Here is a 55,426-nt window from a genome sequence, read left to right on the forward strand (position 1 = left end):
CAAACCTTAGCCGGGGCGCAAAAAGAAAACCCGCCTCGCGGCGGGTTGCATGTAATGCTGATTCAGCTGAGCAGCGATCCCTGGCGGATGCTGGTGGCCGGCTCCTGGCTGGCCATCCGTGGGTGATCGGGGGGCGCGCCCTTCTTCTTCAGGGCCTTGATCTCGGCCTGCAGGGACTCAATCAGCCCGTTCTGCTCCTGGCGCTGGCGCATCAGCCGCAGCTGCACCTCGTGGGTCAAAAAGCCCACGTCGTGCTGCATCTGCAAGTTGGCGGCCGTCTGCGCGTCCCCCTGCAGCCGCTTGGCCAGCATGCGCACCTCCACGGGCGACAGGGTCAGCACCAGGTCCCCGATTTCCACGATCATCATCCCGTCGGGCAGATCCGTCACCGTGATGGCCCGGGGCTCTGCAAACGGCATGATGGGCTCAAACACCCCATCGATCACGCGGCGCAGCGTGCCCTCGCGCTCGATCAGGTTGGTAATGTGCCCGTCCACGATGTGGTACGTCAGGCCCGACAGCTCAATGACGCGCTGGCGTGTGATCTGCTGCCCGTTGCGGTGCAGCTCCATGATCGTGGTCCAGACGCGGGAGCGGTTGGTTTTTTCTTGGATGCCTTCGGTCATCATCAATCCTTGTGCACTTCGTTGGTCCAGACAGGCAAGTTCTTGGGCCACTTGCCTGACTTCAAAATCATTTGGCGGGTGGCCTCGGCCATCGCCCGCCCCAGCTCGACGTGGGCAGCACGGCCGCCGTCCACCAGGCTGTACTGGTCGAATGCCGTGTGGCAGCCATGCCGGCCCATGTCGTCCACGCACAGAGGCATGGCGCGCCGGTCATCCAGCTTCAGGCCCTTGCCCTTGCCTTCGTTCTCATGGGCATGGTTGCTGCGCCCCTCGCGGCCACACCACATGCACGGCAGGCTGGCCACCAGGCGGCGGTAACCTTCGTGGTGGATGGCGTGGTCTTTCTCAATGGCCGGGCATGCGGGTTCATCGCTGCTCACCAGCGCCTGGCGGGCGGCCATGGTCATGCCCTGGGTCTCGCGTGCGCTGGCCAGCTGGCGGGCAGCGCGGGCCGCGTGCCGGTCGTCCGACTGCTGCACAAAACGCTCGTCGCCGTCGATGATGTGGGCCTCAACCTCAGCGCCACCCTTGCACGCAAAACCCCGGCCCCTGGTCGAAAACCCGGTGCGCGCCAGCCCCTTGGTGCCGCGGCCCATGGGTTTCTTGCGAGTCAGCCCCTTGTATTCACTGGCCACGGGCAGCTCCCCGGAATGGCCAGGCCACCATGGCCGCATCGCGCTCATGCTGGTTGGAGCGGCGGCCCCACCCCGTGCGCACCTCAAACTGGTCGGCGTCCAGCTTGGCACCCTTCACCGCAGGGCTGATGCCATGGGCAGGGATACCCAGTTCTTCGCAGATGCTCACGATCTGCCGGCAGATTTGGTCCACGTGTCCCAGGCTGCGCCCCACCGCGGCCACCGCAGCCCTGGATTTTTGCCGCTGGGCATTCCAGGTGTGTGACTGCAGGCGCGAGTCCTCAAAAATCACCCGGGCAGGCTTGCGCTCCAGCAGCAGCTCGCGGATTGCGTGGGGCTCGATGGTCTCCAGGGCCTTCAGCTGGCCGCCCGAGTAGGTTGCCAGCCCGGTGCTCACCCCAGGGTCCATGCCGATGATCGCGCCCGGGGCCTGCGCCACCGGTGGTGCTGCCTTGCGGCGGTTGGGCTTGGGCGCCGTGGTCTTTGGTGCTGGCGCGGCTGCGGCTTTGGGGCTGGCTTGGCGCACGCCCACCAAGCGTGTCCAGGCCGATCGATCCAGGGATTTAGAACTCATCTGCGCCCCCCTCACGACATGCTTTTTCGCAAGCCCATGGCCATCTCGGCAGAGCATCGGGCATAGCGACTGATCGACTTGTCGCCCCGCTCCACCCGGGCCAGGATGCGCCGGGCCCAGTCCTTGCCGTCATCACGGCGGGGCAAGTTGACCTGCACCGGCTGCACCTGGGGCGCAGGCAATGCCGTCCAGCCCTGCTGCTGGGCATAGGTCTGTGCTGGCTGAGCAGCCTCGCACTCGCGCTCAAACATCGGCAGCGTGGGGGCAAACTCCGGGCTGGCGCGCTTGATCCGGTCCACGGCCAGCTCCACCACCTCATCGCTGTAGCGGGCCAAAGCCGAATCCCAGACCAGCATGGCCATGCGCACACCCTTGTCCTGCCGGTCATCCCCGAGCTGGCCCGTGTGGAACTTCGACAGGAAAGAGCTGCCATAGGCGCCATGCAGCAGCACAAACAGCTTGCGGGTCCGGGCGCTGGCCTCACGCGCCGGCTTGCCTGCGGGCTGGTCCGTCGACCCCACGTGTGCAAGCCCCTGCTCGGCATAAAAGGCGGCATGGCTCATAGCACCACCCCGTCGTAAATCGCAGCTGCAGCGCCGGCAAACTTGCCCGCCCCTTGTTGCGCGCTGCCGGCACTGCCCGAGGCTCTGCGCCGGTCCACGCGGCGGACCCAGTTGCGCCAGGTCGCCTCCCAGTCCACCTTGCGCGCATCAGCCCCCGCCTTGCTGTGCCAGTGGTCGGCAAAGCACTCGGCCTCGCTGCGCACATCCTCGGCAGTCAGGTCCTGGCGCTCCTGCAGCGCCCAGTCGCCCCAGCGCTTGGGCAGCACCCACCCCAGCGGCAGCCGCGTGCCCTTGGCCTTGTCTGCGCTGGGTGGTGGCCTCTGGGGCTCGGGGTCAGGCGAAGCCGAAGGCGCAGCAACGTCTGGCGTGACACCAGCCGCATTTCGACCAACAGAATCTAGTTCTACCTCTGTCCTTTCTACTTTGGTATCTGTATCTATATCTGTATCTGTACGCGTGACATCCGTACCAGTCACGCGTGACGCATCCGTGTCGGGTACGGAATCACCCGTGACATCGTTGCTGGGCGCGGCTTTGGCGGCCTTTTCTCGTGCGCGCTGACGCTTCTTGCGCTCGGCGGCAGTGGTGTCGTTATCGCTGCGCATCTGCAGGCCATCCCACTTCACTGGCTGCAGCGTGGCCTGGTCCACCAGCCCCACCTCGGCCAGCCGGCGCGCCACCTCCTCCAGGGAGCGAACGTCCAGGCCCAGCTTGACCGCCACCTTGCGCATCAACAGGCCGGGGGCATCCCCCTTGTCCAGCAGCCCCTCACCCTTCAGGCACAGCAGCGCCACAAAGTGCCAGCGGTCTTCAAAGGCCAGCAGCTTCAGCTTGTCGTCATCGACCATGCGTGTGTACACGCGGAACCAAGGCAGTTGCTTGCTCATCGGGCACCCCCTGTTGATTCGGGGCCCCCAAATGGGCCTATGAGCTTCATCAGCGCTTCCGTACGCTTGGCGTCATGGTTCACTTTCTCCAGCACCATCTGCCGATACGTCTTGCCATGCACCAGTGCATAGATGCAGTCGCGCAGCTCCGCGCTGGTGTCCGTGCCACGCAGCGCGCAGTGCTGCAGGAACAGCTCATGGGTGTGGGCGTCGATCTTGGTCTTGGCCGGGGTGTCCAGCTTGCCCAGTGGTCCTGCAATGCCACGGGCAAACAAGGGCACGTCGCTGCCCTCCTCTTCCAGCTGGCCCTGGACGTGCTCGAAAAGCCGGTGCACCTGCTCTGGCGCCAAGCCTGCAATCGCAGCCACTACCTTCTTGAGGGCTGCAGATTCCGTGGGGGTCACAACGGTGTGAGGTGTTTGCATAGCACCTACTCCTTAAATGGTGCCCGCCGCACCCTGGGCTACGATGGAAGCTCCTACACCGCCATCGAAGACCCAGAAGAGGACGAGCATGAAAGATGTGGCTTGCATCAGCTACGCCGAATACGAGCAAATAGCCAAAGGCCTGGAAGAACAGTCAAAACTCCAACTGCAGCTACAAGCACAGTTGCAGGCACTCGGTGCGCTTTGCAGCGTCCTGGCAATGACACACCCGGACCCTTCAGCCCTCTGCGAGAAGTACATGGAAGCGATGGATCGTTTTGCGGACCTTGCAACCCCAGAGCTGGCTGCAGCGTTTCAGCCTGCGATGCAGGACCAACTGAGCGGCTTAATCCATATCCGGAACGTGAAAGCACGCTGAACACGACTTGCCCCTGCCTTATCTGCTCCAACACAGCAGAGACTTCGTTGCGGCTTTCACCCATGGCTCACCTCTTGGGTGCTGGGTTGATCGGAGGGCTGTGCAAGTTCTGGCCAGATCACATGCCAGTCGTCAGGAAAGAGATCGCGGCGCGTTACCGTCGTCAGCTTTTCGAGTCGAGCAGCGCAAGCCGACGGAATCGGACGACGCCCGCTGATCCACTGGGAAATTTCGGATGGTGACTTGTTGAGTGCCTGTGCAAGTGCCGTTGGCCCTCCTGCATCGGCACTTGCTCGCTTAGCTAATGCTGCGTGTTTCATGCAACAAATTTAGCACAGCTAAAGATATGCATCAAGCCATGCTAAATCAAATGCTTATTAGCATCGCTAACATGAAAGAATGGACAACAGAGGAAGAAGCCGCCAACCTGCGTCGGCTGCTGGCTTCCGTCAAAAACAAAGCACAGTTCGCCAAGGACTTTGGCGTGCCTGGTGGTGCGTCTATGCTTTCACAGCACCAAAGCGGCCATCGCCCCATCAGCCTTGAGGCGGCCAAGGCCTATGCAAGAGGATTGGGAATAAGCATTGGGGAGATCGCCCCGCGCTTTGCCAAGCTGGTCTCCGATGTGTCTGAGTTGACACAGCCTGCGGCTGCTGGCCATGAAGAGCCAAGCGGAGAGCGGCTGGCGCGCGTCATTGGCAACCCATCCATACCTGCCTACCACGCCCCCGACGCGGTACTTGTGCCGGTTCTGGCCAACTCTGCCAGCATGGGCGGTGGCGAAGCTTTGCTTGAGTCCGATGTGATTGTGGGCGACCTGGCACTGTCACCGCACTGGATCAATCAGCACATCCGTCCACAGAACCCACGAGAGTTGCGCTTCATCCACGCCTACGGTGACAGCATGGCACCAACCTTCACGGATGGCGATGTGTTGCTGGTGGATACAGGGATTGGCGCGCGTGACCCGACTAGCCGCGAAGGCGTATACGTGCTCCAGGCTGGTGACAAGAACTACGTCAAGCGTGTTACGCCGACCTTCGATGGGAAGTTGCAAGTCACCAGCGACAACCCCAGCTCAAAGACTGTCCAGGTCTTGAATGGAGATCATCAGGTGCAAGTCCTCGGACGAGTGGTGTGGGCTTGGAATGGTAAGAGGCTATGAGCAGGATGCCAACTGAACTAGAAGTATTAGAAGTTGTGGGCAAGTCTGAGCAAGGCATTCAAGAGCCCTTTAAATGCATAGCAAGTGACGGGCACCTGTACTTCACCAAGGGTCGGCAAACCGACCGCGCAAGTCTTTGCAATGAATGGATCTGCGCGCATTTGGCGCAAGCTTTAGGCTTGCCATTGCCACCATTCAGCATCTTGAATGTGTCACAAGAGCTGGTGGATGAACTACCAGGGGGCTGGAAAAGCATCGGCGAAGGCCCAGCCTTTGGTTCGCGCCAGCATGCTGGGTGTACATGGCTGGACCTAGCTCAGGTTCAGCACATCCCCCAAACGCTCCAAGCAGAAATTTTTGCCTTCGACTGGTGGATTCAGAACATTGATCGAACCGATGGCAATCCCAACCTGTTGTGGGATACCAACCAAAGCGCTCTAGTGATGATTGACCACAACCTTGCCTTTGATCGTTCGCTAGATCCTGTGCTTTTTATTGAAAATCATATATTTAGACAGAGCTGGCAGCATGCAGACCTCGTCACAAGAAACTTGTTACAAGACAGGTTTTGCAGCGTTATCGAGACTGCTTTCGACTATGCCTGCGAGAATATTCCTCAATCGTGGCACTGGAACAATCCAGAATGTGACATTCCTTCGAATGTTGACCTTAATGCCATCCGTACGACACTAGTACGCTGCCAGTCGCCTGATTTTTGGAGGTTCGCATGAAGCCTCTTGCCTGTCGCTTTTCGATCATTCAATTTGTTCCGTACACCGAAACCGGCGAGTTCGCCAACATCGGTGTCGTGCTGACATGCCCACAGACTGGGTACTTCAATTTTCTGTTGCAGAACAGAAAGTCCAAGCGCGTCACAGATTTCTTCGATGCACTCGACCGTGGCTTTTATATGAGCGCGGTTCGCACAGTCGAGGAGCAGCTTATGCGCTTACGCGCAACGGCCTACCAAGTCAGCAGCACCAACAAGGCAGAGACGTTGCGGACTCTGTTTGCCACGCTCGTACAACCGCGTGAAGCGATTGTGCGTTTCAGCGAAACAAAGGTTCTGCTCACGAACGATCCTGCACAAACTTTGAAAGAGAAGTTTGACCACTATGTTGGTCACTCCTTCGCAACACCTGAGTACGTCGAACAAACGATGAATGCAAGGCTGCGGGACTTGCTGCAAGGGCTCAATTTGGTAGCGCCATTCAAGCCAGCACGCGTGGGTAACGATGCCGTCAGTGCTAAGTTCGACTTTGTACAAACCGTCGACAGCAAGCATTTGAAGATCATCAAAGCACTCAACTTGAGTCAAGCCGATGCAAACGACATAGCCGCACATGGCGATGTGTGGCGAGGAAAATTTGCTCGCCTTATGAAGATGAATGAGTTGCCTGATGACATCCTCATCAATGTCACACTGGCCTCTCCAAGCAAGACAGCACACTACGATCTAGGCCAAGAAATCGTGCAGGAGCTATCCAAGCAGATGACTGTGATTGAGGGCTCGGGCCAAGCAGCCATGCGCGAAATACAAAAATTTGCCGAACGCTGATAGAGAGATATCCCATCAATACAACCCGCAGCATGCTGCGGGTTTTTTTTCGTCTACGAAGAGCTCAGCCAGGAAGATCTTTAGCAAAAATTTAGCAAAGCTATTGCATCAATAATTTAGCAATGCTACATTTCAACCCATCGCAGCACCAACCGCGAAACACCCAAGGCCCAGCGATCAGAGGCCGAAGCCGACAGGAAGCAAAGGCGGGGTTAGCTCCAGAAGGAGCGCAGCAGGAGGTGCACCAGCGCGATGGGTGCCAAGTGATCGAGCCCGGCGCTCTAGGTCTTTAAAAGATCCTCCGCCGATGTTGCTCCCCAGCCTGTTTGGGGTTCGTCCGGCTCCATAGCGTCACCCGGCACGGCGGGTGCTCCGCGCAGTGTCCCGCTGTATCCAGTCGCCAAAGTGCGTACACGGTCAAAGGGTGAGGCAAACAGGGTTGCCAAGATCAGCAAATCCCACCGCGCAAGCGGCGCTGCCCTCTGAGCGACATCAGAGGGGAAACCAGAGCCTTGTGACAGAGGGCTGCGGTTTGCTTTCCATGCAGATTGAGGCTGCTACAAAATTCTGTTTCAGTTTGATACAAAATCCGCCGATAACAACCCAAGTACACAAAAAGCTAAGGAGACAACTATGAAGCGATGCATCATCAAGGTCGCAGGTGCGTGTTACACGGCCTTGTTCCCTAGCACCTGTGCAGCACTGGAGGATGCATTGAAGCGATTCCCCGGCGCAACAGCAATCAGCGTGAAGGCGGCATAAGCACTCCTGCCGCACATTCCCCAGAAACAGACCCGCCCAGAGCGGGTTTTTTTACGCCCATTCGCGCACCACTTTAGGCCCCAGACCACCCGCGATAGGCGCGCGGCCCGACAGGGGTAAGTGTCGGGAATTCCAAGGTACAGCTGCCCACGCCGACAGCAAACGGTGTCAGATATTGATCTGACTAGGCCAAACCAGAATGGCAATTTATGAGACAGAAGAGCATCGTGTGTGCAACAGCGCCACCTGCAGCGATATGCAGGGCGATTAGGCGGCCCTACTGACTGAGGCAAGACTCACGTTCCACGCGAGACATTCAGCAGCGGGACCACCCAATCGTTTTTACAGCCGGGCCTGGGAGCCTCCTCCCTCCCTCTCTTCTATTCCCCAGGCGTGCCGAAAGGCACCGGCTATTTTTCTTTGCGGTCAGCAACTGCTGACTTTTGCCCGCCTCGCTTCACCGTGGGGCGGGCTTTTTCATTTGGAGAACGCAATGAACTTCCGACGCCATCGCGGCCATGCCGGCGCCGCTGCATACGCACCTCGCACCTGGGCTGAGCAACGCGAAGAAATGGAGCTGATTCGTCAATGCGAGGAACAGCGCCTGGCGCGCCGCGCCGCCGCGGCCTCGCCCGAGCAGATCCGCCAAACCCTCAGCCAGCCCAGCAACGCAGTGGGCAGCGCTGACGCCTTCTGAGGGTCTGCCATGGAAACCGCCCTCGCCCTCATGGCGGCCTTCTGCATTGCCATCGGGCTCAGCGCCCTGGCTGCAGCCGAGAGCTGGCCCGACCCCATCACCGAAAGCGAACCATGCACGACAAGTACATGACCCTGTCTGAGCTGAACGAGCAGTTGCACTTCTGCTGGGTGGATGCCGAGAAGCTGGCCAGCATGGGCTTTCTGCCCGTGGTGCTGACCAAGGTGGAACGGGATGCCCTGGACGAAGCCACCCACCGCAAGTGGCGCAACGCCAAGCTCTACCCCATCAGCAAGTTGCAGGACATCCGCGCTACCATCGGTGCCTCAATGCGTGATGCCTGCTGCGAGATGCGCCTGCTGGGCCGCGAACTGGCCAATGCCGAGACCGAGCTGCCAAACGGGCGTTCGATCATCGTGGAGGTAGAGCCAGGTCAAACCACCGTGTCCCTGGACGATGGGGAGGTGAAGCTCACCATCACCGCGCCAGACCGCCCCCTGCACGCTGCGGTGCGCTACGCCATCCAGTGCGCCCTGGCCGAAGCCGCCACGGCCGAGCGCAGCAGCGCGCAGCCACATCAAAAACAATAGCTATAAGCGCTTACCCAACAGGCGCAAGCACCGAATTTATGCAACAACAAGAAAAGACCATCCCCATGGCCAGCAGCACCGCGCCGGCCAAGCCCGGCTGCCAGGGTTGCGGCCAGTGCAAGTGCAGCGCCCCAGCCCCTGCATCCCAGCCCGTCACCTGGGAGCGCAAGAACCCCGACGACACCGAAGGCGGCGGAACCAATTAACCACCACCTGAGAGCACCTCAATGAGCTACCACAAAAGACGACTGGCGCGGCTCGATGAGCAAGAACACAGCGCAGATGCGGATCAACTTGGCAAAAGATCAACCCCAGAAGTTGCAGCGGGTAACGTGGAGATCTATGATCTCCCACAAATGAAAACTACTGTTCGTCCCGCCCCCGCTTTGTCTGTATACAAAACTGCCTCCCGCACTGCGCAGTGGCTTTCATCCAAGCCCAGAGACGGCTCTGCCGTTCTGTTCCATGGCAGCTGTGAGGGTCTACTGAGCGCATTGCCTGACGCATCCATTGATTTAGTTGTCACCTCACCGCCTTATTGCATGGGGAAAGCTTACGAAAAGCGTGGAGACGGGATTGACGACTTTGTCGCCAATCACAAATTGATATTGCCGGAAGTTTGCCGAATTCTTAAACCTGGAGGCAGCCTGTGCTGGCAAGTGGGCCTTCATGTACAAGAAGGCGTATCAACCCCGCTGGACTATCTTGTTTACGACATTATGCGAAACATAGATGGCATGAAATTGCGCAACCGCATTGCTTGGACTTTTGGCCATGGCCTTCATTGCCGCACGCGCTTCAGCGGTCGTCACGAAACTGTGCTCTGGTTTACTAAGGGAGATGACTACACATTCGATCTTGATGCTATCCGAATTCCTCAAAAATACCCTGGAAAGCAGCACACAAGTGGCCCCAAGAAGGGGCAGCCAAGTGGAAATCCGGCAGGGAAGAATCCAGGTGATGTCTGGGATATCCCTAACGTAAATTCAAATCATGTCGAGAAAACAGAGCATCCATGCCAATTTCCCGTTGGGTTGGTACAACGACTGGTACGAGCTTTAACAAAGCCCGGAGACATAGTTCTGGATCCCTTCTGCGGCGTCGCATCTAGCGGCGTCGCCACAGTAGTTGAGGGACGATCCTTTATTGGAGCAGAGCTCGATAACGCCTACATCCAGATTGGCAAAAATCGCCTGAAAGATGCACAGAATGGCAAAGCAAGATTCCGACCTGCTGATCGTGCGATACACCAACCAAGTCCAACTTCGATAGTTGGTCGGCGGCCCGAGAACTTCGCGTCTGCAGCATCCGACTTACGTTATCCGTTCGCCTTATAGGCTGCTTCTTTTAACAACACGGGGCTTAGATTTCGGCTCCAATTCAGGAGACTGTATAGAGAGCGTTGCCATCAAATCAGTTGCAAGCCTCGCCCATGCGCTACTTGAGTAATTCTTGAAAGGGAAATTATCTATATCTTCAAACAATTTTTTATAGTCAATACTGGCTGGAGTCATTTTATTTTTAACCAATCGATCCATAAGCAAAAGAAAGCCGCCAACTACGGTGGTTGAAAGAATGCCACCACTCGGCACAGACTTCCATTTATGCTTTAAATGTGAAGCAGCCCCTTGAAGTAGTCGCTTAAGTTGATCTACACTGTAATTTACAAACTCTTCTCTATCTATTTCATTACGCAAATCACGACTGCCCGTATTATCCCAAGTTTGGTAGAATGCACTTCTTGGTTTAGTGAGAGACTCAACTACATATGGACCAAGTGATGCCGATGCAATTTTATCTGGTGGATCAAACTGAGACATTGACATTTTCCCAGCAAGCGGGCCTTCTTTCGACAATCTAATTACAATAAGGCGTGCAATCGCAGTACTACTCTCTGGATTGATAATTGTTTCCAGATCTTGTCGCAATTGTGGGTTAACAGGACTTTGGTTGTTGTTAATCCCAAGAAATATTTCTGCCTCAAACTTCGCGCGCATCTCAGCTGAATACGATGGCGGGAAAATAATTCCTGTTACCAGCAGATTTTGACGTACTCTCAGACGGTCGATAGCCGCCTCTGTCGCACCTGAACCTTCGTAATAAGACAAGATTCGATGTTGCCCATCTACAATACCTACGGTCCCGAGTTCTAGTGGTAGCTGCAATTGCACTAAAGTCTTGTTAGACAAGGCCTCTGGAGCAACCGGCAGCATCGATTTACTGTCCATAAGCTGTGCCGTAGACGGTAATGTCACCACGAGATTGTTTATAAAAACCTTACCATTGTCAGCCAAGTACTCGCGCATTGCCACAAGCTTTTCCGCTTTAACGAAACGTTGGTAAGACAAGTCGGGGTCCTCCCATCCGTCACGACGCAAGACATAAGATCGTGAAATCAATGCTTGTGGATCCGCATAAAACGAAACCACAGCGAATCCAGGCGGATAACTAGTGTGGGCTGCCGGCAGGGCAAAAGCAGGAAAGCTGTTTAATGAGACACTACTGCCTGATATTCGCGCTTGCCCTGTTTGATGAAGCGCAATTCCAAGATATTTTAATAACTCAAACTTTGCAGAGCGTTCGATAGTTTCGACTAGGGATGTAAAGTACTTGGCTTGTGCCCTAGTGAGTATCAAGAATGGTTCAGTCGAACCCATATCAATATCTGCCATTTCAGAAAAATAGATATGGCGCACCTCTAAATCATGCTGACCATAAGAGGTACCAATCGCGTCTAATAGCGATTTACTTCTTGAATTAAAAACGGTAAAAAAACTATCGAAATCAGCGGCAATTCTGCCATGAAAAACGATTTTGTTTGTGCAATGTTTAGTTGGGTGTGCTTCAGTAGTTTCCTCACAAAGGAGGACAACATTCTCCCAAACAAATATATGATCAATCTCGCCCGCTCTACCTCCAACCTGGAAATGCAAATTATCCGATTCGACGTGCTTAAAGCCAGCACCCTCGAAAATTCTTCGGAGAATAGATTTCGAGGATGAAAACCCTGTGGCAGAGGAATTATCTTTCGGAGCTAACTTCCGACTCTTTGCTTGGATCGGTGCTTGCGTTTTCTTTATTGCTTTCAATGGCGGCTTTGCCACCGCTTTTTTTTGTGCTCGCACACTAACCCTTTCACATCATTCGTATCGGATTGATCTCAACCAGAAGAGTGCTGTCTTTTGCAACAGCCCAGCTGAGCATTTTGACTCATTTTGAAACAAAAGACTCAATAGACCAAGCGCCCTCCGCAAACACCAAGATACAGATGGACTTCAACTGAATGAGCAACTATCTATACACCTAGTGAAGGAAGCGAGCGAACTACGCCTAGTTGGCTGCGCCGCAGTGCATGCCCGCACGACAACCCAGGCCCGCCCACCGCAGGCCTCCCCAATGGCTACATCCCAACATCCCGCCACTGTGCGGGCTTCTCTCATTCTGGAGACCCAGCATGCGATTCATCGTCAAGTTCGGCAAACAGACCATCCCCCACGTGCATTTCCCAGACAACCGCACCGCGCGCGCCTGGGCCAATGCGTGTTTCCCAGACCGCCCCGCCGCCTGCAGCGTTGTGGGCGTCAAAGCCTGATCACCACCACCGGCCCGCCCTGCGCGGGCTTTTTTGTGCAACGAGTCAGCCGCACATCGAATTGAGGACCCCATGAGCGAGACATCCACCCCACACCCAGCACACCTTGCCATCAACCTGCAGCGTGAATGCGTCCAGATGAAGGTGCGCCGCGAAACCCTGCGCGCCGAGGCCAGCGAACTGCGCAAGCAAGCCAAGACCGCCGTGTTGAAAGCAGACGCCTTCGCCATGCGCGCCAAAGCCAAGCCCTTGAGCGACGAGGCCCAGACCATCAAGGTCCAGATGGGCAAGACCAGCAAGGCGTTTTTGGAGCAGGCCCAGCATGCGCACGCCCTGCTGACCAAGCGCATGCCCGACGGCTGGTGCCAGTGGGGTGTCGTAAAAACCCGCGCCTACGCCACCTGCCTGGACATCGTGGCCACCCAGCTGCAGCGCGTGCACCCAGCCCCTGCCGTGGTTGCCCTGGCCCTGCAGCACGTCCTGTCGCACGAAAGCTGGACCGACCACACCATGGCCCAACTGGCCACCACCAAGGCCAACGCCAAGGAAATCCCACTGAACTGACACAAGCCATGCCACCCAAAGCCCACGACCCCTTCAACACCGCCAAGCCGCACACCAAGGGCGTGCGCCGCTCCCCCATCCACATCGAAGACCTGGAGGTGGCCGACGATCCCCCGCCACAAAAGCGCAGCCTGGGCCCAGGCCGCTACGACGAGCTGTTCGCGTCCATGAAGCCCGGACAGTGCATCAAGTGCGAGCCCGAGCACACCGGCGCGATCGGTAACGCACTGCGCCACTGGATCAAGCGCAAGCGCAAAAAGAACCTGGCCGTCAAAGCGGCCAGCCACTACCCGGGGTGCAAAGAAAACTTGGGGCGCGTTTGGCTGCTCAGCACCCAGGCCCCCAGCTGACCATCAGGCACTAAGCGGCACGCGCGTGCCGTCCTTTGAGATCATGGCGTCCCCTTCAGCGGACAGCACCACCGGCACGCCCAGGAACTCTTGCTCCCAGTCGGGGTACTTCTTGAAGTTCATGGTGTCGTTGACCAGCTTGCGCGCAGCCACCAGCGCTTCCAGCGTGACCTGGGTCAGCTCAAACCGCTGGGGGTATGCGTTGTCGTTCGCCTTCCAGTGCTCACGCAGGGCACTGACCATGGAGTCGTAGATGTTGGCCATGGGCGAAGTCTACGCTCAGCAACCCCACCAGATCAGATGAACCAGGGCTCTAGCACCCGTAAACTCATTTCGGTGCGGTTCGCAAAATTGCGGCCCCTGGAACTGAACAAACGAGCAAGGAGGGGGAGTGACAATGACATTGGAGAAAGGGCCGACTGGCCGGATTAAAGGTCTTCGCAAACTGCTTGAGGGCATCACCAAAGAGGATGTCCTCCAAGCTATTGCAAGCTTTAACGTTGACGAAGCAGCGGATCATGGCTTTGCGGAGTCCACGGATTTCGACCTCGTGCATGACGGGCGCCGTTTCCCGCCCAAAGCCATATTCGGGTTGGCTGCAGCCAGAACAATCGGCAGACCGCTCACGTCGTCCGAGTTCTCTGGGGGTGATAGCTCTCCATGCTTTGCCGTTCTTCGTGCACTCGGCTTCACTGTTGAAAGAAAGCGAACCTCGGAGGTGATGCCATCTGCTGGCTCCTCACTGCTACGGCTACAGGCCTATAACCGCGAAGAGATTGCTCGGGTCTTTGAACCTGACGCGAAATTCACCCCAGGGGCGGGACGCTGGGGCATGCCGGGCATCGTTGAGTCACCACGGGACAGTGGCAATTTCGTCTTCATGGTGACGCTGGGTAAGCCAGACGCTAGCAACCCATATCAAGACGCGCTTACGCTGGATGGCCGACTCATCTGGGAATCGCAGACCCAACAGGGCTTTGATTCGCCAACGATTCGCAAGCTGCTGGTCCATGACCCTATCGTGAACAACGTTCACTTGTTCTTGCGCGCTCAAAAGGGTGACAAGTACACGTACTTTGGCCTGCTCAGCTACTTCTCCCACGATCCGAACAAGCAAAACCCTGTCCATTTCATTTGGACTGTTCAGAACTGGGACATTGATCAGGACCAGTTGAAGCGCTTGGGCATCCCTGCCCTGCCACCACTGGACCCAGCGTTTTCACTGTCACCACCCATGCCTGTGACTGCGTCGCTCTCACGGACTGAACCGCCTGCGATCAAAGCGAAACCAAGCACAGGCCCTCGGTCTAAGAAGAAGTCATCGGGTGGAGAAGTGGATTGGGCTGCCCGCGACCTTAGAAATAGGCAACTGGGCCTGCAGGGCGAAAAGCTGGTTGTGCAGTACGAGATCAGCAGGCTGAAGGCTGCAGGACGATCGGACCTGGCGAATAAAGTCCAACACGTGGCCCTCACAGACAGCGCTGCCGGCTACGACATTGCTTCGTTTCACTTAGATGGGAGACCAAAACGCATCGAGGTGAAGGCCACTCAGGGACCAGCATCTACGCCCTTCTACATTTCGATGAATGAGGTCTTGGCTTCGCGGGATGACGTGAGCTGCTTCTCGATTTACCGCGTTTTTGGTCTTAAACCAGATAACGAAGAAGTCCAGTTCTTTGAGCTCGAAGGCGACGTTGAAGACCACTGCGGCCTTGACCCGGTGAGCTTCAGGGCTACGCCTGGAGCCAACCAAACAGACCTTTGATCGATCAGCGCTAGCAAAGCATTAACACCATCCCCACCAGCCCGCCCGGTAGACGCCGCGCGGGCTTTCTTCTTTCGGAATGCCAATGAAACACATCGTCTGCTACTCAGGCGGGCACAGCTCTGCACTGGTTGCACTTGAAGTGGCTCACCGCTTTGGCACCAAGCACCTGGTGCTGCTGAACCACGACATGCATTTCAGCGTGGAGCACGCGGACATCAAGCGCTTTAAGCGCGACGTGGCCGAGCACTTGGGGGTGCCGCTGACGTTCGCCAGCCGCCGCAACGCGACACAGGACCAGTTTGATGTGTGCGTCGAATCCGATGCTTTCAAGGTCAACAACGGCCAGGAGATATGCACAGCACGCTTGAAGACTGAGCCATTTATGGAGTGGCTGGCCTCCAATGCATCACAGGATGACAGCACCATTTACTACGGCTTCGATGCCACAGAGCCAAGTCGTATCCAGCGGCGCATAGGGATCATGGGCACGCTGGGCTGGAAGACCGACTACCCGCGAATCTGGGAAGAACGCAAATACGAGAACACCGAGGCCCTAGGCATACCGCGCCCATGCACTTACAGCGTTTTCAAGCACGGCAACTGCATCGGGTGCCTCAAGGCAGGCTGGCAACACTGGTACATCGTCTACTGCACCCGTCCCGACATTTGGCTCAAGGCGATGTGGGCAGAGGATGAAATCGGCCATGCCATCCACTGGGACGGCGACAAGCCGGTCTACCTGGAGGACATGGAGCCGCGCTTTGCTGCCATGAAAGCGGCAGGCATCCCAGCAACCGAGCGCATACCGCATCAGCGGTTCTGGGCCCAGGCCAGGCGAATCATCCCGATCTCGGACATGCAAATAAGGATCAGCCTTCCTTGTGATTGCCACGAGCCTTCGTGATCCCCCACCCAACACCCCAGCCCGCTTCAGCGGGCTTTCCTTTTTGGAGCAACCATGAGCACACCACCCATCCAAGGCCAGCAGCCCACACCCATCAAGCGCTGCGGCAGCTGCGGCGCACCTGTCCACCAAGAGCCCGACGAGGGCGAAGGCCTGCCTTGCGGGCATTGAAGGAGAAAACATGAGCAATACCGATCAAAAGGAATGCTGGTCAATTGACGGCGAGGAATTCAACTACGGCAGCCTGGGCAATCTGCTGAACGCACGGGGCGATGAAGTTCGCCCAGGACACAAGGTATGGCGCGGCACAGCCAAACGCCCAGCCATGGCCGACTTTGTGGATGCCGACAGCGTGATTGAAGACATTGCCGCGCAGGCCAACGACTTTGGAGGCGAATACGCGGATGGCTACCCGGAAGTGTCCCCAGAGCACAAGGCAAAACTGCAGGCCCTGCTGGAGCAGTGGCTTGCCGAATGCCCATCGCCACGCTTCTACCAAGTCACCAATGCCGTGCCTTATGTGCTGACTGATAGCGATTTCACCCAAGAGCAGCTGGCCGAAATCACAGCGCAAGAAGAAGACGACACCACCGGCAAACCAGCCTGAGCACGGGAAAACCAAGCCATGAGCCGCCGTAAACGCACCCGGCGCGACCGCCGCGCCCCCATCCCGGACTTTGATGAACCCCAGCCCCGCCAAGTCGGGGCTTTCTTTTTGGAGGCGCCATGAAACACCACGACCCAGCAGCCAAGCATGCCGCCGCACCTGAAGTGCGCATCACGATAGAGCCTGAATGGGTTCTGGCCTCGAAGTACGAAGAACTCACGGGCACCACTCCCAACGCCGTCCACCAGCGCCGCAAAGAAGGTGTCTGGCTTGATGGAACGCACTGTGCAGTGATTGCACGGCGCCTTTATGTCAACGTGAAGGAAGCAGACAAATGGATAAGAAGCCAAGTCTCTCAACGCCAACGGGCATATTAATTCGCCAGATGGCATCAGGCCCACGCATTCAAGTGGCCTTTACCTGGGAGGGCAAGCAGTGCCGAGAGCTGCTTCCGCCCTGCCCGATCAACAAGGGTTCGTTGCAGTACGCCGCCAACCTGCGCGGCGAGATCCTGCGACGGATTGCAGATGGGAAATTCGTCTACAAAGAGTATTTCCCTGAGAGCACCAGAGCCAGGAAGCGCGCCATCAACTCCAGCCTGATGGAGGAGCTGCTTTACAAGCAGCTGCAGCTCTATCAAAAGCAGGTTGAGAACGGGAAGATGTCACCCGCAACCTTCGCAGGGTACAAAAAGAGCCTCACCGGAGAACGTATGCAGCGCTGGCACGGCATGGAGCTGCACGAGGTGACACCAGTCCTGCTGCGAGACTGGATCAGCAGCATGGACTGCACCGCCAAGGCCATTCGCAACATGCTGACGCCGCTGCGCTCAGTGTTTGAAGATGCCCTCAATGACGGGCTTGTCGTGAGCAACCCGTTTGACCAAATCGCCTTGGCCAAGCTGATTCGGCAAAACAGCAAGTCCAGCGACTACGTGATTGAGCCCTTCAGCCAAGCAGAGCGCGAAGCGATTTTGGCGGCCTGCCGGGACGATGAACGCCCCACCTTCCAGTTCTGGTTCAACACCGGTCTGCGCCCTGGTGAGCTGCAGGCGCTCGAGTGGCACCACATTGACTTGGCGAAAGCAACCGCCCGCATCGAGCTCAACCAGGTTGTAGGGGTAATCAAGAGCCCCAAAACAGCGGCCGGGGTTCGTGTCGTAGACCTCAATGCCGATGCAATCGCGGCCCTTGAAGCGCAAAAACCGATCAGCATGCAGCGCGGTCAGCGGGTTTTTCTCAATCCACGGACCCTGGCGCCCTGGTCTACAGACGCGCAAGTGCGAAAAACAGCCTGGCTGCCGATCATGGAGCGTTCGGGGATCAAGTACCGGAACCCGTACCAAATCCGGCACACCTACGCCTCAACCATGCTGACTGCAGGCGCCAATCCTTGGTACGTGGCCAGCCAGTTGGGGCACGAAGACGTAGAGATGGTCTTCCGCACCTATGGAAAGTTCATCCGGGAAGACTTCCAAAAACCCAAGCCAGCACCGCAACTCGCCAAGTGATCGGTGCGAAACCGGTGCGATTTCCGTGCGAATCCCGGTGTGAATCTGGTGTGAAATCGGTGTGAATTCAGCACCACGAAGCACAAGAAAACGGGCAAAAACAAAGGCCACACGGTGATTTCTCACTGTGTGGCCTTGTGGTGGATGGTGGAGCTGGCGGGAATTGAACCCGCGTCCGCAAGCCTTCGTCAGGCAGATCTACATGTTTAGTGTTCTGATTTTTAATCTCGCCCTGTATGCCGCGCAGACACACGCTTCAAACAAGGCCAGCACCCTTGAATCTTGCCCAATACCAAGGTGCCCGGTACCAAGCCAGCTGATGTGAATTCCCTTGCAGCCGAGAGGTATTGCTACCCCTTTGCCCAGCCCATCAGCGTGCTGTTGCAAGGCTCACCGGATTTAAGCGGCGAGTGCGAAACGTTCGTCGTTTGCAGTTAGTTTTTTGAATGGAGATTTACGAGCATCACTCAAGCTCGACATGCACCACACTGATCCCGAACCCACGTCGAAACCAGGACAGCCCCATGAACGTTATTCTAATTCAATCCTAGAAAGCGTGTTAGCTCCAAGGGCGAGTCAATCACAGCATCCGGTGCCCAGGCTGCAACGGAGTCCACACCACCCAGGTAACCATATGAGGCCGCTACAGCCTTCATCCCAGCGGCACGGGCCGCGACCATATCGCGTTCATCATCACCCACATAGATGCATCGACCAGGATCAACGCCCAAGCGTTGAGCAGCTTCCAGCAAAGGGGCAGGATGCGGCTTTGAATAGGCCGTGGTATCGCCACAGATCACCGCACCAGAACTTGCCAGAACTGAGATAGAACGCGCGATGGGCAAAGCAAAGCGCTCTGCTTTATTGGTCACAATCCCCCAGGGCAATGCATTCGCCGTCAAATCCTGTAGCAGAGATTCGACCCCAGAGAATAGTTGGGAATGATGCCCCATACAGCGTTCGTAAGCCCTAAAGAACTCTTCCCTCAGCACATTGAAATCATCGGCTTCCGGCGTGATGCCCAAGGCAATCCGCAACATCCCGCGCGCACCGGTACCTACGAAAGGACGATAGTGCGAATGTTCCAAAGGATGCAGGCCACGATCAATGCGCAGCTGATTGGCTGCGAAGCCAAGATCGGGGGCACTATCGAGCAACGTACCGTCTAGATCAAACAGTACCGCATCGACTTGATGCAACTTCGGACTCATACGTGGGAGCGGCGCGTGGCCAGCATGTAGTTCACACTGCAATCCTCGTTAAGCCAGTAGCGCCCCGTCAACGGGTTGTGCTGCAGACCTCTGGAATGCGTCACAGCAAGCCCGGCCCGACGGCAGAAACCAGCCATTTCACTGGGCTTCAAGAATTTCTCAAATTCATGCGTGCCCTTGGGCAACATATTCAGTACATATTCCGCTGCCACAATCGCCAAGCCATAGGATTTGAGATTGCGATTGATGGTGGAGAAAAACACCCAGCCACCCGGCTTGACCAGTTGAGCGCAGGCCTGCACCACCGATGCAGGATCTGGCACATGCTCCAGCATTTCCATACAGGTCACCACGTCGAAGCTGGCGGGACGCTCTGCCGCCAGAGCTTCAACGGGCACCTCACGGTACTGGATATTGGGAGTTCCCGTCTCCAAGGCATGGAGCTGCGCGACACGCAAGGACTTGGTCGCCAGATCAATCCCCGTCACATGGGCGCCTTTGCGCGCCATGGAATCCGCCAGAATACCGCCACCGCAGCCCACATCCAGCACCTGCTTGCCCTGGAGCGAGGCCAACTCGTCAATCCATCCCAAGCGTAATGGATTGATCATGTGCAGCGGCTTGAACTCGCTTTCCATGTCCCACCAGTGGTGGGCGAGGCTCGAGAATTTTTCCAGCTCAGCTGGATCCACATTGATCGAATCGGTCATGGAAGTGATTGTGCTACGAGTTCAAGACAGAAATAAAAAAGCCCCGTGACCGGGGCTTTTTGACGCAATCTGCGAAAGATTACTTGCGGGTACCGACCACTTCGATTTCCACGCGACGGTTCTTGGCGCGGCCATCCTTGGTCTTGTTGTCGGCCACGGGCTGCTTTTCGCCCTTGCCTTCGGTGTACACGCGGCTCTTGTCGATGCCCTTGGACTCCAGGTAAGCCTTCACAGCTTGAGCACGGCGCTCGGACAGCTTCTGGTTGTAAGCATCGGAACCCACGGAGTCGGTGTGACCGACAGCCACGATCACTTCCAGGTTGATGCCTTGCACCTTGGACACCAGATCGTCCAACTTAGCCTTGCCTTCGGGCTTCAGCACAGCCTTGTCGAAGTCAAAGAAAGCGTCAGCAGCAAAAGTCACCTTCGAAGCCACAGCAGGAGCTGGAGCAGCAGCGGCAGCTGGAGCAGCAGCGGCTGGAGCAGGAGCGGCAGCCTTCACCAGAGCACCGTCGCAGCCTTCAGCGGCTGTAGCAGGTGTCCAGTTGGCATCGCGCCAGCACAGTTCGTTGGTGCCGTTCTTCCACACCAGTTCGCCGGTGCCGTTTTGCCAGTTGTCGATGGCCTTGCCGCCGTCGGCAGCCTTCACTTGAGCGCCAGCTGCAGTTGCCAGAGCGGCGGAAGCAAAAAGGATCGCTACTTTGTTCAGTTTCTTCATGGTTCTCCTCTTGGGGATTAAGCCGCAGCCGAGCTGCGAAATTCATGCACGTCATCAGTGACTATCACCAAGAACGCTGGAAATCATTGTGCCATACGGAATATTCGATTGGCTCGCTAGCCCTGGTGCTTGAGGTAGGACAAAAGCCTAATGCCGGTGAGATGTTGCCCATCAGCAACAATACATTCCTTCTAAAATGGCCTACTTCGTCGTCATTGCACAACCCTGCACCACTACATGACCCAGTTTGCCAAAGAAACCTTGCCTATCAGCCTAGAAGAGGAGATGCGCCGCAGCTACCTTGATTACGCCATGAGCGTGATTGTGGGGCGCGCCCTCCCCGATGCGCGCGATGGCTTGAAGCCTGTGCATCGACGCGTGCTGTATGCAATGCACGAACTGAACAACGATTGGAACCGCCCGTACAAGAAGTCGGCGCGTATCGTCGGGGACGTGATCGGTAAGTACCACCCGCACGGCGACAGTGCGGTGTACGACACTATCGTGCGCATGGCGCAGGATTTCTCGCTGCGCCACATGCTGGTCGACGGCCAGGGCAACTTCGGCTCGGTCGACGGCGACAGTGCGGCGGCGATGCGTTACACGGAAATCCGCCTGTCCAAGATCGCCCACGAAATGCTGGGTGACATCGACAAGGAAACCGTCGACTTCGGCCCCAACTACGACGGCTCCGAAAGTGAGCCGCTGACGCTGCCCGCGCGCCTGCCCAATCTGCTGGTCAACGGCTCGGCCGGTATTGCCGTGGGCATGGCCACCAACATCCCGCCCCACAACCTGAATGAGGTGGTGGACGCCTGCCTGCACCTGCTGCGCAACCCCGACGCCAGCGTGGACGACCTGATGGAAATCGTGCCCGCGCCCGACTTCCCCACGGCCGGCGTCATCTACGGCATCAACGGTGTCAAGGAAGGCTACCGCACGGGCCGTGGCCGCATCGTGATGCGCGCCAAGGTGCACTTCGAGGACATCGACCGCGGTCAGCGCCAGGCGATCATCGTCGACGAGCTGCCCTACCAGGTGAACAAAAAGACCCTGCAGGAGCGCATGGCCGAGCTGGTGCACGAAAAGCGCATCGAAGGCATCAGCCACATCCAGGACGAGTCGGACAAGTCCGGCATGCGCCTGGTGATCGAGCTCAAGCGCGGCGAAGTGCCCGAGGTGGTGCTGAACAACCTCTACAAGCAGACGCAGTTGCAGGACACCTTCGGCGTCAACATGGTCGCACTGGTTGACGGCCAGCCCAAGCTGTGCAACCTCAAGGACCTGATCCAGGTGTTCCTGCAGCACCGCCGCGAGGTGGTGACCCGCCGCACCGTGTTCGAGCTGCGCAAGGCGCGCGACCGCGGCCACGTGCTAGAAGGCCTGGCCGTGGCGCTGGCCAACATCGATGACTTCATCGCCATCATCCGCAACGCCCCCACCCCCCCCGTGGCCAAGGCCGAGCTGATGACCCGCAGCTGGGACAGCAAGCTGGTGCGCGAGATGCTGACCCGCACCCGCGAAGACGGCGGCGTGGTGAATGCCGACGACTACCGCCCGGAATCGCTGGAGCGCGAATTTGGCCTGGGCCAGGATGGCCTGTACCGACTGTCAGACACGCAGGCCCAGGAAATCCTGCAGATGCGCCTGCAGCGCCTGACCGGCCTGGAGCAGGACAAGATCGTCGCCGAGTACCGCGAGATCATGTCCACCATCGAAGACCTACTGGACATCCTGGCCAAGCCCGAGCGCGTGTCCGTCATCATCGGTGACGAGCTGACCACCCTGAAGGCCGAATTCGGCCAATCCAAGCTGGGCGCACGCCGCTCCACCATCGAGTACAGCGCGCAGGATCTGTCCACCGAAGACCTGATCACGCCCACCGACATGGTGGTCACGCTCAGCCACACGGGCTACATCAAGAGCCAGCCGCTGTCCGAATACCGTGCGCAAAAGCGTGGCGGTCGCGGCAAGCAGGCCACAGCCACCAAGGAAGACGACTGGATCGACCAGCTGTTCATCGCCAACACGCACGACTACCTGCTGTGCTTCTCCAACCGCGGCCGCATGTACTGGCTCAAGGTCTGGGAAGTGCCCTCGGGCTCGCGCAACTCGCGCGGTCGCCCCATCGTCAACATGTTCCCGCTGCAGGACGGCGAGAAGATCAACGTGGTGCTGCCGCTGACCGGCGACAACCGCAGCTTCCCTGAAGACCACTACGTCTTCATGGCGACCAGCATGGGCACCGTCAAGAAGACGGCGCTGACCGAGTTCAGCAACCCGCGCAAGGCCGGCATCATCGCCGTGGGCCTGGATGAAGGCGACTACCTGATCGGTGCGGCGCTGACCGACGGCAAGCACGACGTGATGCTGTTCAGCGACGGCGGCAAGGCCGTGCGCTTTGACGAAAACGATGTGCGCCCCATGGGCCGCAATGCCCGCGGCGTGCGCGGCATGAACATCGACGACGGCCAGAGCGTGATCGCCATGCTGGTGGCCGAAGCCGACGACGGCTCGGGCAACGTCGAGCCCGGCGCGCAAAGCGTGCTGACCGCGACCGAAAACGGCTACGGCAAACGCACTCACATCAGCGAGTACACCCGCCACGGCCGCGGCACCAAGGGCATGATCGCAATCCAGCAGTCCGAGCGCAACGGCAAGGTCGTGGCCGCCACCCTGGTTGGTGCCGAGGACGAGATCATGCTGATCACCGACAAGGGCGTGCTGGTGCGCACCCGGGTCGCCGAGATCCGCGAGATGGGTCGCGCCACGCAGGGCGTGACGCTGATGGCCCTGGACGAAGGCGCCAAGCTGATTGGCCTGCAGCGCATCGCCGAGAACGATGCCACCGGCACCGACGGCGATGGCGACGGAGAGACGGACAACGGCGAGGCACCGCAGGCGCCCGCCGAGTCCTGAACCACGACACCCCACTGCGCAAGCTGTGGGGTGTTTTTTCGCCTAAGATCGTTTTTTTGATAGCTGCCAGCGCTCCCCTTTCGGCCGTTGGCGCGTGATTTGATTGCCCACCATGAAGCGCCCATTCAATTTCTCTGCCGGTCCCGCCGCCATCCCTGAAGAAGTCCTGCAGCAAGCTGCCGACGAGATGCTCAACTGGGGCGGCTCGGGCATGGGCGTGATGGAGATGAGCCACCGCGGCAAGGAATTCATCAGCATCTACGAGCGCGCCGAGGCCGACCTGCGCACGCTGCTGGCCGTGCCCGCCCACTTCCACATCCTGTTCATGCAGGGCGGCGGCCTGGCCGAGAACGCCATCGTGCCGCTGAACCTGTCCAAGGGCGGCACAGTGGACTTCGTGGTCACCGGCAGCTGGAGCCAGAAGTCCTTCAAGGAAGCCGGCAAGTACGCCCGCCAGCACCTGGCCGCCAGCGGCGAGGCCAGCGGCTTCACCAGCGTGCCCGACGCGGCCAGCTGGCAGCTGTCCCAAGACGCCGCCTACGTGCACCTGTGCAGCAACGAGACCATCCACGGCGTGGAGTTTCAGCAGCTGCCCGACCTGCAGGCCCTGGGCTGCGATGCACCGCTGGTGATCGATTTTTCGTCCAACGTCGCCTCGCGCCCGCTGGACTGGAGCCGCGTCGGCCTGGCCTTCGGCGGTGCGCAGAAGAACATCGGCCCCGCCGGACTGACCATCGTCATCGTGCGCGATGACCTGCTGGGCCAGGCGCTGGACATCTGCCCCTCGGCCTTCAACTACAAGACCGTGGCCGACAACCAGTCCATGTTCAACACGCCCCCGACCTGGGGCATCTACATGGCGGGCCTCACCTTCCAGTGGCTGCTGCGCCAGACCGAGGGCGACCTGCACGGCGTGGACGCCATGGAAGCGCGCAACCGCGCCAAGGCCGAACTGTTCTACCAGTACCTGGACAACTCGCAGCTGTACCTGAACAAGGTGGATGCCGCCTACCGCTCGCGCATGAACATCCCCTTCTTCCTGCGCGACGAAAGCCGCAACGACGCCTTCCTGGCCGGCGCCAAGGCCGCCGGCCTGCTGCAGCTCAAGGGCCACAAGTCCGTGGGCGGCATGCGTGCCAGCCTGTACAACGCCATGCCGCTGGCGGGCGTGCAGGCCCTAGTGGCCTACATGCAGGAATTCGAGCGCACCAGCGCCTGAGCCTGCCCCGGCGCCCCTCGCACGGGACATACATAAAAATGAGCTGTCAGCGCTTGATGGTTCAAGGTTTCAGAGACTTTTCCACCTGAACCGCTTGAAACACGTGCGCAGACAGCTCTGAATTTTGAGGATGCCATGAGCACAGAACCGCAAGCCAGCCCCGAGCTGCTGAAGCTGCGCAACGAAATCGACAGCCTGGACCGCCAGCTGCTGAGCCTGGTGAACCAGCGCGCCCATGTGGCCGAGCAGGTCGGCGAGCTGAAGAAGCAGGAAGGCACGGCCTTCTTCCGCCCCGACCGCGTGGCCCAGGTCATCGAGAAGATCAAAAGCAACAACCCCGGCCCGCTCAAGGGTGCGCACGTGGCCGCCATCTGGCGCGAGATCATGTCCGCCTGCCTGGCGCTCGAATCGCCCCAGCGCGTGGCCGTGCTCGGCCCGGAAGGCACCTTCACCGAGGAAGCCGCCGTGCAGTACTTCGGCGGTGCCGCCGACTTCCTGTACTGCAACACCTTTGAGGAAGTCTTCCACGCCACGGCCGCCGGCAGCGCCCAGTACGGCGTGGTCGGCGTCGAGAACTCCACCGAGGGCGTGGTCAACCGCACGCTGGACATGTTCCGCAACACGCCCTGCCACATCGTGGGCGAGGTCAGCCTGCTGATCCGCCACCACCTGCTGCGCAGCACGAATGCGCTGGAAGGCATCGAGGTCGTGGCCGCCCACCCCCAGGCCCTGGCGCAATGCCACGCCTGGCTGTCCAAGCACCTGCCGCACGCCGAGCGCCGCCCGGTCGAGAGCAACGCCGAGGGCGCGCGCCTGGCGGCCCTGCACCCCACCTGGGCCGGCATCAGCAGCGAGCGCGCCGCCCAGCAGTTCGGCCTGCACATCGTCAGCCACGCCATCCAGGACGATGCCTACAACCGCACGCGCTTTGCCATCATCTGCCTGCCGCACACCCTGGCCACACCGGCGCCCACGGGCAAGGACTGCACCAGCCTGGTCATCTCCGTGCCCAACCGCCCCGGTGCCGTGCACGACCTGCTAGTGCCGCTGAAGAAGCACGGCGTGTCCATGACGCGCTTTGAGTCGCGCCCGGCCCGCACCGGCCAGTGGGAGTATTACTTCTACATCGACCTGGAGGGCCACCCCGCCCAGCCCCACGTGGCCCAGGCCCTGCAAGAGCTGCAAGCGCTGTCCGCCTTCTACAAGGTACTGGGGACCTACCCCGTGCCGGCGTGAGGAGGCTGCATGTTTGAACAGTTAGGCCTGATCGGCTGCGGCCTGATGGGCGGCTCCTTCGCCCTGGCGCTGAAGAAAGCCGGCCTGGTCCAGCGCGTGGTGGGCTACAGCAAGTCCCCCACCACCACGGCCCGCGCCCTGCAGATGGGCGTGATCGATGTCGAGGCGCCCTCCGCCCTGCTGGCCGCCGCCGGCGCCGACCTGGTGCTGCTGGCCGTACCCGTGGGGGCGACCGAGGCCACGCTCAAGTCCATCAAGCACCTGGTCACGCCCGAGATGCTGATCATGGACGTCGGCTCCACCAAAGCCGACGTGGTGCAGGCCGCGCGCAACGCGCTGGGCAGCCAGATTGCCAGCTTTGTGCCCGCCCACCCCAACACCGGCAAGGAAGTGGCCGGCGTGGAGCACGCCGACGCCGAGCTATACCGCGGCGCCAAGGTCATCCTGACCCCCACCGAGCGCACACTGACCAGCCACCTGCACAAGGCCGAAGCCCTGTGGCAGGCCCTGGGCTGCGACGTGCGCAGCATGTCGCCCGAGACGCACGACGCCGCCTTCGCCACCGTCAGCCACCTGCCCCACATGCTGGCCTTTGCAATGATGCACAGCGTCATCGGCCAGCCCCAGGCCGATGCCTTCCTGAGCGTCGCCGGCCCCGGTTTTCGCGACTTCACGCGCATCGCCGCCGGCGATCCGGCCATGTGGCGCGACATCCTGCTGGCAAACAAGGACGAGGTGCTGGCTCAGGCCCAGCATTTCCAGCGCGCCCTGCAGGCCTTCGAGCAGGCGCTGCACACGGGCGACGCCCAGGCCCTGGAGGCCATGATCACCCTGGCCAGCACCGCGCGGGCGCAATGCCGTTTCCTTCCGCCTGCTGCCACCACGCCCACGGCCTGAACCTTTGAATTTCACGCATGTACCAGACCGCCTTTCTTGACCTGCCCCACCTGGCCACCGCCAGCGGCAGCGTGCAACTGCCCGGCTCCAAAAGCATTTCCAACCGCGTGCTGCTGCTGGCCGCCCTGAGTTCCGGCACCACCACCATCCACGACCTGCTGGACTCGGACGACACCCGCGTCATGCTGGCCGCGCTGCGCGAGCTGGGCTGCCAGGTCACGCCCGCCCAGGTCACCCCGGGCCAGCCGGTGCAGATCACCGGCATCGACGGCGCCCTGCCCAACAATGCGCGCGCGCAGCTGTTCCTGGGCAATGCCGGCACCGCCATGCGCCCGCTGACGGCGGCCCTGGCCGTGCTGGGTGGCCACTTCGAGATGACCGGCGTGCCGCGCATGTACGAGCGCCCCATCGGCGATCTGGTCGACGCCCTGCGCCAGTTGGGCTGCCACATCGACTACCTGGGCAACCCCGGCTATCCGCCCCTGCGCATCGGCCAGCCCAACTTCAGCCAGCTGGGCGATGCCCCCATCGCCGTGCGTGGCGATGTCTCCAGCCAGTTCCTGACCGCGCTGCTGATGGCCCTGCCCCTGCTGGCCAGCGACAGCGACATCTGCATCGAGGTGGTGGGCGAACTGATCTCCAAGCCCTACATCCACATCACGCTGGAGCTGCTGGCGCGCTTTGGTATCACCGTGCGCAACGAGGGCTGGCAGCGCTTCGTGATTCCAGCCGGCAGCCGCTACCAGTCGCCCGGCGACATCCACGTCGAGGCCGACGCCTCCTCCGCCAGCTATTTCATAGCACTCGGCGCCATCGCCACGGGCGCTGGCGGCCAAAATGGCATCCAAGTGCTGGGCGTGGGCCAGGACTCCATCCAGGGCGACATCCGCTTTGTCGAAGCCGCCCAGGCCATGGGCGCCCAGGTGACCAGCGGCCCCAACTGGCTGCACATCACGCGCGGCGCCTGGCCCCTGAAGGCCATCGACCTGGACTGCAACCACATCCCCGACGCGGCCATGACCCTGGCCAGCATGGCCCTGTACGCCGACAGCACCACCACGCTGCGCAACATCGCCAGCTGGCGCGTGAAGGAGACCGACCGCATCGCCGCCATGGCCACCGAGCTGCGCAAGCTGGGCGCCACGGTGGAGGAAGGCGCGAACTTCCTCCGCATCACCCCCCCTGCCACGGCGGCCGACTGGCGTGCCGCCAGCATCCACACCTACGACGACCACCGCGTGGCCATGTGCTTCTCGCTGGCGGCCTTCAACCCCGCCGGCCTGCCGGTGCGCATCGAAGACCCCAAGTGCGTGGCCAAGACCTTCCCGGACTATTTCGAGGCCTTCTTCGGCGTGGCCCAGGCCTCGCGCCCCACCCCTGTGATCTGTATCGACGGCCCCACGGCCTCGGGCAAGGGCACCATCGCCGGCCTGGTGGCCGAACGCCTGGGCTTTGCGCTGCTGGACTCGGGCGCCCTCTACCGCATCACCGGCCTGGCCGCCTCGCGCGCCGGCATCGCGCTGACCGAAGACAACGCCCCGGCGATCGCCGACCTGATCCGCCGCTCCCACATCGGCTTCACGCCCGATCAGCGCGTGCTGCTGGACGGCGAGGACATCTCACTGGCCATCCGCACCGAGGACGCCAGCATGAACGCCTCGCGCGTGGCCGTCTTCCCCGCCGTGCGCGAGGCCCTGCTGCAGGTGCAGCGCGATTTCCGGCGGCTGCCCGGCCTGGTCGGCGATGGCCGCGACATGGGCACCGTGATCTTCCCTGACGCCCCGCTGAAGGTCTACCTGACGGCCACCGCCGAGTGCCGTGCCGAACGCCGCTACAAGCAATTGATTTCCAAAGGGCTTTCTGCTAACATGGCAGACCTTTTGGCGGACCTTCAGGCCCGCGATGCCCGCGACATGAATCGCGCTGCAGCGCCCTTGAAACCCGCAGAAGACGCCCTTCACCTGGACAACTCCGAAGGCACGATTGAGCAAGCCGTGCAGCAGATCTTGACCTGGTGGGAGCAGCGCCAGCCTTTTGCGCCCCGCGCTTGAGACTGGCACCCGGCCCGCACACCACATTCGCGCCGTTGACGCACTGGTGATGCGGTTTGCAACCCTTTAACCCCGCAGGTTTTGCCTGCACCTCCGCCTACAGCCTTAAAAACGCGCAGCAATGGTGCTGCCGGAAATCTGTAAGCGGGTAAGGATCTACATGTCTGAATCTTTTGCCGCCCTTTTCGAAGAATCGTTGCAACGCACTGAAATGCGTCCCGGCGAAGTCATTACCGCTGAAGTCGTGCGCGTTGAGCACAACTTCGTGGTGGTGAACGCTGGCCTGAAGTCGGAAGCCTATGTGCCAATCGACGAGTTCAAGAACGACCAGGGCGAAATCGAAGTCCAAGTGGGTGACTTCGTGTCCGTGGCCATCGGCTCGATCGAAAACGGCTATGGTGACACCATCCTGTCGCGCGACACCGCCAAGCGTCTGGCCTCCTGGCTGTCGCTGGAAAAGGCGCTGGAATCCGGCGAATTCGTGACCGGCACCACCTCCGGCAAGGTCAAGGGCGGCCTGACCGTTCTGGTCAACGGCATCCGCGCATTCCTGCCCGGTTCGCTGATCGACACACGTCCCGTCAAGGATCTGACTCCTTACGAGAACAAGACCATGGAATTCAAGGTCATCAAGCTGGACCGCAAGCGCAACAACGTTGTGCTCTCGCGTCGCGCTGTGGTGGAAGCCTCCATGGGCGAAGAGCGCGCCAAGCTGATGGAAACTCTGAAGGAAGGCGCCATCGTGCAAGGCGTGGTCAAGAACATCACCGAATACGGTGCGTTCGTGGACCTGGGCGGCATCGACGGCCTGCTGCACATCACCGACATGGCATGGCGCCGCGTGCGTCACCCTTCCGAAGTGGTGACCGCTGGCCAGGAAATCACTGCCAAGATCCTGAAGTTCGACACCGAGAAGAACCGCGTGTCCTTGGGTCTGAAGCAAATGGGCGACGACCCATGGATGGGTGTGGCTCGCCGCTATCCTTCCAACACCCGCCTGTTCGGCAAGGTCACGAACATTGCCGACTACGGCGCATTCGTGGAACTGGAACCCGGCATCGAAGGCCTGGTGCACGTTTCCGAAATGGACTGGACCAACAAGAACATCGCTCCTTCCAAGCTGGTTTCGCTGGGTGACGAAGTGGAAGTGATGGTTCTGGAAATCGACGAAGACAAGCGTCGCATCTCCCTGGGCATGAAGCAATGCAAGGCCAACCCTTGGCAAGAATTTGCTCAGAACACCAAGCGCGGCGACCGCGTGAAGGGCCCCATCAAGTCCATCACCGACTTCGGCGTGTTCGTGGGTCTGGCGGCCGGTATCGACGGCCTGGTGCACCTGTCTGACCTGTCTTGGAACGAAACCGGCGAAGCCGCCGTGCGTAACTACAAGAAGGGCCAGGAAGTCGAAGCCATCGTGTTGGGCGTGGACGTCGAGCGCGAGCGCATCTCCCTGGGCATCAAGCAGCTGGACAGCGACCCCTTCACCACGTTCGCTACCGTGAACGACAAGGGCCAGATCGTGACCGGCAAGGTCAAGACCGTGGACCAGCGTGGCGCTGAAATCGATCTGGGCGACGACATCGTGGGTTACCTGCGCGTGTCCGAACTGTCCCGCGATCGCGTGGAAGATGCCCGTTCCGTGCTGAAGGAAGGCGACGAAGTGACCGCCGTGGTGATCAACGTGGATCGCAAGACCCGCAACATCCAGCTGTCCATCAAGCAAAAGGACATGGCTGAGCAGCAAGAAGCCATGGCTTCCCTGTCGGCCCAGTCCTCCAAGGAAAATGCCGGCACCACCAGCCTGGGCGCCCTGCTGCGCGCCAAGCTGGACGCTGACAAGTAAAGTCTGCACCTGATTCACAGGTAGCAAGACCCCGGCGGGCGCTGTCACGGCGCCCGCCGTCTTTTCCAGGTACTGCTTGGGATAATTGCTTCATGACCCGATCTGACTTAGTTGAAGAGCTGGCCGCACGTTTTGCCCAACTCACACAGCGCGATGCCGAGCACGCCGTCAAAACCATCCAAGATGCCGTGAGCGATGCCCTGGTGCATGGCCAACGCATCGAGATCCGTGGCTTTGGCAGCTTCTCCGTGTCTCGCCGCCCTGCGCGCATTGGCCGCAATCCCCGCAGCGGTGAATCGGTCCACATCCCCGAAAAGCGGGTGCCGCATTTCAAACCCGGCAAGGCCTTGCGCGAAGCCGTGGACTTCCAGGGCACACCTGCCACCACCCCGACCGCAGACTGACGTCCTGCGCGCGACATCCCCACCAATTGCCCGCCTGCCGCCCTGTGCGCCTAAAATCCAGGGCAACAAGGAAGGGCTCGCATGAAATACCTGCTGTGGCTGCTCAAGGCGGCCATTTTTTTCACCCTGTTCGCCTTCGCGCTCAACAACCAGCAAACCGCCACCGTGCACTTTTTCTTTGGCACGCAGTGGCAGGCACCGCTGGTACTGGTGGTGCTGGCGGCCTTTGTCGGCGGATTGATCGCCGGCGTGTTGGTGATGGTGCCGCGTTGGTGGAAACAGCGCAGCACGGCCGCCAAGCTCAGCCAGACCGCGACCGAACCCGAAACGCAGGCCGCAGCGCCCGCCCCCGCCGAACCACTCCCCCCGACGATCCATGGAATTTGACCTCAGCTGGATTCTGCTTGGCCTGCCCGTGGCTTTCGCCCTCGGCTGGCTGGCCTCGCGCATGGATTTGCGCCAGGTGCGCCAGGACAACCGCCAGGCGCCGAAGGCTTATTTCAAAGGCCTGAACTTCCTGCTCAACGAGCAGCAGGACAAGGCCATCGACGCCTTCATCGAAGCCGTGCAGAACGACCCCGAGACCGCGGACCTGCACTTCGCCCTGGGCAATCTGTTCCGTCGCCGCGGTGAATACCACCGCGCCGTGCGCGTGCACGAACACCTGCTGTCGCGCGCCGACCTGGGCAAGGACGACCGCGAACGCGCCCAGCACGGCCTGGCCCAGGACTTTCTGAAGGCGGGCCTGCTGGACCGCGCCGAAGAAGCGCTGCGCCGCCTGGAAGGCACGGCCTACGAGGCCGAAGCCCGCCTGGCCCTGCTGGCCATCTACGAACGCTCGCGCGACTGGGTGCAGGCGGCCGAGATCGCGCGCCGCATGCAGGCCGCCAACCAGGGCGACTTCAGCGGCCGCCTGGCGCACTACCTGTGCGAACAGGCGACCGAGCAGGCCAGCCACGCCCAGCTGGACACCGCCAGCCAGCTGCTGCACGAGGCCGTGCGCACGGCCCCGCAGACCCCACGCCCACGCATCGAGTTGGCACGCATCCAGCACCGCCTGAGCCAGTCGCACGACGCCTGGAAGACGCTGGAGGAACTGGCCCAGACCACGCCCCAGGGCCTGCCGCTGGCCGTGCCGTTGATGCTGGAGGTGGCGGCCGCCACGGGCCAGCAGGCCGCGGCGGCGCAACTGCTGCGCGCGCGCTACGCCCAATCGCCCTCGCTGGATCTGCTGGATGCCCTGGTGGCGCTGAACACCACGCCCACCGAAGGCCAGGGCGATCGCCGCGATTGGTACGTGCACCACCTGGGCCTGGAGCCCTCGCTGGTCGCAGCCACCAAATGGCTGGCCGGTGAACCCCTGACGCACGAAGAGCACCACCCCGCCGTGCAAAAGGCGCTGGAGCACGCCAGCAAGCCCCTGAGCCGCTACCGCTGCGCCGCCTGCGGCTTCGAGGCACGCCAGCACTTCTGGCACTGCCCGGGCTGCCAGAGCTGGGACAGCTACCCCGCCCGCCGCGTCGAAGAGCTGTAAGCCGTACCATCCTCCGGCAAGAAAAAGAGAGCTGTCCGCGCTGTTATCACGAGCATTTCAGATGCATAAGCATATGAAACCGTGAATTGACCAGTGCAGACAGCTCTCTTTTTTTCAGCCTCCACACGCAGTGATTGTGCGTATGCTGCTGCCATGGAACGCACCCCCACCCTGCTCATCGTCTACCACACGCACACCGGCGGCACCCGCCAGATGGCCGAAGCCGTGCGCCAGGGCGCGCAACAGGCACAGCCCGAAGTCGATGTGCGCCTGCTGCACGCCCGCGACGCCGGTCCGCAGGATGTGCTGCAGGCCGACGGCTATGTCTTCGCCACCCCGGAGAACCTGGCGGCCATCAGTGGCCTGCTGAAGGATTTCTTCGACCGCAGCTATTACGCAGTCCTGGACCGCATTAATGGCCGTCCCTACGCCACCCTGGTCTGTGCGGGCAGCGACGGCAGCAACGCCGCCCGCCAGATCGCCCGCATTGCCACGGGCTGGCGCCTCAAGCCCGTGGCCGAGCCCCTGATCGTCTGCACCCACGCCCAGACACCCGAGGCGATTGCTACCCCCAAACAACTCAGTGCGGCCGCGCTGGAACCCTGCCAGGCCCTGGGCGCAGCCCTGGCCAGCGGCCTGTACCTGGGCATTTTCTAGCCCATCTCCACCCCATCCCCAGGCCATCGACCGCACGATGGCCCACAGCGCCAGCCACTGGGCGCCACGCCCGCCGCGCTGGTGCATAGTCACACCCCATGCAATCGAACACCTTTTTTGCACCCCACCTGCGGCTGGTCGGCATGGCCGTGTGTGGGGCGCTTCCTGGCCTGCGGGGCGCATCATCGCCCAATCCATGCCCCCTCTGGCGGGCGCCTGCCTGCGTTTCGCACTGGCTGCGCTGGTGCTGATTCCCTGGATGTACTGGGCCGGCGGCTTTGCCCAGCTGCGGCACTGGAGCCCCCAGCGCTGGCTGGGCATGCTGGCAGCCGGTGCCACCGGCGTCTTTGGCTACGCGGCGTTCTTCCTGTCGGGCCTGCAGCACCTGCCGGCTGGCAAGGCGGCCCTGGTGATCACCCTGAATCCAGTCATGACCTTGCTGATGGCCGCCTGGCTGTTCAAGGAACGCCTGAACCCCACGATTGCCATCGGCATGCTGCTGGCCGTGGTGGGCGCGGTGGTCGTGATCTCGCACGGGCAACCGCTGGGCATTCTGCAAGGCAGCATCGGCCTGGGTGAGCTGCTGATTCTGGGCTGCGTGGTGTGCTGGGTGCTGTACACCCTCATCGGCCGCTGGATGCTGACCGGCGTGGACGCCCTGTCCACCACCGCCGTCACCAGCACCATCGGCGCCGCCATGCTGCTGGCGGCCAGCCTGATCGTCGAAGGCCCTGGCAGCCTGGGCCTGGTCTGGCACAGCGATGGCACCGCCTGGGGCGCCCTGCTGTTCCTGGCCTTTGGCGCCACCGCGCTGGCCTATGCCTGGTACTTCGACGGCGTCAAGGCCCTGGGTGCGGGCGCGGCCTCGGGCTACATCACCCTGGTGCCACTGTTCGGCGTACTGATCTCGGCACTGCTGCTGGGCGAAACCATCGATACACCCATGCTGGTGGGCGGCGCCATGGCGATTGCCGGCACCGCGGTCATGACCTGGGGACGCCGCTAACCGCTGAGGCCTTGCACAGCGCCAGCCCGGGCGCTGCGCACGCACATCCAAGTCGTGCACACCAGACGCAAGGCAGCAAAAACGAAAGGGCTAGATCTTGCGATCTAGCCCTTCAATTTTGGTCGGAGCGGCGGGATTCGAACTCGCGACCCTCTGCTCCCAAAGCAGATGCGCTACCAGACTGCGCTACGCTCCGACAAGCTAAAAGTATAACTGATTTTTTCGGCACCAAAAAAACTGCGCCGCACTTTGGCACCCCTCATCGATGGGCGCACCGCGATGCCTTGCGGCTTGGCTGCATGCTGGTCTGTACCTGCCCGTGATTAAGGAGCGGCTCCACCGTCGCCCGGACATGCCCGCGCCTGCCGGGATCACCCAACCAAGGTGCCGCAGGCCTGTACTTCCGGCCCCACCCCATCGATTGCCCGCGCACCTGCCCAGTCACAGTGGTTAGGATGGCAGTTTTGCCTCTAGAAGGTCTGAGCCTGTGTCTGAAACTTACCTCGGGAGCTGCTTTTGCGCAAAGGTCCGCTACGCCTTGCACTCAGCCCCCCAAGCGGTCACCCACTGCCATTGCAGCCAGTGCCAGAAAAGCCATGGCGCAGCCTTTGCGACCTACGGCGCCGTTCCGCGCCACGACTTGCACATCACCGCCGGTGACACCGACCTGCGCGCCTATGCGTCGTCGGCCACGGTGTGGCGCCAGTTCTGCGGGCATTGCGGGTCCCCGCTGTTCTGGTCCCGCACCCATGGCGACTGGAGTGACTGGATCTGCATCGCCCTGGGCACGCTGGACTCAGCGTTCACACCCCAGCGGCAAAAGCACGCGCACTTGGCCTCCAAGCCCACCTGGTCCAACTTTGGCGCAGCGTGTGCGCACGGGGAGTGACGCCATGACCGGTTTCCCAACACCATCCCGCCGCCAGCTCCTGCAGTGCACCGCAATGTGGATGGCGGCGTGCAGCGGCTTCAGCGGCCAGGCCGTTAGGGCCCAAGACCTCGCCAGCCCTGTCGGTACCTACCAGCTCCAGGGGGTGAGAGAAATGGTTTCTGCCATCCAGCTGCGCGCCGATGGCTCCTACAAGTTTGTCCTCATCTATGGATCGGCGGACGAAACCGATATAGGAACCTGGGAAAAACGGGGCCAGCAGATTGTGCTGAACTCCACAGCGCCCTCCACGGATCCGCAGTTCGAACTCGTCCGCTCCAGCCAGGCCAGCCACCCCGGTGCACGCGTCGTATTCCAGGAGGAAGGCACGCCCGTGGCGTCCTACATCACCAGCGTTCACTTTGAGTCGGACGGGCAGGCGTTCACGGCCGACCACCTCACCCAGGATTCCCTGGAGGCCGGGGACGTTGCGCTCCCGATCGACAGCATCCACCTGAGCCTGCACGGAGTGTTCAGGCATTACCCAGAGACCATCTTGGTCCCGGCTCACCCCACCCACAACCACTTCACGGTGCGGGCCCGCCTCGGCAATTACGGCGCAGTGCGCTTTGACCAGGCGGCGCTTCAGCTGACGGGTCATGCGCTGACCTTGACGCTGCCCCACGCCACGCAAGAGTTCACCTACGTGCGACGACAGAAAGCCCCCTAGACAACCCGCAGATCCTGGCCAGGCCATGGTGGCCTAGCCAGGCGATGCCGTTCAGGCCACCTGTTTGGCGTTGCGGTCGGGCGCCACCACCACACAGTTGCGCCCCCGTCCCTTGGCGTCATACATGGCCAAATCGCTGCGCCGCATCAGGGAGGACAGGGTTTCATTGCCATCGGGCGCAATCGCGATGCCGATGCTGACGGTCGGCGCCACCACGTCATCGTCCAGCGGGCAGCGCACCTTGGCCACGGCCATGCGCAAGCGTTCCGCCGCCGCCATCGCCGCGTCCAGCGCTGTCTGCGGCATCAGCACGGCGAACTCCTCACCGCCCAGGCGCGCCAGACAATCGCTGGTGCGTACCATGTCCACAAACACGCTGGACACGGCCTTGAGCACCTCGTCACCGGCCAGATGGCCGTAGGTGTCGTTGATCTGCTTGAAATGGTCAATATCCACCATCAGCAGCGCAACCGGCTGCTGGTAGCGTGCATGGCGCTCCAGCTCATTGCGCGCCGTGGTGATGAAGTGGTCACGGTTCTTCAAGCCGGTCAGCCCGTCGGTCTTGAGCTGCTGCTCCAGTTCGCGGATCAGTTCGCTGTTGCGCTCGCGCAGCACCAGGGTTTCCGTCGAACTGGCATGAATTTTCAAACCGACCATGAGCATCAAGGCGATGTAGAAGATGCCCAGCAGCGCCAGGCCGGCGCTGAAGAGCGTGCCATCCAGCACAGGTGGCGCCACCAGGGCCACCGTCGGCGCCACCAGATCGGACATCAGCAGCCGGCGGTGCGGGTTGCTCATCACCACCGTCAAAGAGATCAGGCCCACATGCACCAGCATCACAAACATCAGGCTGGTCAGATTGCCGGGCACATAGGCCCACACCACGATGGACGACCACATGACCATGTGAACGCCGTGCGCCCAGGAGATGCGGCGCACCCACACGGTCTCATCGAGTGGCTTCGCAGTACGGCGAAACTGCAGGTAGACACAGGTGTACACCGCAATCGCCACCAGCTCCAGCCCCGCCCACAGCACCGCCTGCCAGACCGGCACCCACAGCGTCAGCAACGCCGCGACCACCAGCGTCAACGGTGGCGCCAGGTAGCGATCGTGCAAATGGTTATCGATGTAAAGGCTGAGCTGGTGCCATCGCACACGGGCCTGCTGGGCGTCTTTCATAGCTCTCCCGAAGGTGCCCGCACCACCGCCGGTGAGAGCTGTATACAAAAATCAACCCACGATGCTAGCGCATCGACGCTTTCCAGCCTGCACCGCCAATCGCATGGCCAGGTGTACGTGGAACCTCTATCACACAGTCCCCGTCACCGCCCACCGGCTACGCCTAGACCTGCGGTGTTGTCATGGCCCACCAGCGAATTTCTTTTTTGATAGCTGCTAGCGCAGACTAGATGAGCGCTAGATGCCAATTTCTCTCCAATCTTTGGACCTCCTCCTGGAATCCCGTTGCAATTCCAGTGCAGCACTTTGGACTATCCGCCGGGCCTTGGTGCACCAGCACGCTAAATTGCTCCGCATAAATTCCCGCCCTCCTTGGACGGCGTGCGCGACGCAGTGCTCGCCGAGCACACATAAGGCATCGTCTTGATGCCCGTCGCACACGCAGGGGCGCAGCATGCAGCACTGCGCCAGCAAGGACCGTGCCGGCACAGCGCCTCCCACGCATGGACTGGCGCTCGGCGTGGGGTGGAATGCGCCCTGCACCGACAGGCACAACGCAGGGGGGCTTGGAAGATGGGCCGAGGCTGAAGACCCGCTGCGGTATCCACCGTGCACTTCACCGCAGCCACTGGGAGCAACGTCATGCTCGACGACAACGCAGATTTCAAGACCATCAACCACGCCCACCCGCACATCGGGAAGCAGCTGCTGGCTTTATGGGGGCAGCCGGGGTTCCTGCCCTACATGCAATCGCTCACACGTGATGACCGCCCGAGCGTGCGGCAGGGCTTTGCCGATAACGTGTTCCTGGCCTTGCACAGGCTGTCGGAACAACACCGGCGCGCCTACCCTGACTACCGGCTGGAGAGCAAATACGACCCCTGGGCGACCTCGGTCGGCACGTCCCACACCCACTGAACGCACCGCACTCAGTGGCCCAGGCAAAAGCCTCCGGCACAAATGGAAATCATGGACGGCATCGGCGGCATTGGCCGGTCTTCTTCCAGCTGCGTGGTGGCGGGTGGTGGAGTGCTGGGCGATGTGACCGCACTCTCCAGAGGGTGCGCCCTCGGACGGACCTCGGCTGGCGGCTCGGCCGGATGCCCCTCGCTGGCGAGCAGGTCGTTGCCATCACCCGGCTCCATCGGCGCAGCCTGCACTGGCACAGCCCGCGAAGCTGGCGCCACACGGCGCGGCGGCTGGCGCTGCGTCGGACGCACCCGCTCCTCCCAGGCCGAGTTTTTGCGCAGAACTGCGCCATCGTAGACGCAGGGTTTGTCAGTGAAGATCGGACCCTCAGGTCCTGGACATCGCCACACCTGGGCAGATGCAGCGCCATGCCACGCCAGCAACGCACAGCAGGCCAAGCGCGATAACCAGCGCATACCAATTCCTCCTGCGCAAATTGTAAGAAAAAACTTACAAAATGACGCAGCAAAAGATGGGGACGACCTTGACGCAAGGCATGCACAGCCTGCTGCTACCAGGGCGAACGCCCCGGCATGGATGCCTGACCGGGCCACAGCGTCAATGCCGCGCCCAGCCATAAAGGCGGAAAACCCACGAGCACGGCCAAGACCATCGCCATACCGGAAGCCCCAACCGCCCAGCGAAGCAGCAACAGCACCACCAGCGGTACCATCCCCACCACCACCAGCCAGCGGATGACGTTCTGTCGCGCACGCCCACTCAATTTCTGGGCCAACCAGCGCACCAGCCCCCGGCCCAACACCGAAGCCAGAATAACCACCTGGGCCACACCAAACAGAAAGACGAGTGCGAAAAAGGCTGGTCCGTCGCCACCACCAGGGTTGGCCTCCAGGTCCTGCAACGCCAGGACCGCCAAGACGACCAGCAGCACAGCGACCACGGCCAGCGCAGCGCCAAATTGACGCCGACCGGGAAGCAATGCCGGCAGCGAACACCCCAGCAGCAACAGCACAATGACAACCGCTGGCATGGATTCAGGCACCACCTTGGTCAGCATGGCCTGACGTACCGTCGCGATCCGCAAGCCAGCGCATGAAATCCACGCCACTCATGGCCTTGGCAAAAAGCCAGCCCTGCGCTTCTTTGAAGCCCAAATTGGCCAACCACTGGCGCTGATCCTCCTCTTCCACCCCTTCGGCAATCAGCTCCAGACCCAGGGCATCCGCCATCGCCGCAATCGCGCGAACAATCGCCTGGTCCGACGGTGTAGTCACCACATCGTGCACAAAGGCGCGGTCCACCTTGAGCCGGTTCAAGGGCAGCAGCTTGAGCATGGACAGCGAGGAATAGCCCGTCCCGAAGTCGTCGAGGGCAATCTGAATGCCCAGGTCAGCAATGCGGGTCAGGCGCTGCTCCACCTGTGGCACACGCTGCAGGGCGGTCTCGGTGACTTCGATCTCCAGATCCTGCGGTTGGAGGCCTGCCTCCTTGAGTTCACGCGCCAGCACATCGATGAATGTGTCGTCCTGCAACTGCAAGGCCGACACGTTGATGGCCAGCCGCCCTTGCACCAGCCCCGCACGGCACCATTCGGCCCAAGTGGCCAGCGATTGGCGCAACACCCAGGTTCCCAGGGGGCGGATGATTCCACTCTCTTCGGCCACGGGGATGAAGCGGTCTGGCCCCACCTGCCCCAGCTGCACCGAAGTCCAGCGCAGCAGCGCTTCCAACCAACGCTTCGTGGCTTGGCCAATCACGTTTGTTTATCACTGATACGACGAAAAGCTTGTTGCAGACAGAGACCCAACCACACAGTCAACGCATGTCACGAAAGCGCAAAGCCTCAAAGAGCAAACCATGCGCAACACGCTTCAACAAGGTAGAGCATAACTCATAGCTACAGCGACGTTTGAGACATCTACGCGAAGTGCTTGCGTCGCCACCACATCTAACGTAATACCACCCTTGGGATCAGTGGCACGCCAACGGCTTTTGCCACATCTATGTTCAACCTTTCAACAACGAATGCAGCACACCGTACCGGTATCCCACTCTGTCTCATTCCTCTGAAAATTTGTGATGTGCTCCCTGCTCACCATCAACCACCAAGGCATCCAATAGCAGCCCTGCCACCACAGCGTCATCACACACTGCCCTTGTGGGCATACGCACGACACCAGTAACACTTTGTCGTTGTCACGCGGTTTTCACACACGTAGTCAACCATTTGCGGACAGAAAACGTTGGATAGAAACGCAGCCCCACCCTAACGACTTGAAAGGAAAAGTCATGACTTTCTTCCACTCCGTTATCGAGCTCCAGTCCGCGCAGTACGAGGTCGCTCCTCAACCAGCGCCGCGCGCGCCCGAAGAGGTGATCCATCTGCTCACCCAGGAAGCGCCTCTGGGTGAATACAGCGTTGATGCGATTTGATATCCATGCCGCCCACTGCCAACCGCCCGCTGAGGCGGTTTTTTATTGCCCGAACACCCCGGCCTCGCTTGTGACGGGTCACTTGGATTGCCTCAGGCCTTCATCGGCCGGGCCAGGCCCAGGGCACGAGCGCCTTGACTGGATGGGCACACGGACAGGGTGCTGTTACAAATATTTGTTTCAGTTTGATACAAAATGGTCGACAAATGGTAAGTACCCGCCGAGATCAAGGAGACACCCATGAAGCGATGCATCATCAAAGTGGCAGGGGCCTACTACACCGCCCTATTCCCCAGTACGTTTGCAGCGCTGGAAGATGCCATGAAGCGCTTCCCCAAAGCCGTTGCCATCAGCGTGCGTGCTGCCAAGTCCTGCGCAGACGCCCGATAAACGATTCAACAGCTGCGGTTGCTACGGCACTTGTTGCTGGCCGCACCACGTGACCAAGCCCGCCTTGTGCGGGCTTTTTCATCCACGACAACGGCAACCCGGCTGCTGAATACCAGTCTTCGCATCCAGCGAAGCTTGGTATCGGATTGGCCGGCAATCCCAGCACCAGAACGCGTGGCCAGCTGCCCCCCAAGGCTGCCGACTCGTTGACACCGCATGCCTCGCTTCACGCCCTGCAAGCCCCCCCTGCTCGCCAACAACCGTGTGAGAAAGCCCGCGACTGGTTCATGGCCAAAGATGGCATCATGGATGCACTGTCGCCACTAACTATGAAAAAAATAGCAATCTGCGTTTGCGAACAGATGAAATCTAATCAAATTCACCTTAAAAGCATTGCAAGATCAGCGTCTGATGCTCACAAAATTATCAAAATGCACAGAACAAACTCTGTGCTACTGATACAGCGATGATTGACCTCAGCAACAAGAATTCCACCAGTTATGCCCAGTGTGCTGAATGATCACAGACCGACGTAGCGGAACAGTCCTTTGAACAACAAGCACTGCGAGAAGCCTTAGAGTGCCAACGCCGCCAGGGTTGCATCAGGCGCAGCTCCTGCAGCCAGCCAACGATTTTTGCCGTCCATCAAAGCAGCACCGAACGCATTCCACAGCCCGCGAATGTCAGCCCAACAGGCGATGAAGCTGCCCAGGCACTCGCATCGTTGAACCAAAGCTGCACTCGGAACAACGCCATCACAAACATGACAGCCTTGGAGACAAGCAAGGTGGTCCGAAGCAACTGCGGTGGCCGCAGGACAGTAACTGCGCATGCTCAGGATTGGAGGTCCTCGGGTGCCGGAGGCTCTTGCTCAACCAGGCAATGCACAGGCCGCTGATGACTGAGATGACGATAGGGTCATCGTCGACCACCGTGTCAAGCGCCAACCCCAAAGACGGACAGTGCTCAGGCAAATCAAGTACTCCAAAGGCAACAGGACAACGGAGCGACGCAGGTTCACACTGATGCTTGGGGACGCAAGCAGCGAATGGCTTTTCGCAATTGCAAGCATCACAGACAGAACACGGCTGCAAGACATCCGGTCTTAGCTCACCTTCCTAGGGCTATCGCCTTATGAGAGAAGCGCACAAACAGCCCTGCACACACCCAGAAAAGTGCGTGACCAAGCTCAGACTGGCTGGTATTCAAGGCCTTGACCATTTGCTGCAACTTGCGAAGCAAGCAGGCTTTCAAGCAGGATCACAAACACCACACGCAAGGGTGTATGCCACATGCCGAGGGTTTCTGGGGGGGGAGATACTGGCTCTGCACTGCATACACATGCCATGTGCAGACAAAAGACGCAGGATGTGGCGAGCCTGCAATTAGTTGCCATCTAAGGAATGCTCGTCACTGCTGCTGTGCACGCAGACAGACAAAAGGGGTTAGCCCGTATGAGCTAACCCCTTGATACAATGGTCGGAGCGGCGGGATTCGAACTCGCGACCCTCTGCTCCCAAAGCAGATGCGCTACCAGACTGCGCTACGCTCCGACAAGCCTCAGATTATAAGCCCTATTTTTGATGACTTTGACAAAAAATCAGGCTTCGGCGAATCAACGCGATGTGGTCGGCGCAGGCCCACGGTTGGGCAAGTGGCGGAAGGTGATGCGGCCCTTGGTCAGATCGTAGGGCGACATTTCCAGCGAAACCTTGTCGCCCGCAAGAATACGGATGTGGTGCTTGCGCATCTTGCCGCCGGTGTACGCAATCAACTGGTGACCGTTGTCCAGCGTCACGCGAAAACGCGAGTCTGGCAACACTTCGGTCACAGAGCCTTGCATCTCAATCAATTCTTCTTTTGCCATGTTCAATCACTGTGTATCAATAGGAGTCTGTTTGCCGCGCCTTTGTTTCAAACCTGCGTTGACTGGGGCACCCAGTCAACACTGCTGAATGAAAGCTTGCGCACGGCGCAAACTGAACAGAGGGCCAACGGAACCAAAAGCAGCAGGTACGCCGCAAAAAATAGCGCCCAATTGTAGCTGCTGCGGCCTATTTCCACTGCAAACCCTGGTTCTTGTACTTCGGGTCGTACTGCGCGTCAGGCCGGCTGCGTGGTGGACACGCTGATGGCGGCACTCAAGGCCCGGATCAAATCGGTCTGGGTCACGATGCCAACCAGTTTGCGTTGCGCGCTCACCACCGGCAAATGGTGGCAGCCGCCTGCAGAGAACATGGGCACCAAGTCCACCAGCAGGCAATCCTCCTGCACCACGGGCGTGTCCGCATCCATCAGGTCTTCCACGCGGGATTTGCTGGAGCTGCGCCCGGTCACCAGGTGCCGCAGTCGCTGCCCGATGCTCTCCGGTGCATCCAGGGTGGCTTGGCGCACGAAGTCGCTCATGCTCACCATGCCCACCACCACCCCCTCCGGATTGACCACGGGCAGGGCCTTGACGTGCTCCTGGCGCATCAGCGCCCAGGCTTCCTTGTGCGAGACGCCAGGCTCCACCGCGAACACGGGGTGGGACATGATGTCCGCGCAGCGCAAATTGCCGAAGCTGCGATTGAAGGCGGCCCGCCCAGCCATGTGCAGCAAGCCTTCCAGATCCGCGCGGCTGATATCCAGGACCTGGTTGTAGTGCTGCAGCGCGGCATCCAGGTCCTCCGCCGCAAACAGGCCCTGCCCTTCGCTGGCAAAGCCAGGTCGCAAACTGTGCTGGGGATGCGGATAGCGCCGTCCCGTGATGGCGTTGTAGATGACCGCACACACCAGCAGCACCGCGACATTGAACAGGATGGGAAAGAGGACCAGGGTCACGCCATTGATGTGCTCCAGCACCACATAGGCCGCAAACCCCGCGCCCGGCGGATGCATGCAGCGCAAGGGCACCATCAGCATCACCGACAGCCCCACAGCCACGGCACAGGCCACCGCAGTGTCGGGAATCAAGGCCTGGCATGCCGCCCCCACCAGTGCTGACAGCACTGTCCCCCCGACCACCGGCCAAGGCTGGGCCAGCGGGCTGGCGGGCATGCCGAACAGCAGCACGGCACTCGCCCCCAGGGAGGAAACCATCCACATTGTGGCCGGCACATCGGCCCACCAGCGCGACAGGATGCCGGTGATCAAGATGCCCAGCGCCACCCCCACCGACATGCGCAAGGCTTCGGCATAGCCGATCCGCACCGAGGCCGGCAGAAAGTTGCGCAGCCACAAGCTCCAGCGGCTCAGCGGGGTGCGGCTGGCTTCCAGGGTGGTGGGGGGGGAGTTTTTCAGGGAATCAGGCATGGCACATTGGCACGGCCGGCAACAGCCGCCCACACAGAACGCCTCGCCATTGTGCCGGCAGCCGGCGGCACTTGGTGTCACCCCCCATCATTACCGCAGCACAGGCCGATAGAATCCCCCACTTTCCCCTCTTTATGGCTGCCTGTGTCTGATCGCCTCTCGGTTCTCCCCCAATACCTTCTGCCCAAACAGGCACTCACGCAATTGATGGGGCGCCTCGCCAACCTGCAAGGCGGGGCGACCACCACATCCGTGATCCGCTGGTTCATCAAGCGCTACAACGTCGACATGTCCGAGGCGCTGGATCCCAACCCGGCCGCCTACCTCAGCTTCAATGCTTTCTTCACACGGGCGCTCAAGCCAGATGCCCGCCCCTTGGCGGCTGCAGACTGGATCTGCCCGGTGGATGGCGCCATCAGCCAACTGGGCCAGATTGCCGGTGACCAGATCTTTCAGGCCAAGGGTCACCACTATTCGACGCAGGCCCTGGTTGGCGGCGATGCACAGCTGGCAGCGCAATTCCAGGACGGCCACTTCGCCACCATCTACCTGAGTCCCAAGGACTACCACCGCATCCACATGCCGTGTGCCGGCCGGTTGCTGCGGATGATCCACGTCCCGGGCGATTTGTTTTCCGTGAACCCCACCACGGCGCGCGGTGTTCCGGGACTGTTTGCCCGCAACGAACGCGTGGTCTGCGTGTTTGACGGAGCCTTCGGCCCCTTCGTCATGGTGCTGGTGGGTGCCACCATCGTCGGCAGCATGGCCACCACCTGGCATGGCGTGGTCAACCCTCCGCGCCCAGGAAAGATACGTGAGTGGCGCTATGAGGACCAGGACATCCAACTGGCGCAGGGCGCGGAGATGGGCCGCTTCCTGCTGGGGTCCACGATTGTGCTGCTGACCCCGAAAAGCACCTTGGAGTTCAACCCTGCATGGCAGGCTGCGACCCCTGTGCGCCTGGGGCAGTCCATGGCCACACAGGCGACATAAAAAAAGCTCCCTGAGGGAGCTTTTTTATGCCTGCCGTTTACAGATACCAGCTGAGGGTTTCAGGTCGGCGCGTCGTGGTGAACCACGTCGGCGTCAGGCTCAAGCGCTCGGGCTTCACGGGTTCTTCGTGCCCGATCAGGTAGACCATCATTTCACGGCGCCGCAGCACCACGTGACTCACGGTTTCCTCGCGCCCCGCCCGCAGCACGCGCGTTCCGGGCTTGAACACAGGCATCTGAAAGGTGCAGGAGCGGGCTTCGGGTTGCGCATGGGCAGAACCTGCAGAACTGGGGCTTACTAGCAACATAGACCATGCCTTTAAAAATACGAACAAGTTTCTCTTCGGCAGCTGCCGAAGAAAGTTGAGCAATTTTTTCCAAGCTCACACGCTTTTGTACTTTTACCCCAGGAAAGCTCGGTGGCCTCGGCGCCCTGACACGCTGCACCCGTTCGCGCCAGCCAATCCATCATCCACCAATGCAGCACGCGGTGAAAACGGACCTGCTCACTTCCTGGAGGGGCGATCGTGAAAGCCTTCACCACAGGCAGGAGCCCTCCAAGCAACCCACCAATCTAACCGCCACCAAGACAGCCGCCCAACCTTTGATCCATCAGGCACCGATTAGCCAGAATTTCATCCCTCCCCACTTCATCCAACCGCTGCAGTCTCTTAGCATGGGCATGCACTTTGTGCACATATTTCATCTCTAACTGTTGAGGGAGACACCCCATGCTTAAAAAGTTGCTCACCTTCTTTCTGGCAGCCTACACAGCACTGGCGTTTGCAGCCGTCGATGCCAACAAGGCCACATCGGCCGAGCTGACGGAGGTCAAGGGCATAGGCCCCGCCACAGCCACCCGCATCATCGACGCCCGCAAGCAAGGGCCGTTCAAGAACTGGGACGACCTGATCGCACGTGTCAAAGGGATAGCACCCACTTCGGCCGGCAAGCTTTCTGAAGGCGGGCTCACCGTCAACGGGCAGACCTTCAAGCCATCGGCCAATCAAAGCGCCACCAAAGCTAAAGCCACCACCCCGGATCCTGCCCCAGCAAAGCCCGCACAAACTACAGGCAAAAAACCAGAAAAGATGTGAATTTCTCATTTATGCTTAAAAAACGCCCGCCAATGGCGGGCTTTTTTGTTGCTGTACGCTATCAGGCATTGGCCTTTCAAGCTCAGATTTCCATAGCACCCGAGACCATCGAACCCCACAACAAGAATTCATGCCCCTGATCTCGCTCATCCTTCTGCCCTTCATTGGAAGCCTGCTCGCCGCCGTGCTGCCTGCAAATGCGCGCAACACGGAGTCCACGCTGGCCGGCATCATTGCCTTGGCGTGCGCCATCCAGGCCGCCTTGTTCTTTCCGGAGATTGCAGATGGCGGCGTGATACGCCAGGAACTGACCTGGTTGCCTGCGCTGGGTTTGAATTTCGTGGTGCGCATGGACGGGTTTGCCTGGATCTTCAGCATGCTGGTCCTGGGGATTGGCTCGCTGGTGGTGCTGTATGCGCGCTACTACATGTCGCCGGCGGACCCGGTGCCGCGCTTTTTCTCCTTCCTGCTGGCCTTCATGGGCGCCATGTCGGGCGTCGTGCTCTCGGGCAACATCATCCAGCTGGTCTTCTTCTGGGAGCTGACCAGCCTGTTTTCCTTCCTGCTGATCGGCTACTGGCACCACCGCCAGGATGCGCGCCGTGGCGCCCGCATGGCGCTGACGGTCACCGGCACCGGCGGTCTGTGCATGTTTGCCGGCATGCTGATCCTGGGGCACATCGTCGGCAGCTATGACCTGGAGAACATCCTGGCCGCGGGCGCGCAGGTGCGCGCCCACGATCTGTACACGCCCATGCTGCTGCTGATCCTGCTGGGCACGCTGACCAAGAGCGCACAGTTCCCCTTCCATTTCTGGCTGCCGCATGCCATGGCCGCGCCCACGCCCGTATCGTCCTACCTGCATTCGGCCACGATGGTGAAGGCGGGTGTCTTTCTGATGGCGCGGCTGTGGCCCGTGCTGTCCGGCACTGACCAGTGGTTCTGGCTGGTGGGGGGCGCCGGTGTCACCACCTTGCTGATTGGCGGCTTCCTGGCCATGTTCCAGCGCGACCTCAAGGGGCTGCTGGCCTATTCCACCATCTCGCACCTGGGCCTGATCACCTTGCTGCTGGGCCTGAACAGCCCGCTGGCGGCCGTGGCGGCCGTGTTCCACATCATGAACCACGCCACCTTCAAGGCGTCCCTGTTCATGGCGGCCGGCATCGTCGACCATGAAAGCGGCAGCCGGGACATGGACCGCCTGTCGGGCTTGCGCAAGATGATGCCCGTGACTGCCACCCTGGCCTGCGTGGCCAGCGCGGCGATGGCCGGTGTGCCGCTGCTTAACGGCTTCCTGTCCAAGGAGATGTTCTTTGCGGAGACCGTGTTCGTCGATGCGGACCACTGGGTCAGCATCGCCTTGCCGCTGGCCGCGACGATCGCCGGCATGTTCAGCGTGGCCTATTCCCTGTGCTTCACCGCCGATGTGTTCTTCGGCCCCAAGGCCCAGGACCTGCCGCGCAAACCGCACGAGCCGCCACACTGGATGCGCGTGCCCGTCGAGCTGCTGGTGCTGATCTGCCTGCTAGTGGGCATCTTCCCAGCCTGGATCGTCGGTGACTTCCTGAATGCCGCTGCGCTGCCCGTGGTCGGAGGCACCCTGCCGGCATTCAGCCTGGCGGTCTGGCACGGCATCAACACCCCGCTGGTGATGAGCATCGTGGCCCTGATCGGTGGCATCGCGCTGTACGCCAGCCTGCGCTGGCTGCGCCTGCAGGGTGCGCTCCAGTACGACGCACCGCTGCTGCAGCAACTCAATGGCAAGCGCATGTTCGAAAACGTCATCGCCCGCCTGACCCTGCTGGCGCGCAACACACGGCGCCTGCTCAGCACGCACCACCTGCAGTGGCAAATGCTGTGGCTGGTGCTGGTGGCCCTGGCCACCGGTGTGCTGCCGCTGTGGATCCGCGGCCTGGAGCTGGGCCACCGCGCCAACCTGCCACTGTCCCCAGCCTTTGTCGTGCTGTGGCTGATTGGCGGCCTGTGCGCCTTGGGCGCAGCCTGGAAGGCCAAGTACCACCGGATGGCAGCACTGATCATGCTGGGCGGTGCGGGGCTGTGCACCTGCATCACCTTCCTGTGGTTCTCCGCACCTGACCTGGCACTGACACAGCTGGTGGTCGAAGTGGTCACCACGGTGCTGATCCTGCTGGGCCTGCGCTGGCTGCCCAAGCGCGACAAGAACCTGCGCATTCCCGCGCTGTCGACCGAACTGCGCGCCCGCGCACGCCGCCTCCGCGATCTGGTGATTGCGCTGGCGGCCGGCGGTGGCGTGGGCTGGCTGGCCTTCACCATGATGAGCCGTCCCTTCCCCGAGAGCACCTCGACCTTCTTCCTGGAACGCGCGCTCACCGAGGGCGGCGGCACCAACGTGGTGAACGTGATGCTGGTCGACTTCCGGGGCTTCGACACCTTCGGCGAGATCGTGGTGCTGGGCATCGTGGCCCTGACGGTCTATGCCCTGCTGCGCCGCTTCCGTCCGGCCCGTGAAACCATGGACATTCCCGAGCAGCAGCGCTACCTGCCCGGTGACCTGCAGACCGACCTGATCAACCCGCGCCATGCGGGGGACACGGCCGTCGGCTACCTGATGGTGCCCGCGGTGCTGGTGCGCCTGCTGCTGCCGTTTGCCACCATGGTCTCGGTCTACCTGTTCATCCGGGGCCACAACGAGCCTGGCGGCGGTTTTGTCGCCGGCCTGGTGTTCTCGGTGGCCCTGCTGCTGCAGTACATCATCTCCGGCACACACTGGGTGGAGGCGCACATGCCGCTGTACCCACGCCGCTGGATCGGCTTCGGGCTGCTGTTCGCCATCCTGACCGGCCTGGGCTCCATCGCGGCAGGCTACCCCTTCATGACCAGCCACACCTTCCATTTCAGTTTGCCCTGGTTGGGTCAGATCCACCTGGCCAGCGCCACCTTCTTCGACATAGGAGTTTTCACCTTGGTTGTGGGTTCCACCCTGCTCATCTTGACGGCCATTGCCCACCAATCGGTACGCGGCCACCGCTACCACGACCGCATGCAACAAGAAGCGCAAGCCGCGCAGGAAGGAGGCCGCTGATGGAAACCGTCTTGGCCATTGCCATCGGCGTGCTCGCCGGCTCGGGCGTGTGGCTGCTGCTGCGGCCCCGTACCTTCCAGGTCATCGTGGGCCTGTCCCTGCTGTCCTACGCCGTCAACCTGTTCATCTTCAGCATGGGCCGCCAAGGGCTGGCGATCGACAAGGAGCCCGTGCTGCGCCCCGGCCTGCCTGAAACCCTGGCCCACTACGCCGACCCCATGCCCCAGGCCCTGGTGCTCACGGCCATCGTGATCGGCTTTGCCATGACCGCGCTGTTCCTGGTGGTGCTACTGGCCTCGCGCGGCATGACCGGCACCGATCATGTGGATGGCGTCCGCTCGCGCGATGTGCAGGAGATGCCATGAGTACGGTTCTGGAATGGATGGCATCGCTGATGCCGCACCTCATGCTGGCCCCCATCATGCTGCCGATGTTGGTGGCTGCGCTCATGCTGCTCCTGAAGGAAGAGCATCAGAGCATCAAGGTAGTGCTCAACATCGGCGCCACGGCCCTGGGCCTGCTGGTGGCCATCGCCCTGCTGGTGTGGGCCGACCAGGCCGGCTCCAGCACCACCCTGGGGGTCTACCTGCCGGGCAACTGGCAGGCCCCGTTTGGCATCGTCCTGGCACTGGACCGTCTGACCGCCCTGATGCTGGTGCTGACCAGCAGTATTGCCCTGGCATCCAGCGTGTTTGCCGCCGCCCGCTGGCACAAGGCCGGCGTGCACTTCCACCCGCTGTTCCAGCTGCAGCTGATGGGCCTGTCGGGCGCCTTCCTGACGGCCGACCTGTTCAACCTGTTCGTGTTCTTCGAGATCATGCTGGCCGCCTCGTACGGCCTGCTGCTGCATGGTTCGGGGCGCCTGCGCGTGCAGGCCGGCCTGCACTACATCGCCATCAATCTGGCGGCGTCCTCGCTGTTCCTGATCGGCGTGTCGATGCTGTATGGCATCACCGGCACGCTGAACATGGCCGATCTGGCCCAGGCCATCCCGAATGTCTCCAGTGCCGACCGCGGACTGCTGCACACCGCCGCCGGCATCCTGGCCACGGCCTTCCTGATCAAGGCCGCGCTGTGGCCGCTGAACTTCTGGCTGGTGCCGGCCTACAGCGCCGCCACCGCCCCGGTCGGCGCACTGTTCGCACTGATGACCAAGGTGGGCATCTACACCATCCTGCGCCTGTGGACGCTGATGTTCTCCAGCGAGGCCGGTGAATCGGCCGCGTTTGGCTCGATGTGGCTGATTGCCGGTGGCATGCTCACCATGGCGTTTGGCGGCATTGGCACCCTGGCGGCCACGCGGCTCACGCACCTCGCTGGCTATGCCGCCATCCTGTCCTCGGGCACGCTGCTGGCGGCCATCGGCTTTGGCCAGAACATGCTGACCGCCGGACTGCTGTACTACCTGCCCAGCTCCACGCTGGCCGTGGCCATCCTGTTCATGCTGGCCGACATCATGGACCGCTGGCGCAACGATGGCTCGCTGACCGACTTCGAAGACGAGGAAGCCCCCTTCCTGAGCGCCGAGCTGGTGCCAACCCAGGGCCTGAACCTGGACGAAAACGAGCGGGTGCTGATCGGCCGCGCCATCCCGGCTTCGGCCGCCTTCCTGGGCCTGGCCTTCATCATGTGCACCCTGGTGGTCGCCGGCCTGCCCCCGCTGTCAGGCTTCATCGGCAAGTTCGCCATGCTGACCAACCTGATCAACCCCATGGGCCTGGGTCAGTCCGCTGGCTACCAGGCAGGCCAATGGGGCTGGGTGCTGCTGACGCTGATGATCAGCACTGGGCTGTTCGCCCTGATCGCGCTGACGCGTGCCGGCATCCGCCACTTCTGGGCCACCCATGAACGCGGCACGCCCGAGCTGCGCGTGGCCGAAGGCCTGCCGATCGCCGCACTGATGGCCTTGTGCATCGTGCTGACCGTCAAGGCCAACCATGTGATGCACTACACCCAGAACGCCGCGAATGCCCTGCATGCGCCAGGCACCTACATCCAGGCCGTGATGGCCACCAAGCCGATTCCCAATCCCGGCCAGATCGTGCCCAACACCAGCCTGCGGGAGTCACAGCCATGATGAAGCTCCTGTTTCCTGCACCCCTGCTGTCGGTGGCCCTGTTCCTGCTGTGGCTGCTGCTGAACCACTCGGTCAGCGCCGGCCACCTGGTGCTCGGCGCCATCCTGGGCCTGCTGATCCCCGTGGTGACACGCGGCCTGCGCCCCCTGCCGGTGCGGGTGCGCAGCCCCTGGGCCATCCTCAAGCTGGCCGCCAATGCCGTGGTGGACACCTCGATCTCCAACTTCAACGTGGTGCGCTTTCTGGCCTTTCCCTCGATGCGCAAGCACCCGGCCGCCTTTGTGCACATTCCGCTGGAGTTGCGCGACCCGAATGGCCTGGCGGTGCTGGCCATGATCACCTGCATGACACCGGGCACCTCCTGGGCCGAGATCTCGCGCGACCGCTCGGTGATGCTGTTGCACGTGCTGGAGGTCGGTGATCCGCAAGAGATCATCGACCACGTCAAGACCAAGTACGAGCGCCCGTTGATGGAGATTTTCGAATGAGCCAATGGTTGGTATGGGTTCTGTCCCTGGCCCTGTTCCTGCTGGTGCTGGCCATGGCCTGCACGCTGGCGCGCCTGCTCAAGGGCCCGTCGGCACAAGACCGCGTGCTGGCACTGGACTGCATGTACCTCAACGGCATGCTGGCCATGCTGGTGCTGGGGATTCTGTACAGCTCGTCCATGTACTTCGAGGCGGCGCTGCTGATCGCCCTGTTCGGCTGCGTCAGCTCGACCGCCATGGCCAAGTTCCTGCTGCGCGGGGAGGTGATTGAATGAACGAAGTCCCGCTGCCCCTGTGGGCCGAGATGCTGATCGCCGCCCTGGTGCTGGGCGGTGCCACGATTGCCCTGCTGGGCTCGCTGGGCCTGCTGCGCCTGAAAAGCTACTTCGAGCGGGTCCACGCCCCCTCCATCATTGCCACCATGGGCTGCTGGCTCATCATGTGGGCCACCTTCGTCTTCTTCACCGCTACGGGCCAGGGCCTGGCCTTGCACGCCCTGCTGATTGCGGTGTTCATCGCCGTGACTGTGCCCATCACCACCATCTTCCTGATGCGTGCCGCCCTGTTCCGTGCCCGCCGCGCCGGCCGCGACGTGCCGCCCAGCGTCAGCCGCATCGTGCCCAACGAGCCCCAGCAGGCAGAGACCGAAGAAGCCCCAAAAAACTGAGCATACAGCGCTTGACCAGCAAGGGCTGTATGCCGATTTCACACCTCAACACGCCATGCTCCATGTGATTGCCATCTGCACCGGCGCCTGCCTGGGGGCCTTGCTGCGCTGGCGCCTGGGCCTGTGGCTCAGTGCCCCCGGCGGCCTGCCCTGGGGCACCTTGCTGGCGAATGCCATCGGGGGCTACGGCATCGGGCTGGCCGTCGGCTGGCTGGACGCCCTGCCCCAGCTGGATCCGGTCTGGCGCCTGGCCATCGTCACCGGTTTCCTGGGCGCGCTCACCACCTTCTCCAGCTTCTCGGCCGAGGTCGTGGGCATGCTCCAGGCCCAGCGCTGGGGCCTGGCCCTGGCCTGGACCGTGTCGCACCTGACCGCCTCACTGGCGCTGACCATCGCCGGCCTGGCCACGGTGCAGGCCCTGCGCTGACGCAGGACCACCCTGCCCGTCCCATCCGCCCAAGGCGTGGGCCCTGCTGCGCCCGTGTCCAGGCGACCGGCTGGGCAACAGCAACACGGACAGATCCTCCAAACCGGGTGCTGCCACTGTAAATCCACAAAGCCAGCATTCATCTTGGTCTCTGGAGGGTATGCAATCTGCGAAGATCAGGCCTTGTTCCCGTGACAGTGCAATTGGAGATTTATGGACGCGATGACTTCCCTGCATGAGCGCTCGCTGGCCGAAGAGCTGGCACCGCTGGATGCGCCCGCCGCCGTGCGCGACAGCGTGGTGGCCGACCCCATGTTGCCCGACGCCTACCGCCTGGCCTTTGCCGACCCCGAGTTCATGGCGCGCCGCGAGGCACGTGGCATCCGCTTCCAGCTGGAACTGCTCAAACCCGACCTGGGCCACCAGGCCCACGGCATTGAACACACGGTCGTCGTCTACGGCAGCGCCCGCTTTGTGGATGCGGCCACGGCGCAAGAACGCCTGGCCCTGGCACAGGCCAGCGGCGATGCCGCCCAGATCCGCACCGCCGAGCGCGACGTGCGCAATGCCCAGCGCTACGAAAGCGCACGTGCCTTCGCCCACCTGGTGGCCGAACACAGCCAGCGTCAGCCCAAGGAACAACGCATCTACATCTGCACCGGCGGGGGCCCGGGCATCATGGAAGCCGCCAACCGCGGCGCGTACGAAGCCGGCGCCGCCAACGTGGGGCTGAACATCCTGCTGCCGCACGAGCAGCAGGGCAACCGCTACATCACGCCGGAGCTGTGCTTCAAGTTCCACTACTTCGCGCTGCGCAAGATGCATTTCATGATGCGTGCCAAGGCGCTGGTGGCCTTCCCCGGCGGCTTCGGCACCATGGACGAGCTGTTCGAGGTGCTGACCCTGGTGCAGACCACCAAGGTCAAGCCCGTGCCCATCATCCTGTTTGACCGCGCGTTCTGGCAGAAACTGTTCAACTTCGACCTGCTGATCGAGGAAGGCATGATCTCCCCGCAGGACGTCGACCTGTTCCACTTCGTGGACACGCCCGAAGCGGCCTGGGCCATCATCAAGGACTTCTACAGCCTGCCGGACTGAGTCCGCGCCGCCTACCTGGCGCTGGGCAGTCGCCCCTTACACCAGCAAAAAGCGACCCTGTAGGGTCGCTTTTTTGATGCCGGCGTCCCGTGTCAGTCGCAGTGGCGCTCGGGCTGCGGCGGCAGGTGCTCGGGCTTCAGGTCGTGCTGCCCCATCAGCCAGGGCAGGCGCGCGGCGCTGCCCACAATGGCCCCCACGGCCCAGAACAGGGCCGACACCCCGACCACAGTGCCAATCGAGCCAAACAGCACCGGCATCACCACGCTGGAGCCATTGATGGCCATCATGCGCAGGCCCAAGGCCTCGCCCTGGCGGTGCGCCGGGGTGATCTGGTGGATCATGCTCATCACCATGGGCTGTACCGAACCCAGCACCAGGCCCAGCACAACGGAGCAGCCCATCATGGACCAGGCCCCCGGCATGAAGGGGTAGGCAATGAAGAGCACGCAGGCACAGACCATGGCGCCCAGCACCACCTTCCATTCACTCAGGTGCTCGGACAGCAGCGGGATCAGCACGCGGATGGCAGCCGCCGCAATCGCAAACGCGCCCAGGATGGTGCCGATCACCGAGGCCGACAGGCCGCGCTCGTGCCCCAGGATGGGCACGACAAAGGTGTGCACGTCCCAGCACGACGACAGGGCCCAGTTCATCAGCAGCAGGCGGCGAAAGCCATGGTGCTGCAGCATGTCCCAGGCCGTGCCGGAACGCGGCGAGCTGGGAGTTGGCTCGCTGGCGTGCTCCGCCACCGTGCGCACCCACAGCCAGGCACTCAGCGGCAGCAGCGCCATCAGCAGGAAGGCCGCGCGAAAGCCGGTGGTACTGGCCGCCTCGCCGCCCGCATAGTCGATCAGCAGGCCGGCCATGAACGGCCCCAGGAAGTTGGAGACCGCCGGGCCAATCGCCAGCCAGCTGAAGACCTTGCGCAGCGTGACCTTGTCGTGCGCCTCGCGCCCCACATGGCGCTGCAGGGCGATGATGGCGGCACCCGAGGCCCCGCCGCTGAGCAGTGCCGCCAGGCACAGCACCGGGTACATGGGGAAGATCACCGCCAGCCCGGCGCCCAGGCTGGCCGCCACCACGCTGATGGCCAGCGGGCGCTTGAGCCCATGGCGGTCCGCATAGCGG

General features: G+C 61.3%; 60 protein-coding genes, 2 tRNA genes, 1 other RNA gene and 1 pseudogene (1 of these 64 cut by a window edge). 42 read left to right on the forward strand and 22 right to left on the reverse strand.

Annotation, left to right across the window (positions count from 1 at the left end; all coding sequences use genetic code 11):
- Positions 1–62 precede the first annotated feature (62 nt).
- Genes CA2_RS11455 through CA2_RS11480 form a run of 6 tightly spaced genes read right to left on the reverse strand, consistent with a single transcriptional unit; the run spans position 63 to position 3,710 of the window.
- Positions 63–626, reverse strand: coding sequence for a hypothetical protein (locus CA2_RS11455; RefSeq protein ID WP_156106024.1), 564 nt, complete (start codon positions 624–626; stop codon positions 63–65).
- A gap of 2 nt (positions 627–628) precedes the next feature.
- The gene (locus CA2_RS11460; RefSeq protein WP_052369921.1) at positions 629–1,261 is read right to left on the reverse strand and encodes a hypothetical protein; all 633 of its coding nucleotides are present in this window, start codon (positions 1,259–1,261) and stop codon (positions 629–631) included.
- Complete coding sequence (locus tag CA2_RS11465) at positions 1,251–1,835, reverse strand: hypothetical protein (RefSeq protein WP_369441227.1); 585 nt, start codon at positions 1,833–1,835, stop codon at positions 1,251–1,253. Before CA2_RS11465 ends, CA2_RS11460 begins: the two co-directional genes overlap by 11 nt.
- An 11-nt stretch (positions 1,836–1,846) precedes the next feature.
- Positions 1,847–2,398 carry a hypothetical protein gene (locus CA2_RS11470; protein ID WP_245620945.1) on the reverse strand — a complete coding sequence of 184 codons (552 nt, stop codon included), beginning with the start codon at positions 2,396–2,398 and terminating at the stop codon, positions 1,847–1,849.
- Positions 2,395–3,285: a hypothetical protein gene (locus CA2_RS17220; protein WP_052369922.1), complete on the reverse strand. Its 891-nt coding sequence runs from the start codon at positions 3,283–3,285 to the stop codon at positions 2,395–2,397. Before CA2_RS17220 ends, CA2_RS11470 begins: the two co-directional genes overlap by 4 nt.
- Entirely contained in the window at positions 3,282–3,710 is a 429-nt protein-coding gene (locus CA2_RS11480) for a hypothetical protein (RefSeq protein WP_042417046.1), read from the reverse strand. The genes CA2_RS17220 and CA2_RS11480 overlap by 4 nt, the downstream gene beginning before the upstream one ends.
- 88 nt (positions 3,711–3,798) lie before the next feature.
- Here CA2_RS11480 and CA2_RS11485 point away from each other — a divergent pair, with 88 nt between their 5' ends.
- Positions 3,799–4,089: a hypothetical protein gene (locus CA2_RS11485; protein ID WP_156106026.1), complete on the forward strand. Its 291-nt coding sequence runs from the start codon at positions 3,799–3,801 to the stop codon at positions 4,087–4,089.
- 56 nt (positions 4,090–4,145) lie between these two features.
- Here the strand turns inward: CA2_RS11485 and CA2_RS17570 are convergent, their stop codons facing one another.
- Positions 4,146–4,409, reverse strand: a complete 264-nt coding sequence (locus CA2_RS17570) for a transcriptional regulator (RefSeq protein ID WP_081888973.1) — start codon at positions 4,407–4,409, stop codon at positions 4,146–4,148.
- Between the two features lie 71 nt (positions 4,410–4,480).
- On the opposite strand from CA2_RS17570, the gene CA2_RS11490 reads away from it, so the two are divergent.
- The 8 genes from CA2_RS11490 (at position 4,481) to CA2_RS17580 (ending at position 10,198) form a co-directional block, all read left to right on the forward strand.
- Positions 4,481–5,254, forward strand: coding sequence for a LexA family transcriptional regulator (locus CA2_RS11490; protein ID WP_245620946.1), 774 nt, complete (start codon positions 4,481–4,483; stop codon positions 5,252–5,254).
- A 5-nt stretch (positions 5,255–5,259) separates the two neighbouring features.
- Complete coding sequence (locus CA2_RS17575; RefSeq protein WP_081888978.1) at positions 5,260–5,985, forward strand: HipA family kinase; 726 nt, start codon at positions 5,260–5,262, stop codon at positions 5,983–5,985.
- A complete protein-coding gene (locus CA2_RS11495) occupies positions 5,982–6,812 on the forward strand; it encodes a DUF3037 domain-containing protein (protein WP_042417052.1) in 831 nt (276 codons plus the stop codon). The genes CA2_RS17575 and CA2_RS11495 overlap by 4 nt, the downstream gene beginning before the upstream one ends.
- A 1,255-nt stretch (positions 6,813–8,067) precedes the next feature.
- Positions 8,068–8,271 (forward strand): hypothetical protein, encoded by a 204-nt coding sequence (locus CA2_RS11500; RefSeq protein ID WP_042417056.1) that lies wholly within the window; start codon positions 8,068–8,070, stop codon positions 8,269–8,271.
- 9 nt (positions 8,272–8,280) lie between these two features.
- Positions 8,281–8,403, forward strand: a complete 123-nt coding sequence (locus CA2_RS18760; RefSeq protein ID WP_260675317.1) for a hypothetical protein — start codon at positions 8,281–8,283, stop codon at positions 8,401–8,403.
- Entirely contained in the window at positions 8,385–8,861 is a 477-nt protein-coding gene (locus CA2_RS11505; RefSeq protein WP_042417059.1) for a hypothetical protein, read from the forward strand. The genes CA2_RS18760 and CA2_RS11505 overlap by 19 nt, the downstream gene beginning before the upstream one ends.
- 38 nt (positions 8,862–8,899) lie before the next feature.
- Positions 8,900–9,067, forward strand: a complete 168-nt coding sequence (locus CA2_RS18045; RefSeq protein ID WP_156106028.1) for a hypothetical protein — start codon at positions 8,900–8,902, stop codon at positions 9,065–9,067.
- A gap of 21 nt (positions 9,068–9,088) precedes the next feature.
- The gene (locus CA2_RS17580; RefSeq protein ID WP_217997636.1) at positions 9,089–10,198 is read left to right on the forward strand and encodes a DNA-methyltransferase; all 1,110 of its coding nucleotides are present in this window, start codon (positions 9,089–9,091) and stop codon (positions 10,196–10,198) included.
- On the opposite strand, the gene CA2_RS18050 is transcribed toward CA2_RS17580, so the two are convergent.
- A complete protein-coding gene (locus CA2_RS18050; protein WP_156106030.1) occupies positions 10,193–11,986 on the reverse strand; it encodes a ParB N-terminal domain-containing protein in 1,794 nt (597 codons plus the stop codon). The two genes, CA2_RS17580 and CA2_RS18050, sit on opposite strands and share 6 nt — an antisense overlap.
- A gap of 539 nt (positions 11,987–12,525) precedes the next feature.
- Between CA2_RS18050 and CA2_RS11515 the strand changes: the two genes are divergently transcribed.
- Positions 12,526–13,017, forward strand: a complete 492-nt coding sequence (locus CA2_RS11515; protein ID WP_042417062.1) for a hypothetical protein — start codon at positions 12,526–12,528, stop codon at positions 13,015–13,017.
- An 8-nt stretch (positions 13,018–13,025) separates the two neighbouring features.
- Complete coding sequence (locus tag CA2_RS11520; protein WP_042417066.1) at positions 13,026–13,367, forward strand: hypothetical protein; 342 nt, start codon at positions 13,026–13,028, stop codon at positions 13,365–13,367.
- 3 nt (positions 13,368–13,370) lie between these two features.
- Here the strand turns inward: CA2_RS11520 and CA2_RS11525 are convergent, their stop codons facing one another.
- Positions 13,371–13,631, reverse strand: coding sequence for a hypothetical protein (locus CA2_RS11525; protein WP_042417069.1), 261 nt, complete (start codon positions 13,629–13,631; stop codon positions 13,371–13,373).
- Between the two features lie 133 nt (positions 13,632–13,764).
- Here CA2_RS11525 and CA2_RS17225 point away from each other — a divergent pair, with 133 nt between their 5' ends.
- The 5 genes from CA2_RS17225 to CA2_RS11545 all read left to right on the forward strand — a co-directional run bounded on the left by CA2_RS17225 (position 13,765) and on the right by CA2_RS11545 (position 18,156).
- Entirely contained in the window at positions 13,765–15,132 is a 1,368-nt protein-coding gene (locus CA2_RS17225) for a DUF3427 domain-containing protein (RefSeq protein ID WP_052369923.1), read from the forward strand.
- An 85-nt stretch (positions 15,133–15,217) separates the two neighbouring features.
- Positions 15,218–16,039 carry a hypothetical protein gene (locus CA2_RS11535; RefSeq protein ID WP_042417072.1) on the forward strand — a complete coding sequence of 274 codons (822 nt, stop codon included), beginning with the start codon at positions 15,218–15,220 and terminating at the stop codon, positions 16,037–16,039.
- A 181-nt stretch (positions 16,040–16,220) separates the two neighbouring features.
- A complete protein-coding gene (locus tag CA2_RS17230) occupies positions 16,221–16,646 on the forward strand; it encodes a hypothetical protein (RefSeq protein ID WP_052369924.1) in 426 nt (141 codons plus the stop codon).
- Between the two features lie 119 nt (positions 16,647–16,765).
- A complete protein-coding gene (gene xisR, locus CA2_RS17585) occupies positions 16,766–17,023 on the forward strand; it encodes an excisionase family protein (RefSeq protein ID WP_169741471.1) in 258 nt (85 codons plus the stop codon).
- A complete protein-coding gene (locus CA2_RS11545; RefSeq protein WP_042417075.1) occupies positions 16,981–18,156 on the forward strand; it encodes a site-specific integrase in 1,176 nt (391 codons plus the stop codon). Before xisR ends, CA2_RS11545 begins: the two co-directional genes overlap by 43 nt.
- 145 nt (positions 18,157–18,301) lie before the next feature.
- Here CA2_RS11545 and ssrA read toward each other — a convergent pair.
- The 4 genes from ssrA to ompA form a co-directional block, all read right to left on the reverse strand.
- Positions 18,302–18,680: a transfer-messenger RNA gene (gene ssrA, locus CA2_RS17590) on the reverse strand.
- 12 nt (positions 18,681–18,692) lie between these two features.
- Positions 18,693–19,367, reverse strand: a complete 675-nt coding sequence (gene gph / locus CA2_RS17595) for a phosphoglycolate phosphatase (protein WP_081888975.1) — start codon at positions 19,365–19,367, stop codon at positions 18,693–18,695.
- Positions 19,364–20,077, reverse strand: a complete 714-nt coding sequence (ubiG, locus tag CA2_RS11555) for a bifunctional 2-polyprenyl-6-hydroxyphenol methylase/3-demethylubiquinol 3-O-methyltransferase UbiG (protein WP_042417083.1) — start codon at positions 20,075–20,077, stop codon at positions 19,364–19,366. The genes gph and ubiG overlap by 4 nt, the downstream gene beginning before the upstream one ends.
- 79 nt (positions 20,078–20,156) lie before the next feature.
- Positions 20,157–20,795, reverse strand: coding sequence for an outer membrane protein OmpA (ompA, locus tag CA2_RS11560; RefSeq protein WP_042417086.1), 639 nt, complete (start codon positions 20,793–20,795; stop codon positions 20,157–20,159).
- A gap of 237 nt (positions 20,796–21,032) precedes the next feature.
- Here ompA and gyrA point away from each other — a divergent pair, with 237 nt between their 5' ends.
- From gyrA to CA2_RS11615, 11 genes and pseudogenes are all read left to right on the forward strand, one after another.
- The gene (gyrA, locus tag CA2_RS11565) at positions 21,033–23,714 is read left to right on the forward strand and encodes a DNA gyrase subunit A (protein ID WP_042417089.1); all 2,682 of its coding nucleotides are present in this window, start codon (positions 21,033–21,035) and stop codon (positions 23,712–23,714) included.
- A 112-nt stretch (positions 23,715–23,826) separates the two neighbouring features.
- The gene (gene serC / locus CA2_RS11570) at positions 23,827–24,933 is read left to right on the forward strand and encodes a 3-phosphoserine/phosphohydroxythreonine transaminase (protein WP_042417093.1); all 1,107 of its coding nucleotides are present in this window, start codon (positions 23,827–23,829) and stop codon (positions 24,931–24,933) included.
- Between the two features lie 135 nt (positions 24,934–25,068).
- Entirely contained in the window at positions 25,069–26,169 is a 1,101-nt protein-coding gene (gene pheA / locus CA2_RS11575) for a prephenate dehydratase (protein WP_042417096.1), read from the forward strand.
- A 9-nt stretch (positions 26,170–26,178) separates the two neighbouring features.
- The gene (locus CA2_RS11580) at positions 26,179–27,066 is read left to right on the forward strand and encodes a prephenate dehydrogenase (protein WP_042417099.1); all 888 of its coding nucleotides are present in this window, start codon (positions 26,179–26,181) and stop codon (positions 27,064–27,066) included.
- 17 nt (positions 27,067–27,083) lie between these two features.
- The gene (locus tag CA2_RS11585; RefSeq protein ID WP_042417101.1) at positions 27,084–29,117 is read left to right on the forward strand and encodes a bifunctional 3-phosphoshikimate 1-carboxyvinyltransferase/cytidylate kinase; all 2,034 of its coding nucleotides are present in this window, start codon (positions 27,084–27,086) and stop codon (positions 29,115–29,117) included.
- Between the two features lie 160 nt (positions 29,118–29,277).
- Positions 29,278–30,960, forward strand: coding sequence for a 30S ribosomal protein S1 (rpsA, locus tag CA2_RS11590; protein ID WP_042417105.1), 1,683 nt, complete (start codon positions 29,278–29,280; stop codon positions 30,958–30,960).
- A 92-nt stretch (positions 30,961–31,052) separates the two neighbouring features.
- Positions 31,053–31,364: an integration host factor subunit beta gene (locus tag CA2_RS11595; protein WP_042417108.1), complete on the forward strand. Its 312-nt coding sequence runs from the start codon at positions 31,053–31,055 to the stop codon at positions 31,362–31,364.
- A gap of 81 nt (positions 31,365–31,445) precedes the next feature.
- Positions 31,446–31,751, forward strand: coding sequence for a LapA family protein (locus CA2_RS11600; protein ID WP_042417109.1), 306 nt, complete (start codon positions 31,446–31,448; stop codon positions 31,749–31,751).
- On the forward strand, positions 31,741–32,898 hold the full coding sequence (gene lapB, locus CA2_RS11605) for a lipopolysaccharide assembly protein LapB (protein ID WP_042417112.1): 1,158 nt from the start codon (positions 31,741–31,743) through the stop codon (positions 32,896–32,898). The genes CA2_RS11600 and lapB overlap by 11 nt, the downstream gene beginning before the upstream one ends.
- A gap of 153 nt (positions 32,899–33,051) precedes the next feature.
- Entirely contained in the window at positions 33,052–33,555 is a 504-nt protein-coding gene (locus CA2_RS11610) for a flavodoxin family protein (protein WP_042417116.1), read from the forward strand.
- 98 nt (positions 33,556–33,653) lie between these two features.
- Positions 33,654–34,561: pseudogene (locus CA2_RS11615) on the forward strand (DMT family transporter).
- Positions 34,562–34,680: 119 nt separating this feature from the next.
- On the opposite strand, the gene CA2_RS11620 reads toward CA2_RS11615, so the two are convergent.
- A tRNA-Pro gene (locus tag CA2_RS11620) sits at positions 34,681–34,757 on the reverse strand.
- 291 nt (positions 34,758–35,048) lie between these two features.
- Between CA2_RS11620 and CA2_RS11625 the strand changes: the two genes are divergently transcribed.
- Both CA2_RS11625 and CA2_RS17235 read left to right on the forward strand, forming a co-directional pair.
- Positions 35,049–35,450, forward strand: a complete 402-nt coding sequence (locus CA2_RS11625; RefSeq protein ID WP_042417119.1) for a GFA family protein — start codon at positions 35,049–35,051, stop codon at positions 35,448–35,450.
- Positions 35,451–35,454: 4 nt separating this feature from the next.
- Positions 35,455–36,159, forward strand: a complete 705-nt coding sequence (locus tag CA2_RS17235) for a hypothetical protein (protein WP_154162602.1) — start codon at positions 35,455–35,457, stop codon at positions 36,157–36,159.
- Positions 36,160–36,210: 51 nt separating this feature from the next.
- On the opposite strand, the gene CA2_RS17240 is transcribed toward CA2_RS17235, so the two are convergent.
- On the reverse strand, positions 36,211–37,278 hold the full coding sequence (locus CA2_RS17240; protein WP_052369926.1) for a GGDEF domain-containing protein: 1,068 nt from the start codon (positions 37,276–37,278) through the stop codon (positions 36,211–36,213).
- Between the two features lie 705 nt (positions 37,279–37,983).
- On the opposite strand from CA2_RS17240, the gene CA2_RS11640 reads away from it, so the two are divergent.
- Entirely contained in the window at positions 37,984–38,259 is a 276-nt protein-coding gene (locus CA2_RS11640; protein ID WP_042417122.1) for an HMG-box domain-containing protein, read from the forward strand.
- A gap of 562 nt (positions 38,260–38,821) precedes the next feature.
- Here the strand turns inward: CA2_RS11640 and CA2_RS11645 are convergent.
- Both CA2_RS11645 and CA2_RS11650 read right to left on the reverse strand, forming a co-directional pair.
- The gene (locus CA2_RS11645; protein WP_042417125.1) at positions 38,822–39,328 is read right to left on the reverse strand and encodes a hypothetical protein; all 507 of its coding nucleotides are present in this window, start codon (positions 39,326–39,328) and stop codon (positions 38,822–38,824) included.
- Complete coding sequence (locus CA2_RS11650; protein ID WP_052369927.1) at positions 39,306–40,028, reverse strand: EAL domain-containing protein; 723 nt, start codon at positions 40,026–40,028, stop codon at positions 39,306–39,308. Before CA2_RS11650 ends, CA2_RS11645 begins: the two co-directional genes overlap by 23 nt.
- Positions 40,029–40,560: 532 nt before the next feature.
- On the opposite strand from CA2_RS11650, the gene CA2_RS18055 reads away from it, so the two are divergent.
- Both CA2_RS18055 and CA2_RS18285 read left to right on the forward strand, forming a co-directional pair.
- Positions 40,561–40,704, forward strand: coding sequence for a hypothetical protein (locus CA2_RS18055; RefSeq protein ID WP_156106034.1), 144 nt, complete (start codon positions 40,561–40,563; stop codon positions 40,702–40,704).
- A gap of 240 nt (positions 40,705–40,944) precedes the next feature.
- On the forward strand, positions 40,945–41,094 hold the full coding sequence (locus CA2_RS18285; protein WP_169741473.1) for a hypothetical protein: 150 nt from the start codon (positions 40,945–40,947) through the stop codon (positions 41,092–41,094).
- A gap of 1,476 nt (positions 41,095–42,570) precedes the next feature.
- Here CA2_RS18285 and CA2_RS11655 read toward each other — a convergent pair.
- From CA2_RS11655 to CA2_RS11665, 3 genes are all read right to left on the reverse strand, one after another.
- A tRNA-Pro gene (locus CA2_RS11655) sits at positions 42,571–42,647 on the reverse strand.
- A 62-nt stretch (positions 42,648–42,709) separates the two neighbouring features.
- Positions 42,710–42,961: a translation initiation factor IF-1 gene (gene infA / locus CA2_RS11660; protein WP_042417215.1), complete on the reverse strand. Its 252-nt coding sequence runs from the start codon at positions 42,959–42,961 to the stop codon at positions 42,710–42,712.
- 236 nt (positions 42,962–43,197) lie between these two features.
- Positions 43,198–44,388 carry an HPP family protein gene (locus tag CA2_RS11665; protein WP_042417128.1) on the reverse strand — a complete coding sequence of 397 codons (1,191 nt, stop codon included), beginning with the start codon at positions 44,386–44,388 and terminating at the stop codon, positions 43,198–43,200.
- A 144-nt stretch (positions 44,389–44,532) separates the two neighbouring features.
- Here CA2_RS11665 and asd point away from each other — a divergent pair, with 144 nt between their 5' ends.
- Complete coding sequence (gene asd, locus CA2_RS11670; protein ID WP_042417131.1) at positions 44,533–45,381, forward strand: archaetidylserine decarboxylase; 849 nt, start codon at positions 44,533–44,535, stop codon at positions 45,379–45,381.
- 37 nt (positions 45,382–45,418) lie between these two features.
- On the opposite strand, the gene CA2_RS11675 is transcribed toward asd, so the two are convergent.
- On the reverse strand, positions 45,419–45,688 hold the full coding sequence (locus tag CA2_RS11675) for a hypothetical protein (protein ID WP_042417134.1): 270 nt from the start codon (positions 45,686–45,688) through the stop codon (positions 45,419–45,421).
- A 423-nt stretch (positions 45,689–46,111) separates the two neighbouring features.
- On the opposite strand from CA2_RS11675, the gene CA2_RS11685 reads away from it, so the two are divergent.
- The 9 genes from CA2_RS11685 to CA2_RS11725 all read left to right on the forward strand — a co-directional run bounded on the left by CA2_RS11685 (position 46,112) and on the right by CA2_RS11725 (position 54,298).
- The gene (locus CA2_RS11685) at positions 46,112–46,477 is read left to right on the forward strand and encodes a ComEA family DNA-binding protein (RefSeq protein WP_042417140.1); all 366 of its coding nucleotides are present in this window, start codon (positions 46,112–46,114) and stop codon (positions 46,475–46,477) included.
- A 130-nt stretch (positions 46,478–46,607) separates the two neighbouring features.
- Positions 46,608–49,541, forward strand: coding sequence for a monovalent cation/H+ antiporter subunit A (locus tag CA2_RS11690; RefSeq protein WP_042417143.1), 2,934 nt, complete (start codon positions 46,608–46,610; stop codon positions 49,539–49,541).
- On the forward strand, positions 49,541–49,906 hold the full coding sequence (locus CA2_RS11695) for a Na+/H+ antiporter subunit C (protein ID WP_042417147.1): 366 nt from the start codon (positions 49,541–49,543) through the stop codon (positions 49,904–49,906). Before CA2_RS11690 ends, CA2_RS11695 begins: the two co-directional genes overlap by 1 nt.
- On the forward strand, positions 49,903–51,618 hold the full coding sequence (locus CA2_RS11700) for a monovalent cation/H+ antiporter subunit D (RefSeq protein ID WP_042417149.1): 1,716 nt from the start codon (positions 49,903–49,905) through the stop codon (positions 51,616–51,618). The genes CA2_RS11695 and CA2_RS11700 overlap by 4 nt, the downstream gene beginning before the upstream one ends.
- Positions 51,615–52,106 carry a Na+/H+ antiporter subunit E gene (locus CA2_RS11705; protein WP_042417152.1) on the forward strand — a complete coding sequence of 164 codons (492 nt, stop codon included), beginning with the start codon at positions 51,615–51,617 and terminating at the stop codon, positions 52,104–52,106. Before CA2_RS11700 ends, CA2_RS11705 begins: the two co-directional genes overlap by 4 nt.
- The gene (locus CA2_RS11710; protein WP_042417154.1) at positions 52,103–52,381 is read left to right on the forward strand and encodes a K+/H+ antiporter subunit F; all 279 of its coding nucleotides are present in this window, start codon (positions 52,103–52,105) and stop codon (positions 52,379–52,381) included. The genes CA2_RS11705 and CA2_RS11710 overlap by 4 nt, the downstream gene beginning before the upstream one ends.
- Positions 52,378–52,773, forward strand: a complete 396-nt coding sequence (mnhG, locus tag CA2_RS11715) for a monovalent cation/H(+) antiporter subunit G (RefSeq protein WP_042417156.1) — start codon at positions 52,378–52,380, stop codon at positions 52,771–52,773. The genes CA2_RS11710 and mnhG overlap by 4 nt, the downstream gene beginning before the upstream one ends.
- A 55-nt stretch (positions 52,774–52,828) precedes the next feature.
- Positions 52,829–53,200, forward strand: a complete 372-nt coding sequence (gene crcB, locus CA2_RS11720) for a fluoride efflux transporter CrcB (protein ID WP_042417157.1) — start codon at positions 52,829–52,831, stop codon at positions 53,198–53,200.
- A 213-nt stretch (positions 53,201–53,413) separates the two neighbouring features.
- Positions 53,414–54,298, forward strand: a complete 885-nt coding sequence (locus CA2_RS11725; RefSeq protein ID WP_042417163.1) for an LOG family protein — start codon at positions 53,414–53,416, stop codon at positions 54,296–54,298.
- A 92-nt stretch (positions 54,299–54,390) separates the two neighbouring features.
- Here the strand turns inward: CA2_RS11725 and CA2_RS11730 are convergent, their stop codons facing one another.
- Positions 54,391–55,426: the 3' portion of an MFS transporter gene (locus CA2_RS11730; protein WP_042417165.1), read on the reverse strand. 176 nt of this gene lie beyond the right edge of the window; 1,036 of the gene's 1,212 nt are visible here — the last part of the coding sequence; its start codon lies off the right edge, out of view; it ends in the stop codon at positions 54,391–54,393.

It is taken from the genome of Comamonas aquatica NBRC 14918 (assembly GCF_000739875.1).
Classification (GTDB): domain Bacteria; phylum Pseudomonadota; class Gammaproteobacteria; order Burkholderiales; family Burkholderiaceae_C; genus Comamonas; species Comamonas aquatica.

Coding starts and splice junctions, on each gene's coding strand:
- CA2_RS11455 (WP_156106024.1), bottom strand. CDS start 626: ATGACCGAAGGCATCCAAGAAAAAACCAACCGCTCCCGCGTCTGGACC.
- CA2_RS11465 (WP_369441227.1), bottom strand. CDS start 1,835: ATGAGTTCTAAATCCCTGGATCGATCGGCCTGGACACGCTTGGTGGGC.
- CA2_RS11470 (WP_245620945.1), bottom strand. CDS start 2,398: ATGAGCCATGCCGCCTTTTATGCCGAGCAGGGGCTTGCACACGTGGGG.
- CA2_RS17220 (WP_052369922.1), bottom strand. CDS start 3,285: ATGAGCAAGCAACTGCCTTGGTTCCGCGTGTACACACGCATGGTCGAT.
- CA2_RS11480 (WP_042417046.1), bottom strand. CDS start 3,710: ATGCAAACACCTCACACCGTTGTGACCCCCACGGAATCTGCAGCCCTC.
- CA2_RS11485 (WP_156106026.1), top strand. CDS start 3,799: ATGAAAGATGTGGCTTGCATCAGCTACGCCGAATACGAGCAAATAGCC.
- CA2_RS17570 (WP_081888973.1), bottom strand. CDS start 4,409: ATGAAACACGCAGCATTAGCTAAGCGAGCAAGTGCCGATGCAGGAGGG.
- CA2_RS11490 (WP_245620946.1), top strand. CDS start 4,481: ATGAAAGAATGGACAACAGAGGAAGAAGCCGCCAACCTGCGTCGGCTG.
- CA2_RS17575 (WP_081888978.1), top strand. CDS start 5,260: ATGCCAACTGAACTAGAAGTATTAGAAGTTGTGGGCAAGTCTGAGCAA.
- CA2_RS11495 (WP_042417052.1), top strand. CDS start 5,982: ATGAAGCCTCTTGCCTGTCGCTTTTCGATCATTCAATTTGTTCCGTAC.
- CA2_RS11500 (WP_042417056.1), top strand. CDS start 8,068: ATGAACTTCCGACGCCATCGCGGCCATGCCGGCGCCGCTGCATACGCA.
- CA2_RS18760 (WP_260675317.1), top strand. CDS start 8,281: ATGGAAACCGCCCTCGCCCTCATGGCGGCCTTCTGCATTGCCATCGGG.
- CA2_RS11505 (WP_042417059.1), top strand. CDS start 8,385: ATGCACGACAAGTACATGACCCTGTCTGAGCTGAACGAGCAGTTGCAC.
- CA2_RS18045 (WP_156106028.1), top strand. CDS start 8,900: ATGCAACAACAAGAAAAGACCATCCCCATGGCCAGCAGCACCGCGCCG.
- CA2_RS17580 (WP_217997636.1), top strand. CDS start 9,089: ATGAGCTACCACAAAAGACGACTGGCGCGGCTCGATGAGCAAGAACAC.
- CA2_RS11515 (WP_042417062.1), top strand. CDS start 12,526: ATGAGCGAGACATCCACCCCACACCCAGCACACCTTGCCATCAACCTG.
- CA2_RS11520 (WP_042417066.1), top strand. CDS start 13,026: ATGCCACCCAAAGCCCACGACCCCTTCAACACCGCCAAGCCGCACACC.
- CA2_RS11525 (WP_042417069.1), bottom strand. CDS start 13,631: ATGGCCAACATCTACGACTCCATGGTCAGTGCCCTGCGTGAGCACTGG.
- CA2_RS17225 (WP_052369923.1), top strand. CDS start 13,765: ATGACATTGGAGAAAGGGCCGACTGGCCGGATTAAAGGTCTTCGCAAA.
- CA2_RS11535 (WP_042417072.1), top strand. CDS start 15,218: ATGAAACACATCGTCTGCTACTCAGGCGGGCACAGCTCTGCACTGGTT.
- CA2_RS17230 (WP_052369924.1), top strand. CDS start 16,221: ATGAGCAATACCGATCAAAAGGAATGCTGGTCAATTGACGGCGAGGAA.
- xisR (WP_169741471.1), top strand. CDS start 16,766: ATGAAACACCACGACCCAGCAGCCAAGCATGCCGCCGCACCTGAAGTG.
- CA2_RS11545 (WP_042417075.1), top strand. CDS start 16,981: ATGGATAAGAAGCCAAGTCTCTCAACGCCAACGGGCATATTAATTCGC.
- gph (WP_081888975.1), bottom strand. CDS start 19,367: ATGAGTCCGAAGTTGCATCAAGTCGATGCGGTACTGTTTGATCTAGAC.
- ubiG (WP_042417083.1), bottom strand. CDS start 20,077: ATGACCGATTCGATCAATGTGGATCCAGCTGAGCTGGAAAAATTCTCG.
- ompA (WP_042417086.1), bottom strand. CDS start 20,795: ATGAAGAAACTGAACAAAGTAGCGATCCTTTTTGCTTCCGCCGCTCTG.
- gyrA (WP_042417089.1), top strand. CDS start 21,033: ATGACCCAGTTTGCCAAAGAAACCTTGCCTATCAGCCTAGAAGAGGAG.
- serC (WP_042417093.1), top strand. CDS start 23,827: ATGAAGCGCCCATTCAATTTCTCTGCCGGTCCCGCCGCCATCCCTGAA.
- pheA (WP_042417096.1), top strand. CDS start 25,069: ATGAGCACAGAACCGCAAGCCAGCCCCGAGCTGCTGAAGCTGCGCAAC.
- CA2_RS11580 (WP_042417099.1), top strand. CDS start 26,179: ATGTTTGAACAGTTAGGCCTGATCGGCTGCGGCCTGATGGGCGGCTCC.
- CA2_RS11585 (WP_042417101.1), top strand. CDS start 27,084: ATGTACCAGACCGCCTTTCTTGACCTGCCCCACCTGGCCACCGCCAGC.
- rpsA (WP_042417105.1), top strand. CDS start 29,278: ATGTCTGAATCTTTTGCCGCCCTTTTCGAAGAATCGTTGCAACGCACT.
- CA2_RS11595 (WP_042417108.1), top strand. CDS start 31,053: ATGACCCGATCTGACTTAGTTGAAGAGCTGGCCGCACGTTTTGCCCAA.
- CA2_RS11600 (WP_042417109.1), top strand. CDS start 31,446: ATGAAATACCTGCTGTGGCTGCTCAAGGCGGCCATTTTTTTCACCCTG.
- lapB (WP_042417112.1), top strand. CDS start 31,741: ATGGAATTTGACCTCAGCTGGATTCTGCTTGGCCTGCCCGTGGCTTTC.
- CA2_RS11610 (WP_042417116.1), top strand. CDS start 33,052: ATGGAACGCACCCCCACCCTGCTCATCGTCTACCACACGCACACCGGC.
- CA2_RS17235 (WP_154162602.1), top strand. CDS start 35,455: ATGACCGGTTTCCCAACACCATCCCGCCGCCAGCTCCTGCAGTGCACC.
- CA2_RS11640 (WP_042417122.1), top strand. CDS start 37,984: ATGCTCGACGACAACGCAGATTTCAAGACCATCAACCACGCCCACCCG.
- CA2_RS11645 (WP_042417125.1), bottom strand. CDS start 39,328: ATGCTGACCAAGGTGGTGCCTGAATCCATGCCAGCGGTTGTCATTGTG.
- CA2_RS18055 (WP_156106034.1), top strand. CDS start 40,561: ATGACTTTCTTCCACTCCGTTATCGAGCTCCAGTCCGCGCAGTACGAG.
- CA2_RS18285 (WP_169741473.1), top strand. CDS start 40,945: ATGAAGCGATGCATCATCAAAGTGGCAGGGGCCTACTACACCGCCCTA.
- infA (WP_042417215.1), bottom strand. CDS start 42,961: ATGGCAAAAGAAGAATTGATTGAGATGCAAGGCTCTGTGACCGAAGTG.
- CA2_RS11665 (WP_042417128.1), bottom strand. CDS start 44,388: ATGCCTGATTCCCTGAAAAACTCCCCCCCCACCACCCTGGAAGCCAGC.
- CA2_RS11675 (WP_042417134.1), bottom strand. CDS start 45,688: ATGTTGCTAGTAAGCCCCAGTTCTGCAGGTTCTGCCCATGCGCAACCC.
- CA2_RS11685 (WP_042417140.1), top strand. CDS start 46,112: ATGCTTAAAAAGTTGCTCACCTTCTTTCTGGCAGCCTACACAGCACTG.
- CA2_RS11690 (WP_042417143.1), top strand. CDS start 46,608: ATGCCCCTGATCTCGCTCATCCTTCTGCCCTTCATTGGAAGCCTGCTC.
- CA2_RS11695 (WP_042417147.1), top strand. CDS start 49,541: ATGGAAACCGTCTTGGCCATTGCCATCGGCGTGCTCGCCGGCTCGGGC.
- CA2_RS11700 (WP_042417149.1), top strand. CDS start 49,903: ATGAGTACGGTTCTGGAATGGATGGCATCGCTGATGCCGCACCTCATG.
- CA2_RS11705 (WP_042417152.1), top strand. CDS start 51,615: ATGATGAAGCTCCTGTTTCCTGCACCCCTGCTGTCGGTGGCCCTGTTC.
- CA2_RS11710 (WP_042417154.1), top strand. CDS start 52,103: ATGAGCCAATGGTTGGTATGGGTTCTGTCCCTGGCCCTGTTCCTGCTG.
- mnhG (WP_042417156.1), top strand. CDS start 52,378: ATGAACGAAGTCCCGCTGCCCCTGTGGGCCGAGATGCTGATCGCCGCC.
- crcB (WP_042417157.1), top strand. CDS start 52,829: ATGCTCCATGTGATTGCCATCTGCACCGGCGCCTGCCTGGGGGCCTTG.
- CA2_RS11725 (WP_042417163.1), top strand. CDS start 53,414: ATGGACGCGATGACTTCCCTGCATGAGCGCTCGCTGGCCGAAGAGCTG.